Annotated in this window: 40 protein-coding genes (2 of these 40 cut by a window edge); 20 read left to right on the plus strand and 20 right to left on the minus strand. The window is 68.1% G+C overall.

The window, feature by feature from the left end:
• Both AZOLI_RS26805 and AZOLI_RS26810 read right to left on the minus strand, forming a co-directional pair.
• On the minus strand, positions 1-462 hold the 5' portion of the coding sequence (locus tag AZOLI_RS26805; RefSeq protein WP_044553255.1) for an aldehyde ferredoxin oxidoreductase family protein. Its footprint begins 1,344 nt before the window's first position; only the first 462 of its 1,806 coding nucleotides appear in the window; the start codon lies at positions 460-462; its stop codon lies off the left edge, out of view.
• A 2-nt stretch (positions 463-464) separates the two neighbouring features.
• Positions 465-965 carry a 4Fe-4S dicluster domain-containing protein gene (locus AZOLI_RS26810; RefSeq protein WP_343206335.1) on the minus strand — a complete coding sequence of 167 codons (501 nt, stop codon included), beginning with the start codon at positions 963-965 and terminating at the stop codon, positions 465-467.
• 736 nt (positions 966-1,701) lie between these two features.
• On the opposite strand from AZOLI_RS26810, the gene AZOLI_RS30750 reads away from it, so the two are divergent.
• Both AZOLI_RS30750 and AZOLI_RS32790 read left to right on the plus strand, forming a co-directional pair.
• A complete protein-coding gene (locus tag AZOLI_RS30750) occupies positions 1,702-3,465 on the plus strand; it encodes a helix-turn-helix domain-containing protein (RefSeq protein WP_014189795.1) in 1,764 nt (587 codons plus the stop codon).
• Positions 3,466-3,555: 90 nt separating this feature from the next.
• On the plus strand, positions 3,556-3,903 hold the full coding sequence (locus tag AZOLI_RS32790) for a hypothetical protein (RefSeq protein ID WP_162488451.1): 348 nt from the start codon (positions 3,556-3,558) through the stop codon (positions 3,901-3,903).
• Here the strand turns inward: AZOLI_RS32790 and AZOLI_RS26820 are convergent.
• Entirely contained in the window at positions 3,895-4,362 is a 468-nt protein-coding gene (locus tag AZOLI_RS26820) for an Lrp/AsnC family transcriptional regulator (protein WP_044553425.1), read from the minus strand. The two genes, AZOLI_RS32790 and AZOLI_RS26820, sit on opposite strands and share 9 nt — an antisense overlap.
• Positions 4,363-4,538: 176 nt before the next feature.
• Here AZOLI_RS26820 and AZOLI_RS26825 point away from each other — a divergent pair, with 176 nt between their 5' ends.
• From AZOLI_RS26825 to AZOLI_RS26875, 11 genes are all read left to right on the plus strand, one after another.
• On the plus strand, positions 4,539-4,916 hold the full coding sequence (locus AZOLI_RS26825; protein WP_014189797.1) for a Rid family detoxifying hydrolase: 378 nt from the start codon (positions 4,539-4,541) through the stop codon (positions 4,914-4,916).
• Between the two features lie 7 nt (positions 4,917-4,923).
• Complete coding sequence (locus tag AZOLI_RS26830) at positions 4,924-6,075, plus strand: PLP-dependent cysteine synthase family protein (protein ID WP_014189798.1); 1,152 nt, start codon at positions 4,924-4,926, stop codon at positions 6,073-6,075.
• Between the two features lie 66 nt (positions 6,076-6,141).
• Complete coding sequence (locus AZOLI_RS26835; protein WP_014189799.1) at positions 6,142-6,639, plus strand: L-2-amino-thiazoline-4-carboxylic acid hydrolase; 498 nt, start codon at positions 6,142-6,144, stop codon at positions 6,637-6,639.
• A gap of 29 nt (positions 6,640-6,668) precedes the next feature.
• Entirely contained in the window at positions 6,669-7,790 is a 1,122-nt protein-coding gene (locus AZOLI_RS26840) for an ABC transporter substrate-binding protein (protein WP_014189800.1), read from the plus strand.
• Between the two features lie 116 nt (positions 7,791-7,906).
• Positions 7,907-8,824 carry a branched-chain amino acid ABC transporter permease gene (locus AZOLI_RS26845; protein WP_014189801.1) on the plus strand — a complete coding sequence of 306 codons (918 nt, stop codon included), beginning with the start codon at positions 7,907-7,909 and terminating at the stop codon, positions 8,822-8,824.
• The gene (locus AZOLI_RS26850; protein WP_014189802.1) at positions 8,805-9,869 is read left to right on the plus strand and encodes a branched-chain amino acid ABC transporter permease; all 1,065 of its coding nucleotides are present in this window, start codon (positions 8,805-8,807) and stop codon (positions 9,867-9,869) included. Before AZOLI_RS26845 ends, AZOLI_RS26850 begins: the two co-directional genes overlap by 20 nt.
• 8 nt (positions 9,870-9,877) lie before the next feature.
• Positions 9,878-10,645 (plus strand): ABC transporter ATP-binding protein, encoded by a 768-nt coding sequence (locus tag AZOLI_RS26855; protein ID WP_014189803.1) that lies wholly within the window; start codon positions 9,878-9,880, stop codon positions 10,643-10,645.
• Positions 10,635-11,411, plus strand: a complete 777-nt coding sequence (locus AZOLI_RS26860) for an ABC transporter ATP-binding protein (RefSeq protein ID WP_014189804.1) — start codon at positions 10,635-10,637, stop codon at positions 11,409-11,411. Before AZOLI_RS26855 ends, AZOLI_RS26860 begins: the two co-directional genes overlap by 11 nt.
• 15 nt (positions 11,412-11,426) lie before the next feature.
• Entirely contained in the window at positions 11,427-11,978 is a 552-nt protein-coding gene (locus tag AZOLI_RS26865; protein WP_014189805.1) for an L-2-amino-thiazoline-4-carboxylic acid hydrolase, read from the plus strand.
• Complete coding sequence (locus AZOLI_RS26870) at positions 11,975-13,174, plus strand: M20 aminoacylase family protein (RefSeq protein ID WP_014189806.1); 1,200 nt, start codon at positions 11,975-11,977, stop codon at positions 13,172-13,174. Before AZOLI_RS26865 ends, AZOLI_RS26870 begins: the two co-directional genes overlap by 4 nt.
• Entirely contained in the window at positions 13,171-14,460 is a 1,290-nt protein-coding gene (locus tag AZOLI_RS26875; protein WP_014189807.1) for an NAD(P)/FAD-dependent oxidoreductase, read from the plus strand. The genes AZOLI_RS26870 and AZOLI_RS26875 overlap by 4 nt, the downstream gene beginning before the upstream one ends.
• On the opposite strand, the gene AZOLI_RS33875 is transcribed toward AZOLI_RS26875, so the two are convergent.
• Entirely contained in the window at positions 14,366-14,902 is a 537-nt protein-coding gene (locus AZOLI_RS33875) for a transposase (protein ID WP_429725914.1), read from the minus strand. The two genes, AZOLI_RS26875 and AZOLI_RS33875, sit on opposite strands and share 95 nt — an antisense overlap.
• Before the next feature lie 720 nt (positions 14,903-15,622).
• On the opposite strand from AZOLI_RS33875, the gene AZOLI_RS26880 reads away from it, so the two are divergent.
• The 3 genes from AZOLI_RS26880 to AZOLI_RS26890 all read left to right on the plus strand — a co-directional run bounded on the left by AZOLI_RS26880 (position 15,623) and on the right by AZOLI_RS26890 (position 38,980).
• Positions 15,623-17,785, plus strand: a complete 2,163-nt coding sequence (locus AZOLI_RS26880; protein ID WP_014189809.1) for a type I secretion system permease/ATPase — start codon at positions 15,623-15,625, stop codon at positions 17,783-17,785.
• Positions 17,772-19,259: an HlyD family type I secretion periplasmic adaptor subunit gene (locus AZOLI_RS26885; protein ID WP_014189810.1), complete on the plus strand. Its 1,488-nt coding sequence runs from the start codon at positions 17,772-17,774 to the stop codon at positions 19,257-19,259. Before AZOLI_RS26880 ends, AZOLI_RS26885 begins: the two co-directional genes overlap by 14 nt.
• Positions 19,260-19,333: 74 nt before the next feature.
• A complete protein-coding gene (locus AZOLI_RS26890; RefSeq protein WP_014189811.1) occupies positions 19,334-38,980 on the plus strand; it encodes a calcium-binding protein in 19,647 nt (6,548 codons plus the stop codon).
• Between the two features lie 180 nt (positions 38,981-39,160).
• On the opposite strand, the gene cysE is transcribed toward AZOLI_RS26890, so the two are convergent.
• Positions 39,161-40,003: a serine O-acetyltransferase gene (gene cysE, locus AZOLI_RS26895; RefSeq protein ID WP_014189812.1), complete on the minus strand. Its 843-nt coding sequence runs from the start codon at positions 40,001-40,003 to the stop codon at positions 39,161-39,163.
• Positions 40,004-40,058: 55 nt separating this feature from the next.
• Complete coding sequence (locus AZOLI_RS26900; RefSeq protein WP_014189813.1) at positions 40,059-41,054, minus strand: helix-turn-helix domain-containing protein; 996 nt, start codon at positions 41,052-41,054, stop codon at positions 40,059-40,061.
• A gap of 161 nt (positions 41,055-41,215) precedes the next feature.
• On the opposite strand from AZOLI_RS26900, the gene pobA reads away from it, so the two are divergent.
• Both pobA and AZOLI_RS26910 read left to right on the plus strand, forming a co-directional pair.
• Complete coding sequence (gene pobA / locus AZOLI_RS26905; RefSeq protein ID WP_014189814.1) at positions 41,216-42,415, plus strand: 4-hydroxybenzoate 3-monooxygenase; 1,200 nt, start codon at positions 41,216-41,218, stop codon at positions 42,413-42,415.
• Positions 42,416-42,592: 177 nt separating this feature from the next.
• On the plus strand, positions 42,593-42,949 hold the full coding sequence (locus tag AZOLI_RS26910; protein ID WP_014189815.1) for a Lin0512 family protein: 357 nt from the start codon (positions 42,593-42,595) through the stop codon (positions 42,947-42,949).
• A gap of 38 nt (positions 42,950-42,987) precedes the next feature.
• Here AZOLI_RS26910 and AZOLI_RS26915 read toward each other — a convergent pair whose 3' ends face one another.
• The 10 genes from AZOLI_RS26915 to AZOLI_RS26955 form a co-directional block, all read right to left on the minus strand.
• Positions 42,988-44,673 (minus strand): methyl-accepting chemotaxis protein, encoded by a 1,686-nt coding sequence (locus tag AZOLI_RS26915; RefSeq protein ID WP_048816580.1) that lies wholly within the window; start codon positions 44,671-44,673, stop codon positions 42,988-42,990.
• Positions 44,674-44,959: 286 nt separating this feature from the next.
• Positions 44,960-45,961, minus strand: coding sequence for an AraC-like transcriptional regulator QhpR (gene qhpR, locus AZOLI_RS26920; RefSeq protein ID WP_014189817.1), 1,002 nt, complete (start codon positions 45,959-45,961; stop codon positions 44,960-44,962).
• Positions 45,962-46,199: 238 nt separating this feature from the next.
• Positions 46,200-46,967: an ABC transporter ATP-binding protein gene (locus AZOLI_RS26925; RefSeq protein ID WP_044553266.1), complete on the minus strand. Its 768-nt coding sequence runs from the start codon at positions 46,965-46,967 to the stop codon at positions 46,200-46,202.
• Positions 46,955-47,707 (minus strand): ABC transporter permease, encoded by a 753-nt coding sequence (locus tag AZOLI_RS26930; RefSeq protein WP_014189819.1) that lies wholly within the window; start codon positions 47,705-47,707, stop codon positions 46,955-46,957. The genes AZOLI_RS26925 and AZOLI_RS26930 overlap by 13 nt, the downstream gene beginning before the upstream one ends.
• 30 nt (positions 47,708-47,737) lie before the next feature.
• Positions 47,738-48,778 (minus strand): ABC transporter substrate-binding protein, encoded by a 1,041-nt coding sequence (locus AZOLI_RS26935; protein ID WP_014189820.1) that lies wholly within the window; start codon positions 48,776-48,778, stop codon positions 47,738-47,740.
• A gap of 182 nt (positions 48,779-48,960) precedes the next feature.
• A complete protein-coding gene (locus tag AZOLI_RS33705; protein ID WP_275451550.1) occupies positions 48,961-49,089 on the minus strand; it encodes a hypothetical protein in 129 nt (42 codons plus the stop codon).
• Positions 49,090-49,233: 144 nt separating this feature from the next.
• Positions 49,234-49,521 (minus strand): DUF1330 domain-containing protein, encoded by a 288-nt coding sequence (locus AZOLI_RS26940; RefSeq protein ID WP_014189822.1) that lies wholly within the window; start codon positions 49,519-49,521, stop codon positions 49,234-49,236.
• A 110-nt stretch (positions 49,522-49,631) separates the two neighbouring features.
• Positions 49,632-51,026, minus strand: a complete 1,395-nt coding sequence (locus AZOLI_RS26945; protein ID WP_014189823.1) for an NAD(P)(+) transhydrogenase (Re/Si-specific) subunit beta — start codon at positions 51,024-51,026, stop codon at positions 49,632-49,634.
• Positions 51,027-51,030: 4 nt separating this feature from the next.
• A complete protein-coding gene (locus AZOLI_RS26950; RefSeq protein WP_014189824.1) occupies positions 51,031-51,450 on the minus strand; it encodes an NAD(P) transhydrogenase subunit alpha in 420 nt (139 codons plus the stop codon).
• A gap of 26 nt (positions 51,451-51,476) precedes the next feature.
• The gene (locus AZOLI_RS26955) at positions 51,477-52,625 is read right to left on the minus strand and encodes a Re/Si-specific NAD(P)(+) transhydrogenase subunit alpha (protein ID WP_044553269.1); all 1,149 of its coding nucleotides are present in this window, start codon (positions 52,623-52,625) and stop codon (positions 51,477-51,479) included.
• Positions 52,626-53,011: 386 nt separating this feature from the next.
• Here AZOLI_RS26955 and AZOLI_RS26960 point away from each other — a divergent pair, with 386 nt between their 5' ends.
• Positions 53,012-53,260: a DUF2312 domain-containing protein gene (locus AZOLI_RS26960; RefSeq protein ID WP_012973951.1), complete on the plus strand. Its 249-nt coding sequence runs from the start codon at positions 53,012-53,014 to the stop codon at positions 53,258-53,260.
• A gap of 24 nt (positions 53,261-53,284) precedes the next feature.
• Here AZOLI_RS26960 and AZOLI_RS26965 read toward each other — a convergent pair whose 3' ends face one another.
• Both AZOLI_RS26965 and AZOLI_RS26970 read right to left on the minus strand, forming a co-directional pair.
• Entirely contained in the window at positions 53,285-54,832 is a 1,548-nt protein-coding gene (locus tag AZOLI_RS26965; RefSeq protein WP_014189826.1) for an ABC transporter ATP-binding protein, read from the minus strand.
• 14 nt (positions 54,833-54,846) lie between these two features.
• A complete protein-coding gene (locus AZOLI_RS26970) occupies positions 54,847-55,833 on the minus strand; it encodes a BMP family lipoprotein (RefSeq protein WP_014189827.1) in 987 nt (328 codons plus the stop codon).
• Between the two features lie 247 nt (positions 55,834-56,080).
• On the opposite strand from AZOLI_RS26970, the gene AZOLI_RS26975 reads away from it, so the two are divergent.
• Entirely contained in the window at positions 56,081-56,728 is a 648-nt protein-coding gene (locus tag AZOLI_RS26975) for a LysE family translocator (RefSeq protein WP_014189828.1), read from the plus strand.
• Positions 56,729-56,733: 5 nt separating this feature from the next.
• Here the strand turns inward: AZOLI_RS26975 and AZOLI_RS26980 are convergent, their stop codons facing one another.
• Positions 56,734-57,396, minus strand: coding sequence for a DedA family protein (locus AZOLI_RS26980; protein ID WP_014189829.1), 663 nt, complete (start codon positions 57,394-57,396; stop codon positions 56,734-56,736).
• A gap of 79 nt (positions 57,397-57,475) precedes the next feature.
• A protein-coding gene (locus AZOLI_RS26985; protein ID WP_014189830.1) for an HdeD family acid-resistance protein crosses the window boundary here: on the minus strand, positions 57,476-57,671 show its 3' end. It continues 434 nt past the right edge of the window; 196 of the gene's 630 nt are visible here — the last part of the coding sequence; its start codon lies off the right edge, out of view; it ends in the stop codon at positions 57,476-57,478.

Raw genomic sequence — 57,671 nt, forward strand, 5'->3', positions numbered from 1 at the left:
CGCTGTCTCCTCGTTCAGCGCCTCGGTGGTCTCCGGCACGTCCTTGCCCCAGAGATGGGCGGCGTCGCGGATCTCCACCTTGCCGTCCTGGATCCAAAGATAGACCGGCTTGGCCGCGCGGCCTTCCAGGATCAGCATGTCGTAGCCGGCGTATTTCAGCTCCGGCCCCCAGGCGCCACCGGAGTTAGACGCGGCGATGGTGCCGGTCAGCGGACCTTTGGTGACGACGTCGTAGCGCCCGGCCGACGGCGCGAAGGTGCCGGTCATCGGACCCGACGCGAAGATCAGCTTGTTCGCCGGCGACAGCGGATCGACCGTCGGGTCGACCTCGTCATACATGTATCTGGTGCCCAGCCCGCGCGCGCCGATGTAATCGCGCGCGTGGTCCATGTTGAGCGCTTCGGTCGCAATCGTCCCGAAAGTCAGGTCGACCCTCAGGATTTTTCCAATCCAGCCATACATGATCAGACCTCCGCGAAGGCGTTCTTGAGCTTGGCGGCGAAGGTCCGTTTGCGGGTCTGCGCCGACACGGTGTCCTCGACCCACTCGAGCGCGTGGGTGGGGCAGATCGCGGCGCAGGACGGGCTGCCGCTGCAGGTGTCGCATTTCAGGATTTGCGCCCCCAGAAAGTCCCAGGAGGCGCAGCCGAACGGGCAGGCCTGCACGCACATCTTGCAGCCGATGCATTTCGACTGATCCAGCTCGACCTGACCGTTGGCCGGGTTGCGGGTCATCGCCTTCGGCATGCAGACGGTGGTGCAGGACGCGTCCTTGCACTGCTGGCACATCATCGGGACGGAAAACCCTTCCCGTTCCCAGGTGTAGACGTGAATTCTCGACGCCTTCGGCCGGAAATTCCCTTCGTGTTCCATGGAACAGGCGAGTTCACAGTTACGGCATCCGGTGCATTTGTCCGGATGGATCATCAGCATCATGCTCATGGGCGATGGCCTCATCGAAACCATGCTGCAACGGTTCAGCCTTAGCGCCGCCTTGCCTGCATGGTAAGTTTCAGGACTGCTTATCGCGCGCTGTCTATTGATTGCTGATTGCAGCAACACGCGGCTTCACGTCGGTTCGGCGCCGGAGTTTTACTTTGATGGCGACAGATCACTCTTTCCGTGAGGAACCCGTATCAAAGGGCGATGATCGATGGCAAAAAGTCCCGGCGAGCGCCAGGACGAAGCGTGATGCGCCCCGTCGGTTGAACGCGATCGACGCGCGGCAGATGGAGGCTTGGTCAGCCCTGCGCCGGCAAACACGACGCGTGGGGGGGGGTACTGCAGTGTCGCGCCCTTCGACGCAGGGCTGACCAAGCCTCATCCGTTCATGTTCCGATGCGGGGCTGACGGAATTGCGGCTGTGCGACCTTCTGGTTTGGGCTCCATTGTGGCTGTGGCCTCGGACCTGCTCAAAATCGGCGATCCTGAAGGAATTGTCTGTCCGCCAGCCGACAGCGTGCCGATTTTTTTCGTGTCGGCCGAATGACAGTAGGAAGGGCCCGGCTGTCGGCTCTGCGACCTGCGGCGCCACACCGGCATGGGCGCGTTAGGATGTCGCGTTGCTCGCCCCACCCCTCCCACTTTAGACTTTCAAAGTCGCGGGCGGGACCTTCCATGAACTCCCGGGCGACCCACAGAAAAAAACCAAAGACTGTATCTGCGCCGGTTAGGAATTTTTGGCCCAGGGAGGCGGCTTGTGATGGAACTGCTGAAAGATGACGTGCCGGAAAGCCGCCGTATCGATGGCTGTCATTGCATGAGCTGCGCCGACAACCGGGCGATGTTGGCATCCGTCGCACCACCAAGGGTCGCGGCCACGGCGAAGTGGGATTTGGAAGCGATGATCGCCGCGCGGCGCGGATTCCTGGCACACGGCAATGCTCCCGCCAGCGTTCCGCAACCCATCCTGCGTTCATGGCAACGGAGCGCCCGGCACGGCTTGGATCTTGAAACGAAGCTGACGGTCGAGCCGGTGTCGGGGCACGAGATGCGGGAGGCGCTGGAACGGAACGAACTGCTGGTTCAGGCCGCCTGGGCCGAGATCGAGGCACTGTGCCGCGAGATCGAATCCCCTGGGGGAGTCGTCGTTCTCACGGACCCGGACGGCTTCGTCCTGTCGCGATGCGGCAGCCCCGCCTTCCTCGGAGAGGCCGACGAGTTGGCGCTGCGTCCCGGCGTGCTCTGGAACGAAGCCGTCATCGGAACCAACGCCATCGGAATGGCGCTGGTCGAACGCTCGGAGATAACCGTTTTCGGCGGCGAGCATTTCTTCAAATCGCACGGCATCCTGAGCTGTTCCGCCGTGCCGATCATCGATTCGGTCGGCGCGACCATCGGTGTGCTTGATCTTTCCACGGTATCCAGCGTGTCGCATCACTATGCCCTTTCCCTGCTGCGGCGGGCTGCGGAGCAGATCGAACGCCGCTTGTTCGAGCAGACCTTCGCCTGCCAGGAGCGGATGCATCTCCATTCCAACCCCTTGCTTCTTGGCGGGCCGCGTGAGGGGGTGATCGCTTTCGACGGCGACCGGCTGGTGGGGGCGAACCGCCATGCCATCGAGCTGCTCGGGCTGGACTGGTCGGCAATCGGCATGGTGCGCTTCAACCAGCTCTTCGCCATGCGGTGCAGCAGCGTGCGCCGCAATGCATTCTCGGACGAATGCGTCGTCCAGACGACAGGGGGCACGACCCTGTTTGCCCGCCTGCAAACGCCGGGAACCGGGGACAAGCCGCACGCCCCCGCGATCCGCACCAAACCCGGTCCGGACGCACGTAAGCCGGTCGCCACGGCCGGACGCCCTGCAGAAAAAACATATCCACTGCCCCACGAGATTCTGGAACGCCTGCTCCATGGCTCGCCCAGCGAGCACCACTCGGTGTGGAGACCGAAGGCGGGCAGCCTCATTTATGGATCGGAGATAACCGGGGAAGCGGGGGAAACCATTCTCATTGTGCGAAGCGGTCAGATGCGCACATATTCCTCCTACGAAGGGAAGGAATTGACACTGTTTTTTTTGGGCGTTGGCGATGCCATTATTATTCATCCACAAACAATGCTTGAAGTGAAAGCCGACAGCGAAGTAATAATTCTTCATGAGTCCATGTTCCGGGAATTGGCCCAGAGCGAACCCGATCTTGGCTTGTCGGTCATGCCGGCGATGAATCGCATCCTGCAGAAATCGATCCGCATGCTCGAAGACCTGGCATTTCACAGCGTCAAGCATCGTCTGGTCCGACTGCTGGCCGACATGGCTGAACGCGATGGCAGGAAATCCTCGCGGGGCATTCTCATCGAATCGATCCCCAATGCGGAAGATTTGGCCATGCAAGTCGGTGCGACCCGGCAAACCGTATCGACCATCATTGCTGAACTGGTCCGCAGGGGACTTCTTCAGCGGGCCGGCAAAAGTTCGATTGTCATACCGGACCTGGAGCTCCTGTCGGACGAACTCGAAGCGGAATAGTTCGACCGCAAGTCTTTTCCGATGGGGGCTGACGCGCCGAGGCGCAGAAAGCGTCCTCGCTGCACGTCGCCGGTCCGACCAATAGCCGGCGTGCTTTTACCCGTTGTCCGTGGATCGGCGTGGTGTTGTCACGTTGCTGGCGGCACCGTGCTCGGAGGCAGAGACGAGGCGGACAGGGCTTTATCCGATCTCCGCCCCGCCGCAAAAACGGCAAAAGAGCCTCGGACCATCACCGCCCCACCCAACGATGCCAAAGAATTTCTTATTTTCGCGCTGTTTATAGAAAAACTTTCTCCCACCGGCTATGCGCCGAACCAAAAAAGTAAAAAATTATCATGGCAGCTATGGCATATTATCAATCGCAAGCATGGGCCGGCAGAACATCAAGTTGGCTCCGGTTATTTCCCGCCGATCACAAATCATCATCACTCACGATGATACTGCATAGGAAAGGGGGATCTCAGTTGTTGACTTCATTTCTTCCATCGCGAACATTGACGATACATCCTGAAGCTCGATCCGCTCGATCAGCTTCCGGTAGAATGCATCATATGCTTTGATGTCCGGAATGACCACACGCAGCAAATAGTCGATCTCACCGCTTAGACGGTAAAGGTCAACAACTTCAGGTATGCCGGCCACGACGTTCCGGAATTTCTCCAGCCACTCGGCGGAATGGTTGCTGGTGCGGACCGCCACGAAGACCGTCACATCCACATTCAGCCTTGCCCTGTCCAGCAACACGACCCGCTTGCGGATATACCCTTCCTGTTCAAGGCGTTGGATGCGGCGCCAGCAGGGGGTGGTGGACAGCCCCACCTGCTTGCCGAGATCGGCGAGCGAAAGGGCCGCATCGGATTGAAGGGCCGCCAGGATTTTGCGGTCGGTGGCATCGATGGTCATAGGGCACGCTCAGGGAAACGAATGATGGTGCGAAGGATTTTGTCAAATCTGCTCAGCTGAAGAAAAGATTTTCTTGATTGCCGATTTCGCGTGCATCCGCGTGCCCCGCAAAGGGCAGTGCGCATGATTTTTAAGCAGATTGCGACCTCTATCACAGGAAAGGCAGATCGATGACCGATCACATCGCAACAGAGAAAGCCCCGGCCGCCATCGGTCCCTATGTTCAGGCCCGCATCGCGGGCGGCCTGCTGTTCGTCTCCGGGCAGTTGCCGATCGACCCGGCCACCGGGAGCTTCGCCGGCACGGATGCGCCGGCCCAGGCCGGACAGAGCCTGACCAACATCGCGGCCATCGCCGACGCCGCCGGCACCAGCCTGGGCAAAGCGGTCAAGATGACCGTCTACGTCATCGATCTCAGCCAGTTCAAGGCGGTGAACGAGGTCTATGCCGGCTTCTTCCAGGCGCCCTTCCCTGCCCGCACGACCGTCGAAGTATCGGCCCTGCCCCTGGGCGCGTCGGTCGAGATCGACGCCATCATCGCTCTTTGAGGATGTCATGACCGCTTCCCCGCGGATCCTGTCCGCGCAGCCGGCCGCCCGGCCCTCGCTCCCCCCCGTCCGCCTCGATTTCACGCCTTTGCCCGAGTCCGGCCGAAGCGACTGGGTTCGGCAGGCGATCGGGTTGCTGGAGACCGAGGCGGCGCGGTCCCCCGACACACCCCTGCTGAAACTGGACGTCCCGGCGCTTGCCGGACTCGACATCTATCTGAAGGACGAGTCGACCCACCCCACCGGCAGCCTGAAGCATCGCGTCGCCCGGTCGCTGCTGCTGTTCGCCATCTGCAACGGCCGCATCGGAGACGGGACGCCGGTGATCGAGGCATCGTCGGGCTCCACCGCCGTTTCGGAGGCCTATTTCGCCCGGCTGCTCGGCCTGCCCTTCTATGCGGTGATGCCGCAGGGAACGTCGGCGGAGAAGATCGCCGCGATCGAACTCTATGGCGGCCACTGCCGGTTCGTAGAGAGTTCGCAGGCGATCTATGCCGAGGCCGCCGCCCTGGCGGCCCGGCTCGGCGGGGTCTATCTCGACCAGTTCACCTACGCGGAGCGGGCGACCGACTGGCGCGCCAACAACATCGCGCAGTCCATCTTCGACCAGATGCGCAACGAACACCATCCGGTGCCGGACTGGATCGTCATGAGCGCCGGCACCGGCGGCACCGCCGCCACCATCGGCCGCTACATCCGCTACCGCCACCTCGCCACGCGGCTGTGCGTGCCCGACGCAGAACATTCCGTCTTCTACGACAGCTTCACCAGCCGCAGCACCGCGGTGACCTGCGAGCGCGGATCGCGGATCGAGGGCATCGGCCGCCCGCGCGTCGAACCGTCCTTCATCCCCGAGGTGATCGACCAGATGATCAAGGTGCCGGATACCGCATCGCTGGCGGCGATGAGGGTGCTGTCGCGGCGCCTCGGCCGCAAGGTCGGCGGCTCCACCGGGACGAACTTCTTCGCGCTGTGCTGGATCGCCGGGCGGATGCGGGATGCCGGCCGCTCCGGGTCGCTGGTGACGCTGATCTGCGATTCCGGCGAACGCTACCGCAACACCTACCATGACGAATCCTGGATGCGGCAGGCCGGCTTCGACACCGCCGCGGTCGAGGAGAGAATCGAGCAGTTCCTTCAGGGCGGCGCGCCGCTCTGAACAAAAGAAAAAAATCGAGCTGTCGCCACCAAGAAAAGCAGCCGATACGAACAGGAGACTTCACCGATGGACGATTTTCGCAAGCTCTTGCGGGACGCGATGAAAAGCCGCGCCATGGTCTATGAGGCCGCCTTCGACGAGATGCGCAAGGAGATCGGCGACGGCAAGGCCAGGGAGATCATGGCGCGCACCATCTACCGCCGGGGTGCGGCGATAGCCCACAACTTCGCTCCCCATGCTCCCGCCGATCTGGCCGGCCTGAGGGACGCCTTCCTGAAATTCATCCCCGACGCCGAGGCCCAGTTCGGGCCGGAGGTCGTGCGCTGCACCGACGAGGTGCTGGAGATCCGCTTCCACACCTGCCCGCTGAAGGAGGCCTGGATGGAGGCGAAGCTGCCGGTGGAGACGGTGGAGACGCTGTGCGAACTCGCCGGATCGGTCGACAAGGGCACCTTCGAGACCGCCGGCTTCGACATCGAGGTCGACACCTGGAAGCCGGGCCGCAGCACCTGCTGCCACCTGACCATCACGCCGGGCCGGCCGGCGCCGGCCGCAGCACTTTGACCCCGGTCCCGTCGAAAGGGAGCAGCACCATGAAGACGCACTTCATCCTCGGCGCCGTCCTCGGCACCTTGCTGGCCGCCGGTTCCGCAACCGCAGCCGACCGCGAGATCGTCATCGGCTATCAGGCGCCGCTCAGCGGCGACCGCAGCCAATATGGCGAGATGTTCCGCAACGCGGCGCAGATCAAGCTGGAGGAGTTCAACAAGTCCGGCAAGCTGGCGGGCGCCACCGTCTCCATCGCCTTCGAGGACAGCAAGGACGATCCCAAGGAAGCGCGCAACATCGCCCGCAAGTTCCTGGACAATCCGAAGATCGTCGGGGTGATCGGCGATTTCTCCTCCACCGTCTCGATGGCGGCCGGCGAGATCTATGCCGCCGAGAAGATGCCGCAGCTGTCCCAGACCGCTTCCCATCCCGACTTCACCAAGATCAGCCCCTGGCAGTTCCGCAACATCACCACCCAGGCCTTCGAAGGCCCCTACAATGCCGACTGGATCCTGGCCGGCGGCCTGAAGTCGGCGGCGGTGATCTACATCCAGAACGACTGGGGCATCTCGGCGCTCGACGGCTTCGTCGCCGGTTTCAAGGCCAAGGGCGGCAAGATCGTCTCCACCGAAGCCTTCAACCCCGGCAACCGCGATTTCCGCTCCATCCTGACCAAGGTCGCGCGGCAGAAGCCGGACGTGATCTATCTCGCCATGTTCTATGAAGAGGGCGCGGCGCTGGCCCAGCAGCGCGAACAGCTGGGCATCGCCATCCCGCTCTACGGCACCAGCTCCCTCTATTCGCCCAAGCTGATCGAACTGGGCCGCGGATCGGTCGAGGGGCTGCATCTGGCGACCACCTTCACCCCGGACAATCCCGACCCGGCGGTGCGCAGCTTCGTGACGGAATACTCGGCGCGCTACAAGGCGGAACCAGGCATGTTCGCCGCCCAGGCCTACGACGCGGTCGGCATCATGCTCGACGCCGTGGCCAAGGCCGGCCCCGCGGTGACGCGCCAGAGCCTGCGCGACGCGCTGGCCTCCACCACCGCCTATCCCGGCGTCACCGGCGCCACCAGCTTCGATCCCGTCACCCGCGAACCGTCCAAGTCGCTGGCGCGGATGATGGTGAAGGACGGCAGGTTCCAGGTGGTGGCGGGTCCCTGAACGGTCCCGCGCCTGCCACCTCCGGGCATCACGCCCGATCCGTCCGACGGACGAAAGCCGCGGGGGCCAGTCCCGCCCAAGCCGGCGGGCATGCCCCCCGAAGCCTGGAGCTTGCCATGGTTTTCGACATCTTCTTTCTTCAGCAGGTCATCAACGGCCTGTCCATCGGCTGCGTCTATGCCCTGATGGCGATCGGCTTCACGCTGATCTTCGGTGTGCTCAACGTCGTCAACTTCGCCCATGGCGAGGTCTATACCGTCGGCGCCTTCGTCGGGCTGATGGTCATCACCGCCTTCGCCCCGCCGCTGCTGGCGGTGGTGCCGCTGGTCCTGGCCGCCGGCGCGCTGGCCGGGGTCGGGCTGGAGCGCATCGCCTTCCGCCCCTTCCGCCGCTTCAACGACGAGGCTAGTCAGAAATCCCGAGCCATGCGCGAAGCGACCCTGCTGTCCTCGCTGGCCGTGTCGATCGTGACGCGGGAGGTGATGATGCACCTGTTCGGCGGCGACATGCAGGGCATTCCGGCCGGCTATCTGCTGCAAAGGCCGGTCGCCATCGGTCCGGTGATGGTCGCCAGCGGCAGCCTGGTGATCTTCGCCACCTCCGCCGTGATGCTGGGCGCCCTGCAGTTCCTGCTCTACCGCACCCAGACCGGGCTGGGCATCCGGGCGGTTTCCAACAACCAGCTGGGCGCCCGCTATGTCGGCATCGACACCGACCGCACCATCGTCACCACCTTCGCCGTCGGATCGATGCTGGGGGCGACGGCGGGAATCCTGGTCGGGCTCTATGACGGCGCCATCTCGCCGCACATGGGATTCGCCCCCGGCGTCAAGGCCTTCGTCGCCATGGTGATGGGCGGGCTGTCCAGCATTCCGGGGGCGGTCGCCTGCGCGCTTCTGCTCGGCGTGTCGGAGAGCATCGCCACCGAATTCCTGTCGAGCGGCTGGAAGGATCTGATCACCTACAGCCTTCTGGTCATCACGCTGGTCTTCTTCCCGCAAGGATTGTTCGGACATGGACGTGAACGTGCCTGACGCCCGGCCGATGCCGGACACCGCGGCGCTGCCCGCCGCCGCATGGCGCGGCCGGCAGCATGGCTGGACCCTTCTTCTGCTGGTCGTCGCCTTCGGCGCCGTGCCGGCCGCCATCGCCGCGACGGGTTCCAGCTACCTCGCCCAGATCGCCATCACGGCGACGATCTTCGTCATCCTGTCGGCCAGCCTGAACCATGTCACCGGAACGGCCGGACTGCTGTCGATCGGACATGCCGCCTTCTACGGCATCGGCGCCTACGCCGCCGCGCTGCTGTCGACCAAGCTCGGCCTGCCCTTCATCGTCACCCTGCCGGCGGCCGGGCTGATCGCCGCGCTGTTCGGCCTTCTGGTCGCCCTGCCGACCATGAGGCTGGTCAGCATCTATTTCGCCGTCGCCACGCTCGGCATCGGCGAGATGATCTATGTGATCCTGCTGAACTGGGTGGATCTGACCCGCGGGCCGATGGGAATCCGCGGCATCCCGCCGGTCGAGCTGTTCGGCTGGCAGGCCGATACGCTGCTCAGCCGCTATCTGGTGGTGGCCGCGGTCGCCGTCGCCAGCCTGTGGGTGCTGCACCGGCTGACCCACTCCTACTACGGCAACGCGCTGCGGGCCCTGCGCGAGGACGACCAGTGCGCCGACAGCATGGGGGTCGACGTGGTGCGGCTGAAGATCGAATCCTTCGTCGTCGCCACCTTCTTCGCCGGCATCGCCGGAGCCCTGCTGGCCCACACCTCCGCCTATATCGCGCCGGACAATTTCCGCTTCATGGAATCGATCCTGATCCTGGCGATGGTCGTGGTCGGCGGGCTGGGCAGCCTGCCCGGCGCGGTCGTCGGCGCCCTGTTCATGATCGTCCTGCCGGAGGCGCTCCGCGGCATCGGCGATTACCGCATGATCGCCGTGGGGGTGACGATGTTCCTGTCCATCCTGCTGCTGCCGAAGGGCATGCTGACCGAAGGCGTCGCGCTCGGCTTCGTCCGCCGCGCCTTCGCCCGTGGCTGGGCCACCGTCGCCGGCGGCAAGCCGGTCGGCTGGAAGTGAGGCGGACCATGAGCGACACACTTCTGAACATCCAGGGGCTGACGCGGCGCTTCGGCGGCCTGCTGGCGGTCGGCGACGTCAGCGCCACCATCGCCGAGGGCGAACTGGTCGGGCTGATCGGCCCGAACGGCGCCGGCAAGACCACCCTGTTCAACCTGATCACCGGCTTCACGCCGCCGTCGGAAGGCAGCGTCACCTTCGCCGGGCGCGACATCACCGGGCACAAGCCCTGGCAGATCGCCCGCATGGGCATGGGCCGCACCTTCCAGAACCTGCGCGTCTTCCCGACCATGACGGTGTTCGACAACGTGTCGGTCGGTGCGGTGGGCCGTTCCGGTCAGTCGCCCTGGCAGGCCCTGGTCAATGGCGGCGCCCGCAGCCGCGCGGTCAGCGAGCGCAGCTGGGAGGCGCTCGAACGGGTCGGGCTGGCCGATCAGGCCGGGGAGATCGCCGCCAACCTCTCCTACGGCAAGCGCAAGTATCTGGAGATCGCCCGCGCGCTGGCGACCTCGCCCCGGCTGCTGATCCTCGACGAGCCGGCCGCCGGGCTGAACGACACCGAGACCGCCGAACTGGCGGCCTTCATCCGCCGCCTGCATGCCGGCGGCATCACCGTCCTGCTGGTCGAGCACGACATGGGGCTGGTGATGGGAAGCTGCAGCCGGGTCATCGTGCTGGCCTCGGGCCGCAAGATCGCCGACGGCACGCCCGACGAGGTCCAGCGCGACCCCGCCGTCCTCGAAGCCTATCTGGGAGTGGAAGACGATGCCGCCTGACGGAGTTCACGCCCCCGCCACGGCCCCCGCCCCTGCCACGGCCCCCGCCACCCACGCCGTCCGCCGCATCCTGGAGGTCCGCGACCTGACGGTGCGGATGGGGTCGCAGGAGATCCTGCGCGGCGTCTCTCTCGACGTCGCCGAGGGCGCCATCGTCGCGGTGCTCGGCGCCAACGGCGTCGGCAAGACCACGCTGATGCGGGCGCTGTCCGGCATCTACCGCAGCAGCGGCGGCGCCACCGTGTTCGACGGCCGCGACCTGACCGACAGCCCGAGCCACGAGGTGGTGCGGCGCGGGCTGGCCCAGGCGCCCGAAGGGCGGCAGATCTTCGGCACCATGACGGTTCGGGAAAACCTGCTGCTGGGCGGGCGGGCCCTGCGCCAAGACCGTGCCGCACGGATGGAGGAGATGCTGGACCTGTTTCCCCGCCTGCGCGAACGGCTGATCCAGAAGGCCGGGTCGCTGTCCGGCGGCGAACAGCAGATGCTGTGCATCGCCCGCGCCCTGATGTCGAAGCCGCGGCTTCTGCTGCTGGACGAGCCGTCGCTCGGACTGGCGCCGATGGTGGTGAAGCAGATCTTCGACCTGCTGACGCGGATCCGCGGCGAAGGCACCTCCATCCTGCTGGTGGAGCAGAATGCCCGCGCGGCGCTGCGCGTCGCCGATCATGCCTACGTGATGGAGGCCGGGCGGGTTACGCTGTCCGGCAATGCCGCTGACCTTGCGGCCGACCCGCGTGTCCGGGCGGCCTATCTCGGCGGCTGAAGAAGGAGCGGATCGATGACCCACACCGACGAAACCCCGCCCATCCCCGCAGCGCCCGCCCCGCCTTCACTCAACGCCATGCCGATCCTGGACCGGCGGCGCGTCGAGGCGGCCTTCGCCAAGGCGCTCTATGACCAGCTGGTGCCCGAGATCGGCCGGGAGCGGGCGCGGGCCGTCCTCGCACGCGCCATCGAGACGATGGCGCGCGAGGCCGGGGCCGCCATGGCGGCGGAAGACCGCGCAACCCGCGGCACCGCGGATCTCGCCACCTTCCGCGACCGGCTCGCCCTGTGGACCGCCGGCGACGCCCTGCGGCTGGAGGTGGTCGAAAGCGCGCCGGACCGGCTCGGCTTCAACGTCACCCGGTGCCGGTATGCGGAGAGCTACCGCGAGATGGGCGTGCAGGAGATCGGCGACATCCTGTCCTGCAACCGCGACGGCGAGTTCATGTGCGGCTACCTGCCGGATGCCCGCTTCACCCGGACCCGGACCATCATGCAGGGCGACAGCCACTGCGACTTCCGCTACAGCCTGCCCGGAAGCGGCAGCATGGAGAATCCGGAATGACCATTCCCGCGACTGTCCGCCTGGACCCGGCCGCCGAGGCGTTGGCTCCCGAAATGCGGCACTGGCGGCACCATCTGCACGCCCATCCCGAAACCGCCTTCGAGGAGCATGAGACCGCCGCCTTCGTCGCCGCCAAGCTGCGCGACTTCGGCCTGGAGGTGGCGACGGGGCTGGGCCGCACCGGCGTGGTCGGCACGCTGAAGGGGCGGCGTCCCGGCAACCGCGCCATCGCGCTGCGGGCCGACATGGACGCCCTGCACATCCAGGAGACGAACGCCTTCGCCCACCGCTCGGTCAATCCGGGCCGGATGCATGCCTGCGGCCATGACGGCCACACGACCATGCTGCTGGGAGCCGCGAAGATCCTGGCCGAGGATCCCGACTTCGCCGGAACGCTGCATGTCATCTTCCAGCCGGCGGAGGAGAATGAGGGCGGCGCACGCGAGATGATCGCCGACGGGCTGTTCGAGCGTTTCCCGGTGGAGGGCGTCTACGGCATGCACAACTGGCCGGGCCTGCCGCTGGGGCACATCGCGCTCCGTCCGGGGCCGATGATGGGCAGCTACGACATCTTCGAGGTGGCGATCCACGGCAAGGGCAGCCACGCCGCCATGCCCCACATGGGCAACGACCCCGTCACCGCCGCCGGCCATCTGCTGACCGCGCTCCAGACCATCCCCGGCCGCAGCCTGCATCCGCTGGACAGCGCGGTGGTGTCCCCGACCTGGATTTTCGGCGGCGACACCTGGAACGTCATCCCGTCCGACGTCACGCTGCGCGGCACCGTGCGCGCCTTCAAGGAGAGCGTGCAGGACGTGGTGGAGGCGCGTCTGAGGACATTGGCGGAACACACCGCCGCCTCCTTCGGCTGCAGCGCCAGCGTGCGCTACGAACGGCGCTATCCGGCGACCGTCAACAGCCCGGCGGAAACCGCCCTGTGCGCCGGGGTGGCCGCGGCCCTGGTCGGGGAGGAGAACATCGACCACGACCCCATGCCCTCGATGGGCGCCGAGGATTTCGCCTTCATGCTGAAGGAGCGGCCGGGCTGCTACATCTGGCTCGGCAACGGTCCGGCCGAGGGCGGCTGCCTGCTGCACAATCCGGCCTACGACTTCAACGATGCCAACCTCGCCATCGGCGCCAGCTATTGGGTGGCGTTGGCGAAGGCCCTGCTCCCGGCGGAGGCGGCGCAATGACCATGCTCCATCAGTCCATGCCCGACTCGCATTGGGCGGCGACCGCCGTGGCTGCACCGGACATCCGGCCGCTGGACGAGACCGTGCAGGCCGACGTCGCCATCGTCGGCGCGGGCGTGACCGGCCTTTCCACCGCGATCCATCTTGCCGAACAGGGGGTGCGCGCCGTCGTGCTGGAAGCGCAGGAACCCGGTTTCGGCGGGTCCGGCCGCAACAACGGCCAGATCATTCCGACCCTGTCCCGCCTGGACCCGGCGAACCTGACCTCCGCCTATGGGGAGGAGACGGGAACGGCGCTGGCCCGCATGGTCGGCGGGTCTGCCGAACTGGTCTTCGACCTGATCCGGCGCTACCAGATCCGCTGCGATGGGGTGCAGAAGGGCTGGATCCAGCCGGCCCACCGGCCCGGCCGCATGGCGGCGGTGGAGAAGCGGGTTGCGCAATGGCGGGCGCTGGGGGCGGAGGTCGATCTGCTCGACGCCGGCCAGACCGAACGGGCGCTGGGCACCGGCTTCTGGCATGGGGCGATGGTCGCACCCACCGGCGGCCATGTGAACCCGCTGTCGCTGGCCCGTGAACTGGCACGCGCCGCCATCGGCCTGGGTGTGCGGATCCACGGCGCCTCCCCCGTCACGGCGATCGACCGTGCCGGCGGCGGCTGGCGGCTGGCGACGCCGCAGGGAAGCGTGACCGCCGACCGCGTCGTGCTGGCGACCAACGCCTATACCGACGGTCTCTGGCCGGGCCTGCGGCGCTCCATCGTGCCGGTGCTGAATTTCCAGATGGTGACGGAGCCGCTGCCTGCCCGGCTGCGCGACAGCGTGCTTCCCTCGGACATGGCCTGCAGCGACACGCGCGGCGACCTGTATTTCTTCCGGTGGACCGCCGACAACCGGCTGGTTTCGGGCTGCACCCTGGTCCGTTCCGCCAACGCCGACTCTCGGGCACGAGAGCGGGTGCGCGAGCGCATCCGCCGGGTCTTCCCGCAGGCCGGCGATCCGGCGATCGCCCGGAACTGGAGCGGACATCTGGCGATGACCGCCGATTTCCGTCCCCATTTCCACGAACTGGCTCCCGGTGTGGTCGGGGCGGTGGGCTACAATGGCCGCGGCATGGCGCTCGGCACCGCGGTGGGGCGGGAACTGGCCCGCCAAGCCATCGGCGCCCGGCCGCGAGATCTGGCTCTGCCCTTCACGGCCGTGAAGCCGCTTCCCTTCCACGATCTGGTAAGCCGCTTCGCACGGCTCTACATGCTGCACCTGCGCCGGCTCGACCGGACTGGCTGAATGCACTGTAGGGCTGCACCGCGGCCGGGTGTCTCATCGAACCGTGCCGCGCCCCACGCCACTGGCAGCCGGTGCGCACCACGTAGAACAGGCCGTCCAGAAGATGGCGCATGCCCGTGCTGCGCGGTCGCCCTGCCGGTTTGGGTGGCGGGATCGGCGGTTCGATCAGACGGTACTGCTCATCGCTCAGGGCTTGGCCGGCGCCATAATCGCCAAACTTGGACAAGTGCACCCAGCAACCGCGGTCGGGGGTCCAGCGCCGAAACGCATCGACGAACCGGGCCTCCTTGGCCTCGGCCCTGTCCAGCGGCATCGACCAGTTGGACTCCGTCAATGGCGCCCCATCCCCCCTTATCGCCGCAGGCATAGGCACGGGCGAACCATGAACAGCCAAGCCGGGGAAGCAGCCTCTGAACCACCGGCCAGATCGAGACCGGAACATTTTCAGCGTCGATCAACACGGCAAGACGCGTGGGATCGCAACTCACCGAACTGGACTCGTCGGTGGGTGTGCGTCCAACACAACACATCGTGATATCCGGGTTGGCTGCAATGGACGCGGTCTCCCGTCCCTATCGGTCTCAAGAGGATGACGGCAAGGATAGCGGGGCTGACGATGGCCGCAAGCTTGCCGTGATCCTGCGGCCTCTCGCCCCATCCGGCAATCGGCAACACCCGCACGGGTTCGATATCGAAAGGGAAGTCTCACGCCCGGATGCGGGAGAGGCGCGCGGCGGCCCGTCGCGGAGATCCGCGATATCACACGCAACAACGCGCCCCCGGTCCAGCCAGGACCGGACCAGCCTGTATCAGCGAATCACCGCCAGGATCATCGCCGAACTGAAGGCCGGCCGAATGCGGTCGCCACTCGCCGCGCAAGTTCTACTTTTGCGCCCGCTTCTCCGGGCAATGCAATCGCTTTCGTGCGTCAACCTCAGGCTGGTTCGCGAAAAACGAGCGCAATTTATGTTGATTCCCGGAAGCGCCCTCGGTTATCAAGGTAGCAGAAAGTTTCCGAGGACTCGTAACTTTTTCATCTGTTGAGGAACATGCACGCTCCGGTCCGCCACGCGGCGGGACCACAGCTTATTGGCTGCCGTCCGCGAGCGGCACCATTCGCCGACGCAAGCATGGTCTCGAGATGAAATCCAGGGAATGAGGCATGCCACGTCTGGTGGAAGACAGCGTGATTCCGGATACCGGACTGTCATGCCTGACCCTCATGCTACGCCTCATGGGCCATCCCGCCGATCCGGAGCAGCTCCGCCATGATCAGGCTGCCCGCGGCCGGGCGATGGAGACGCTTGACATCCTGCGCGCGGCGAAGCGATTCGGCCTGAAGGCGCGATCCGTCACCACCCGCTGGGAACGGCTGGCCGCCACGCCGCTGCCGGCGATCGCCAGACGGCGCGACGGCCGTTACTTCATCATCGCCAAGATCGACGGCGACCGCGCGCTGATCCAGGACCCGCTGGAATCGAAGCCGCTGGCGCTGCCGCGCGCGGTGGTCGAGCCGGCATGGTCGGGCGAACTGGTGCTGATGGCGCGCCGCGCCGGCCTGGATCTGGCGCAGGTGCGCTTCGGCATCGGCTGGTTCGTGCCGGCCCTGCTGAAATACCGGCACCTGTTTTCGGAAATCCTGATCGCCTCCTTCATGTTGCAGGTGTTCGGGCTGATCAGTCCGCTGTTCTTCCAGGTCGTCGTCGACAAGGTGCTGGCCCACCGCAGCCTGACCACGCTGGACATCCTGACCATCGGGCTGGTGGTGGTGTCGCTGTTCGAGACGGTGCTGGGCGGGTTGCGCAGCTATCTGTTCTCGCACACCACCAGCCGGGTCGACGTGACTCTGGGCGCTCGGCTGTTCGACCATCTGCTGGCGCTGCCGCTGCCCTATTTCCAGGCGCGCCGGGTCGGCGACAACGTGGCGCGGGTGCGCGAACTGGACCGCATCCGCGATTTCCTGACCGGATCGGCGCTGACGCTGGTCATCGATCTGGTCTTCACCGTCGTCTTCCTGGCGGTGATGTGGTGGTACAGCCCGGCGCTGACCGGCATCGTGCTGGCGTCGCTGCCGGTCTATGCCGCGATCAGCCTTGCCGTCACCCCGATCCTGCGGCGGCGGCTGGAGGCGAAATTCGCCCTGGGGGCGGAGAACCAGGCCTTCCTGGTCGAGAGCATTTCCGGCATCGAAACGCTGAAGGCGATGGCGGTGGAACCGGAGATGCGCCGCCATTGGGAGGAGAAGCTGGCCGCCTATGTCGGCGCCGCCTTCCGCGCGTCCAGCCTGGGCGTGGTCGCCGGCCAGGCCGTCCAGCTCGTCAGCAAGCTGACCCTGGCGGCCCTGCTCTATGTCGGCGCGCAGGAGGTGATCGCCGGCGCGCTGACCATCGGCGCGCTGGTGGCGGTGAACATGCTGGCGGGCCGGGTGTCGTCGCCGGTGCTGCGGCTGGCGCAGCTGTGGAACGACTTCCAGCAGGCGCGCGTCTCGGTCGAGAGGCTGGCCGACATCCTCAACACCACGCCGGAACCGGCGGCGAAACCCGGCCGCCTGCCGCTGCCCGCCATCCGCGGCCGCATCCGCTTCGACCGGGTGGGATTCCGCTATCGCCCCGACGCCTCCCCGACGCTCCAGGGCATCGACCTGACGGTGGAGGCGGGGGAGACGGTCGGCATCGTCGGCTCGTCCGGCTCGGGAAAGAGCACGCTGACCAAGCTGGTGCAGCGGCTCTATGTGCCGGAGACCGGCCGCGTTCTGATCGACGACGTGGACCTGTCGCTGGTGGACGTGGCGTGGCTGCGGCGCCAGATCGGCGTCGTCCTGCAGGAGAACGTGCTGTTCAACCGCTCCATCCGCGACAACATCGCGCTGGCCGATCCCGGCATGCCGATGGAGCGGATCGTCGAGGCGGCGCGGCTGGCCGGGGCGGACCGCTTCATCCTGGGCCTGCCCGAAGGCTACGACACGGTGATCGGCGAGCGTGGCGCCAGCCTGTCGGGCGGACAGCGCCAGCGCGTCGCCATCGCCCGCGCGCTGGCCACCGACCCGCGCATCCTGATCTTCGACGAGGCGACCAGCGCGCTCGACGTCGAGAGCGAGGCGGCGATCCAGGCCAACATGCGCCGCATCTGCGACAACCGCACGGTTCTGATCGTCGCCCACCGCCTGTCCACCGTGCGCGGCTGCGACCGCATCGTCACGGTGGAAGAGGGGCGGATCGCCGAACAGGGCACCCATGACGACCTGATCCGGCTCGGCGGGCGCTATGCGGCGCTGTGGCGGATGCAGGCGGGCAGACAGGCGGAGGCCGATCATGGCGTCGCTTGAGACCGCGACCGAACCCGTGGCGGCGACGCAGGATGCGCCGGCCGCTACCGCCGCCGCACCGCCGCCAAACCCGCCGCCGCCAAACCCGCCCCTGCCGCCCCGCGTCCGTCCCCGCCGCGGGCACGAGCTGGAGTTCCTGCCGGCGGCGCTGGAGGCGATGGACACGCCGCCCTCGCCGTTCGCCAGGGCGGTGTCGCTGCTGATCGTCGCCTTCGCCGTCGTCGCCGTCACCTGGGCCTGGATCGGCCACATCGACATCACCGCCGTCACCCGCGGGCGCATCATCCCCAGCGACCGCAACAAGCTGGTGCAGACGCTGGAGCCGGGCATCGTCCGCGCCATCCGCGTCACCGAAGGGCAGCAGGTGGAACAGGGCGCGGTCCTGCTGGAACTCGACCCCACCGACAGCGCCGCCGACGCCGGGCGCGCCGAATGGGAGCTGGCGGTGGCGGAGACCGAGGCGGCCCGCCTGCGCGCCGCCCTGGCCGGCCGGCGCGGCTTCGACCCGCCGCCCGCCGCCGACGCCGCGCTGGTGGCGCTGCAGCGCTCGATCCTCGCCAACCAGCTGACAGCCCGCGACGCCGCGCTCGACGCCATCGGCAGCCAGGAGCGCCAGCGCCGGGCGGAGATCGCGGCGCTGGCCGCGGAGAAGGCACGGCTGGCTGCCACCCTGCCGCTGATCCGTGAGCAGGTGCAGGCCAAACGGAACCTGTCCCAGCGCGGCTACAGCCCGCGCTTCGACCTGCTGGAGCTGGAGAAGGAGCTTGCCGAGGTCGAGTATGGCGCCGTCGCCGCGAAGAACCGCGAGGCCGAGGCCGAGGCGGCGCTGAAGGGGCTGGGCGACGAGCGGCGGCGGGTGATCGCGGAGTTCGACGGCAGGGCGATGACCGACCTCGCCGATGCCGAGAACCGCGCCGCCGCCCTGCGTCAGGAACTGACCAAGGCGGCGCGGCGGCGGGAGCGCCAGCTTCTGACCGCGCCGGTCGGCGGGGTGATCCAGCAGCTCTCCGTCCACACGGTCGGCGGGGTGGTCACGGCGGCGGAACCGCTGATGGTGATCGTCCCGGCCAACCGCACCCTGGTCGTCGAGGTGCAGGTGGAAAACAAGGACATCGGCTTCCTCCACCCCGGCATGCCGGCGGAAATCAAGGTCGATGCCTTTCCCTTCACCCGCTACGGGCTGCTGCCCGGCACGGTCGCGGCGGTTTCGCACGACGTGATCCTGCCGCCGGACGGGGCGGCGGCACGCACCGGGGCGGCCGAACCGGTGGCGGCGGCCGACCGCGACGGCCCGAAATTCTCGGCGCGCATCGCGCTGGACCGCACCGTCATCCGCGGCGAGACCGGCGAGGACATCGCGCTGGCTCCCGGCATGGCGGTGACGGCGGAGGTGAAGACCGGCCGCCGCCGCATCCTCGACTACCTGCTTTCCCCGGTGCTCGCCCACGTCCACGACGCGATGCGCGAGCGCTGAGTCCCGAACCTTTCCCGAACCCACAGCCGCAAGGCCCCCAAGCAACCGGGCCGACATTTCCGGAGGACAAGCCGATGACCAGCACCGTGACCACCGACGGCGACGATCTGCTGACCGGCGACTGGCGCGCCGACACGCTGAGCGGCGGGGCCGGCAACGACACGCTGCAGGGCGGCGACGGCGACGACCGGCTGGACGGCGGCGACGGAAACGACCGGCTGGACGGCGGGACCGGAAGCAACAGCCTGCTCGGGGGCGCCGGCAACGACACGCTGCTGGGCGGCAGCAACAACGACACGCTGGACGGCGGCGACGGAAACGACGCGATCTCCGCCGGGACGGGCAACGACCTGCTCTCCGGCGGCGACGGGGCCGACAGCATCGACGGCGGCGAGAACGACGACACCCTCGACGGCGGCAGCGGCAACGACACCATCCTCGGCGGCGGCGGCCGGGACGTGGTGACAGCCGGCGACGGCGACGATCTGGTGACCGATGGCGCCTGGGTGTGGAGCGACGACCGCTTCGACGGCGGGGCCGGCAACGACACGCTGGAAGGCGGTTACGGCAGCGACACGCTGATCGGCGGGGCCGGCAACGACCGGCTGACGGTGGGCGACGATTACAGCGGCGATTCCCTGGACGGCGGCGACGGCGACGATGCGCTGACCGGCGGAATGGGCGCCGACCGGCTGGCCGACGGCGCCGGGACCGATCTGGTCCGCGCTGGCGGCGGCGATGACACGCTGGACCATGTGCTGTCGGATCAGGCGGGCAACGACACGCTCGACGGCGGGGCGGGCTATGACCGGCTGCGCGTGGCGCTGACCGCCAACCAGGTGACCGCCGCGGTCGCGGCCGACCTCGTCCAGCTGGCGGACTTCATCCGTCTGCATGGCGACGACGGACAGGTCTTCACCGGTCAGGCGATCCGGGTGGACGCCAACAACTGGAACGCACTGGAGGTGACGGTCGACGGCCGGCCGGTGGCGGTGGCCGATCTGGCCGGGATGGTCGTCGCGGCGCCCAACCGCGCGCCGGTCGCCGCCGATCAGGCGCTGACCGGGACGGAGGACATGCCGGTCACCGGCTCGGTCGGCGCAATCGACCCCGACGGCGACGCTCTGTCCTACGGCGTCGGCGCCGGTCCGGCGCATGGCCGGCTGGTGCTGGAGGTCGACGGCCGCTTCACCTACCGGCCCGACGCCGACTATGCCGGCACCGACAGCTTCCGCATCGACGTGTCGGACGGCCGGGGCGGGGTGACCGCGCAGACCGTCACCGTCACGCTGGACGGCGTCAACGACGCCCCGTCCGCCGTGACGCTGGACGGTGCGGCCATCGCCGAGGATGCCTCTGCCGGGACGGTTGTCGGCACCGCGCGGGGCAGCGATCCCGACGGCGAGGCGCTGACCTACAGCCTGGCCGACGATGCCGGCGGCCGCTTCGCGATCGACGCGGCGACCGGTGTCCTGTCGGTCGCCGCCGGGGCCGACCTCGACTATGCGCAGGCTCCCGCCCATGCGGTGACCGTCCGCGCTACCGATGCCGGGGGCCTCGCCACCGACCGGGTCTTCCACATAGGCGTGACCGCGACCCGCAACGACGGCGCCGCCGACATCGACGGGCTGTCGCCGGCCGAGGAACGGGCGCTGGAGGCGGCGGAGGCGCAGGACGGCGGCAACGATGCGGTGACGGGCGACTGGCAGGCCGAGACTCTCGACGGCGGGGCCGGGAACGACACGCTGGGCAGCGGCGGCGGCGGCGGTACGCTGCTGGGCGGTGCCGGCGACGACGTGCTGACCGGCGACTGGGGCGAGGATTCCCTGCGCGGCGGGTCGGGTGCCGACACGCTGCGCGGCGAATCGCAGAGCGACCGTCTGTTCGGCGGCTCCGGCAACGATGCGCTGGACGGCGGCAGCGAGGACGACACGCTGGACGGCGGAACCGGCAACGACACGCTGCTGGGCGGCAGCGGCGCCGACCTGCTGCATGGCGGCATGGGCGACGATCTGCTGGACGGCGGAACCGACGCCAACCGACTCTATGGCGGCAGCGGCAACGACACGCTGCTGGGCGGCGACGTGGGCGACACGCTGGACGGCGGCAGCGGCAACGACCTGATCGCCGGCGGCATCGGTGCCGACAGCATCCGCGGCGGGGCCGGCGACGACCGGATCGACGGCGGCGAGAACGATGACAGCATCGAGGGCGGCAGCGGGTACGACACCATCGTCGGCGGCGGCGGCCGGGACGTGGTGGCTGCCGGCGACGGCGACGATCTGGTGACGGACGGCGAAGGCGTGTGGAGCGACGACCGTTTCGACGGCGGGGCCGGCAACGACACGCTGGACGGCGGCCTGGGCAGCGACACGCTGATCGGCGGCGCCGGCAACGACCGGCTGACGGTGGGCGCCGATTACAACGGCGACCATCTCGACGGCGGCGACGGCGACGACACGCTGGCCGGCGGGCTGGGCGCAGACACCCTGCTGGGCGGTGCCGGCAACGACGTGCTGAAGGGCGGCGGCGGCAACGACGTGCTGATCGGCGGCGACGGCATCGACATCGCCGACTATTCGGCGGAAACCGGCGCGATCTCCATCGATCTGCAAAGCGGCGAGGTTCGTCACGGCGGCTGGATGGCCGACCATGTCTCCGGCGTCGAGACGATCCTGGCCGGCGGCGGCGCCGACACGCTGGCCGGCGACGGCGGCGACAACAGCCTGGCCGGCGGGGCCGGCGACGACAGCCTGTCGGGCGGGGCCGGCGACGATCTGCTGGACGGCGGCAGCGGGGCCGACCTGATCGACGGCGGCGACGGCATCGACACCGCCAGCTATGCGGCGTCCGGCGCGGGCGTGACGGTCGATCTGGCGGCCGGCAGCGGGGCCGGCGGCGATGCCGAGGGCGACCGGCTGACCGGCGTCGAAAACCTGATCGGCTCGGCCCATGGCGACCGATTGACCGGAAACGGCGGCGCCAACCTCCTGGACGGCGGGGCTGGCGACGACCTGCTGGCCGGGGCCGGCGGCGCGGATACGCTGGTCGGCGGCGAGGGGACCGACACGGCCGACTATTCGGCCTCCGATACCGGCGTGACGGTCGATCTGGCGGCCGGCGCCGGCAGCGGCGGCGATGCCGAAGGCGACCTGCTGTCGGGGATCGAGAACCTGACCGGCTCGGCCCATGACGACCGGCTGACCGGTGACGCGAACGCCAACCTGCTGGACGGCGGTGCGGGCGACGACACGCTGGCCGGGCTGGGCGGCGCCGACACACTGACCGGCGGCGAGGGGACCGACACCGCCGACTATGCCGCGTCGGGTGCGGGCGTCACCGTCGATCTGGCGGCGGGCACCGGTTCCGGCGGCGATGCCGAGGGCGACCGGCTGGCCGGGATCGAGAACGTCACCGGCTCCGCCGCCGCCGACAGCTTGTCGGGCGACGCGGGCGGCAACCGGCTGGACGGCGGCAGCGGGGACGACTGGCTGTCCGGCGGCGCCGGGGCGGATACGCTGATCGGCGGCGACGGAATCGACAGCGCCGATTATGCGGCCTCGACCGGTGGCGTCGACGTGAACCTCGCCGCCGGCACCGGTTCGGGCGGCGACGCCGAGGGCGACCTGCTGACGGGCATCGAGAACCTGACCGGCTCCGCCCATGACGACCGGCTGACCGGCGATGCGAACGCCAACCGGCTGGACGGCGGCGCGGGCGACGACATCCTGGCCGGGCTGGGCGGGGCGGACACGCTGGTCGGCGGTGACGGCATCGACCTTGCCGATTACTCGGCCTCCGCCGCGGGTGTGGCGGTGGACCTGTCGACCGGGACCGGTCTCGGCGGCGACGCCGAGGGCGACCTGCTGTCGGGGATCGAGAACCTGACCGGCTCGGCCCATGACGACCGGCTGACCGGTGACGCGAACGCCAACCTGCTGGACGGCGGTGCGGGCGACGACACGCTGGCCGGGCTGGGCGGCGCCGACACACTGACCGGTGGCGAGGGGACCGACACCGCCGACTATGCCGCGTCGGGTGCGGGCGTCACCGTCGATCTGGCGGCGGGCACCGGTTCCGGCGGCGATGCCGAGGGCGACCGGCTGGCCGGGATCGAGAACGTCACCGGCTCCGCCGCCGCCGACAGCTTGTCGGGCGACGCGGGCGGCAACCGGCTGGACGGCGGCAGCGGGGACGACTGGCTGTCCGGCGGCGCCGGGGCGGATACGCTGATCGGCGGCGACGGAATCGACAGCGCCGATTATGCGGCTTCGACCGGTGGCGTCGACGTGAACCTCGCCGCCGGCACCGGTTCGGGCGGCGATGCCGAGGGTGACGTGCTGACGGGGGTCGAGAACCTGTCCGGTTCCGATCACGACGACCGGCTGACCGGCGATGCGAACGCCAACCGGCTCGACGGGCGCGGCGGCAACGACACGCTGGCCGGGCTGGGCGGGGCCGACACGCTGATCGGCGGCGACGGCATCGACACGGCGGAGTATCTGGCCTCGGCCGCCGCGGTGTCCGTCAGCCTGACGAGCGGCACCGGTTCAGGCGGCGACGCCCAGGGCGACCGGCTGACCGGCGTCGAGAACCTGACCGGTTCCGCCTTCGGCGACCGGCTGACCGGCGACGGCGGCGCCAACATCCTCGACGGGGCGGGCGGCAACGACACGCTGCTGGGCGGTGCCGGCGCCGACACGCTGATCGGCGGCGCCGGCAGCGATACCGCCGACTATTCGGCGTCCGGGGCGGCGGTGACGGTCGATCTGGCGGCCGGAACCGGGCTTGGCGGCACGGCGGAGGGGGATGTGCTGATCGGGGTGGAGAACCTGATCGGCTCCGCCCGCGCCGACCTGATGACCGGCGACGGGCAGGACAACACCCTGCGTGGAGGCGCGGGTGCGGACACGCTGACCGGCGGCGCCGGATCGGACACCGCCGACTACACCGGTTCGGCGGCGGGGGTGACGGTCAGCCTTGCCGACGGGACGGCGGAAAGCGGCGATGCCGCGGGCGACGTGCTGACCGGGATCGAGAACCTGACCGGCTCGGCCGCCGACGACCGGCTGACCGGCGATGGCGAAGCCAACCGCCTGCGCGGCGGCGGCGGCAACGACACCCTGATCGGCGGGACGGGCGCCGACACGCTCAGCGGCGGGGCTGGGATCGACACCGCCGACTATTCGGCGTCCGACGCGGCGGTGTCGGTCAACCTCGCCACCGGCATCGGCCGCGGCGGGCATGCGGAGGGCGACCGTCTGGACGGGGTGGAGACCCTGATCGGCACCGGGCTCGGCGACAGCCTGACCGGCGACGGCGCCGCCAATTATCTGGACGGCCGCGGCGGCGCCGACAGCCTGTCCGGCGGGGCCGGCGACGACACCTTGCGGGTGCTGGACGACGGATTCGCCAGCCTGGACGGCGGCAGCGGTTTCGACACCCTGCGCTTCGAGGGGGAGCGGCTGGTGGTGACCGGCGCCGATGCCGGCGGGGTTCACGGCCTGGAGACGATCGACCTCTCCCATTCCGGCCGCCAGGTCCTGATCCTGAACGAGCAGGGCATTCTCGCCGACACCGGCGGCGCGCCGCTCTATGTCACCGGCAACCGCGACGACCTGGTGACCTTCAAGGAATCCGGCTGGAAGCGCGGCGGTGCCGAGACCGTCGGCTCCGTCCTCTACAACCAGTACAGCCGCGGCACGACCACGATCTATGTCCAGGATGGCGTGCGGATGTTCGGCGACCTCCTGGTCACCGGCACGGCGGGAGACGACATCCTCACCGCGCCGTCGGGCGTCGGCCATGTGGTGGTGTTCGGCGAGGGCGGCGACGACACGGTGCGGTTCGGCGCCGGCTTCCGGCATGAGATCGCGCATCTGGTGCGGATCGACGACGACCTCCACGTCCTGTTCGACGCCCAGGGCGGTCCGGCCGGCGAGGACGGCTATGCCCGCGACCGCGTCACCATCATGGGCCATTTCGCCGCCAACGGCGCCGCCGGGGCGGGGGACGGCAGCGTCCGCCGGATCGAGTTCGCCGACGGCGTGGTCTGGCCGGTATGGGGCGACGACCTGCTGCTGGGCAGCACCGGCGACGACACCGTCGCCATCGAACCGGGGTTCGGCAGCCACAGCCTGCATGCCGATGCCGGCGTGAACGTCATCCGCTTCGGTGACGACGTGACCGCCGACGACCTGCGCCTGTCGCGCAAGGGCGACGACCTGGAGATCCGCATCGCCGGCACCGACCGCTCGCTGCTGCTCTTCAACCATTTCTCGGCGGAGGCGCTGGCCGGCGCCGGCAATGGCGGGGTCGAGGCGGTCGAGTTGGCCGACGGCACGCGCTGGCGCGTGCGCGGCAGCGACGTGGTGATCGGCAGCGGCGGCGACGACCGCGTGGTGTTCGGGTTGGATGGCGGGCAGACGACGCTCTACGGCAGCGCCGGGGCCGACACAATCGCCTTCGCGACGACCATCGATCCCGACCGCATGCGGCTGAGCCGCGAGGGCGACGACCTGCGCCTGTCCTATGAGGGCAGCGGCGCGTCCTGGCTGATCGAGCAGCATTTCGACGGCGATCCGGACGGCTACCGGACGATCCGCTTCGGCGACGGCACCGAATGGGCCATCGACAACACCCGCCTGATCGCCGGCACCGCCGCCGACGAGAGCGTGGAGCTGGGCGCCGGGCTGGGAGAGCGCGTGCTGGCGACCGGCGGCGGCAGCGACGGGCTGGTCCTGGCGGCCGGCATCGCCCCGTCGCAGGTGGCTCTGCGCCGCGACGGCGACAAGCTGGCGATCCAGATCGCCGGCAGCACCGACCGGGTGGTGGTGCTCAACCACTTCAACGGCACGGGCGCCGGCAACGGCGTGCTGCGCAGCCTGAGCTTCGCCGACGGCACGGTGTGGCCGCTGGATCCCGGCACCGGGTTCCGCATCGGCGGCGACACCGGCGACGTGTTCTCCTTCAAGCCGGGCGACGGCGCCGTCACGCTGTTCGCCGGCAAGGGCGTCGATACGCTGAACGTCGCCTCCACCATCGGCGCCGCCGCGCTGGGCTTCACCCGCCAGGGCGACGACCTGGTCATTTCGGTGAAGGGATCGGCGGACAAGGTCACGGTGCTGAACCATTTCGCCAGCGGCTGGGGCGCGTCGCTGCTCGAGAACGTCTATGCCGGCGGGCGTTTCTGGAACCTGTCCGATCCGGCCATGCTGATCGGCGGGGCCGGCGACGACAGCTACACCCTGACGGTGGGCAGCGGCGCCATGTCGATCCTGCCCGGCGGCGGCAACGACCGGATCGTCATCGGTCCCGGCATCGACAAGGCGAGCGTCACCATGCAGCGGGTGGGCGACGATCTGGTGATCGGCCTGCGCACGCTGCCCGACAAGCTGACCGTGCTGAACCACTTCTCCGGCGGGGCAAGCGGCGGGGTTCACACGCTGCGCTTCATCGACGGCGACACCTGGAACATCTGGGGCGCCAGTCTGATGGTCGGGACCAGCGCCACCGACACCTTCACCGCCGAACCCGGCATCGGCCACGTCTCGCTCTTCCCCGGCGGCGGCAGCGACCGCCTGCGGCTGGGCACCGGCTTCGACAGCCTGAACACGCTGGTGCGGCGGGACGGCGACGATCTCGAGATCGTGATGCGCGACGGCAGCGATTCGGTCAAGGTCCTGAACCACTTCCTGGGCAACGAGGCGCGCGACATCGCCTTCGCCGACGGCAAGGTCTGGACGGTCGGCGGCCCCAATGCCCGCATCGGCACCGACGGCGCCGACCGCTTCGTCCTGTCGCCCGGCATGGGGAATGTCGTGATCTATGGCGGCGGCGGCCAAGGCGGCGACCGCATCGAGGTGGCGCCCGGCGTCGACCCGTCCACCGTCCGGCTGACCCGGGTCGGCAACGACCTGCGGGTCACCGCCGGCACCGACAGCATGACCATCGTCAACCAGTTCGCCACCGGCGGGGTGGTGACGATCCCCGAGATCGTCTTCCCCAACGGCGTCGTCTGGCCGATTGCCGGCACCAACGTCTTCATCAGCGGCGCCGGGGCGGAAACGATCCCCGCGGGTCCGATGTTCATCTATCCCGGTGCGCCCGGCCAGCGTCTGTCCATCGACGCCGACCCGGGCAAGACCCGCGTCGTGCGTGTCGGCAACGACCTGCATCTGAGCATCGTCGGCCAGCCGAACGAGATGATCGTCGTCAACCACTTCGCCATGAACGGCATCGGCGATCTGGTCTTCGACAACGGCACCACCTGGAACATCCAGGGCGGCCGGGTGCTGATCGGCGGCACCGGCCATGACGAATTCGTGATCCAGCGCGGCATGGGCGACGTCATCGTCTATCCCGACAGCATCGGCGACGACACCCTTCGCTTCGTCGACACGGTGGACGGATCCAAGATCCGCGTGGCGCGCGTCGGCGACAATCTGCGCATCACCATCGACGGCACCGCGGACGCGCTGACCATCGTCAACCATTTCGCCGGCACGCCGATGGAGTCGCTTCAGCGTCCCGACGGCTCCGTCCTGCCGCTGACCGGCGACGGGCTGCTGTTCGGCAGCCCCGGCGGAACCGTCTTCCTGGTCGGCGAGGACAGCGGGTCGAAGACCATCTATGCCGAGGGCGGCGACCGCGTGGTCTTCGACGACATCGACAGCACGGAGGTGCGGCTGATCCGCACCGGCTCCGACCTGCAGATCTTCATCGACCGCACGCAGCAGGTGGTGACCGTCCTCAACTATTTCGGCGGCGTCGGCCAGCTGGAGTTCCCCAACGGACGGACCTTCGACCTGTCGTCGCCCTACACGCTGATCGGCGGCGGCGGCGGCGACCGCTTCACCATCGGCAGGACCGGGCCGGCCAGCCAGATCATCCATGCCGGCGGCGGCGGCAGCCAGATCGACTTCGGCCCCGACGTCTCGCCCGGCGACGTGACCCTGCGGCAGGACGGCGTCGATCTGGTCGTGGTCTTCATCGGCAGCGGGCGCACGGTGCGCGTGGTCAACCACTTCACCGCACCCACCGACGGCCTGTCGCGCGGGCTCGACGCCATCACCTTCAGCGGCGGCGTCACGCTGGACGTCTTCGGCGAGAACGTGATGTTCGGCCAGCAGGGGACGGACGACTTCACCGTGTTTCCCGGCCAGGGTCGGCAATACATCTTCGCCGGCGGCGGCACCGACCGGCTGACTTTCGGTCCCGGCGTCGATCCGGCGCTGGTGCGGATGGAGCGGGACGGCGTCAACCTGCACATCTTCACCGACGACGGCAGCATCGATCTGGTGGCGGTCAACCATTTCGGCCCCACCGGGGTGGCGGGCAGCGGCTCCGGCCTTGCCACCGTCGCCTATGCGGACGGGCAGAACTGGACGGTCGCCGGCAACGGCATCCTGATCGGCAGCCTCGGCAACAACAGCTACAGCGTGGCGACCAACAGCGGCCCGGTGACGATCCACCCGGCGGGCGAGGACAACCGGCTGGCCTTCACCGCGGGCATTCCCCCAACGAATTTGCGGCTGGTGCGCGAGCATGACGACCTGCGCATCCTGTCGGCCGACGGCACGGTCAACGTGCTGGTGGTCAACCATTTCCGGAACCAGCTGGATCAGGTCACCTTCTCGGCCGGCGCGCCGTGGAATCTGGGGGCGGGCAACGTCTTCATCGGCGGCGACGGGCCGTCGGTCTTCCGCTTCGACAACATCGCCACCGACCTGATGGTGTTCCCCGGCAGCGGCGACATCGTGGGGATGCCCAGCGGCCTCGACTGGAAGGACGTGGTGCTGACGCGCTCCGGCGGCGACCTGATCGTGCAGGTCCGCGCCACCGGGCGGCAGGTCCGCATCGTCAATCATTTCTCCGCCAGCGACGGCACCGGCGGGTTGGCCGGGCTGAACTTTGCCGACGGCACGACCATGCCGCTGGGTGAGCTGGCGGTGCTGGGCGGCGGCAGCGGCGACCTGCTGACCGGGACGGCCACCGAAGACGTGATGCTGGGCCAGGACGGCGACGACCGGCTGAGCGGCGGCGGCGGCAACGACACGCTGATCAGCGGCATCGGCAACGACACGCTGGACGGCGGCGCCGGCAACGACGTCTATGTCTACCGCATCGGCGACGGCCGCGATTACATCCTGGACAGCGCCGGCTTCGACCGGATCGAGTTCGGTCCCGGCATCGGCCGCGGCGACCTCTACTTCGCGCGCTTCGGCAACGATCTCCACATCCGCTTCCGCGGCCGGCCGGCCGACGAGATCGTGGTGACCGGCCGCTTCAACATGGCGGGCGACGGAACCAGCTTCGTGGAGCGGCTGGCCTTCGCCGACGGCAGCAGTTTCGAGCTGACCCGCACCGACATCGCGCTGGAGACGGTGGCGACCAACGCCAGTGAATACCTGCAGGGCTACAATGTCGGCGACCGGATCGAGGGAACGGCCGGCAACGACACGATCCTGGGATATGCCGGCAACGACACGCTGATCGGCGGCACCGGATCGGACTCGATCGACGGAGGGATGGGCGACGACCTGATCGACGGCCGCGACGATCCCGGCACCGATGGCGCACGGGACGTGATCCTGGGCCGCGACGGCAACGACACCATCCTGGCCGGCGGCGGATCCGATGTCATCCTTGGCGGTACCGGCGACGACAGCATCGACGGTGGCGGCGGCAACGACAGCATCGATGGCGAGGACGGCAACGACAGCATCGACGGCGGCACCGGTGCCGACACCATCTATGGCCGGGACGGCAACGACACGCTGGCCGGCGGCGCCGGCAACGACACGCTCTACAGCGGTGCCGGCGACGACCTGATCCGTTACGGCGGCGGCAGCGACACCATCGCCAACGAGGACGGCCGCGACATTCTGGAGATCGGGCCGGGCTTCGCCCGCGCCGACCTCTACTTCGCGCGCTTCGGCAACGATCTCTACATCCGCTTCCGCAATTCGGCGGAACAGATCGTCCTGACCGGCCGCTTCAGCGGGGCGGGCGACGGGACCAGCTTCGTGCAGACGCTGCGCTTCGCCGACGGCACGGACTATGCCGTCACAGCGCAGGATCTGGCGCTGGAAACGGTGGCGACCGACGCCAGCGAGACGCTGGAAGGCTACAATGTCGGCGACATCATCCTCGGCCAGGGCGGCAACGACACCATTCACGGCTATACCGGCAACGACAGCCTGGACGGCGGGAGCGGCAACGACCGCCTCTATGCCGGCAGCGGCGACGATGTCCTGGAGGGCGGCGACGGAGCAGACGCCCTGTATGGCGACATCGGCAACGACCTGCTTTCCGGCGGCACCGGCAACGACAGCCTCTATGGCGAGGCGGGAGCCGATTCCCTGTCCGGTGGCGACGGCGCCGACTTCCTGTCGGGTGGCGACGGCAATGACGGTCTGACCGGCGGGGCGGGCAACGACACGCTGGATGGCGGGGACGGCAACGACCTGCTGGAGGGCGGTGACGGCGACGACAGCCTGCGGGCCGGCGACGGCGACGATACGCTGGTGGGCGGCAACGGCACCGACACCCTGTCGACCGGGGCCGGCAACGACACCATCCGCTTCGATGGCGGGCGCGAGACCATCACCAACGAAGGCGGCGCCGACGTGCTGGAGATCGGCGGCGGGCTGACCAAGGCCGATCTCTATTACGCCCGCTTCGGCAACGACCTGTATCTGCGCTTCCGCAATCGCAGCGACGAAGTGATTCTGACCGGCCGCTTCAGCGGCGACAGCGACGGGTCGAGCTATGTCCAGACCGTGCTGTTCGCCAATGGCGACCGCGCCGATCTGACCGATCCAGCCCTGGTGCTGGAAACGGTGGCGAGCGAACTCAACGACTCGCTGGAGGGTTACAACGCCAACGACACCATCAGCAGCCTGGGCGGCAGCGACACCATCCGTGGCTATGGCGGCGACGACCTGCTGGCTGGCGGCACCGGCAACGACGTGCTGTTCGGCGGAACCGGGAACGACCGTCTGAACGGCGGCGGCGGGGCCGACCGTCTGGAAGGCGGCGACGGCAACGACACGCTGGAAGGCGGAGACGATGCCGACCTGCAGTATGGCGGTGCGGGCGACGATTTGATCCTCGGCGGCGGCGGCAACGATTACATGCAGGGCGGTGACGGGGCAGACAGCCTGACCGGCGACGTCGGCAACGACACGCTGTACGGCGATGCCGGCGACGACAGCCTGCAAGGCGGCGACGGCAACGACTATCTTCAGGGCGACGACGGCGCCGACACGGTGGAAGGCGGGGCGGGCACCAACACCGTCCTGACCGGGCTGGGCGACGACGTGATCCGCTATGACGGCGGGCGCGACACCATCACCAACGAGGGCGGCAACGACGTTCTGGTGATCCGCACCGCATTGAGGCGGGAGGACCTCTATTTCGCCCGCTTCGGCAACGACCTGTATCTGCGCTTCCGCGGCGCGGCCGACGAGATCGTTCTGAAGGACCGCTTCAACGGCGCCGGCGATGGGACGAGCTATGTCCAGCGCATCCTGTTCGCCGACGGGCAGGAGGTGGACCTGACCGACCCGACGCTGAAGCTGGAAACCCTGGCGACCGCGGCGTGGGAGACGCTGGAGGGCTACAATGTCGGCGACCTCATCCAGGGCGTGGGCGGCAACGACAGCATCCACGGCTATGGCGGGAACGACACGCTGGATGGCGGGGCCGGCAACGACACGCTCTATGGCGATGCGGGCAATGACACGCTGATCGGCGGGGCGGGCGACGACCGGCTGGAGGGCGCCGACGCCGACGACCTGCTGCAGGGCGGCGACGGCAACGACAGCCTGACCGGCGGGGCCGGCGACGACACGCTGACCGGCGGCGCCGGTAAAGACCAGTATTACGGCGGCGACGGCAACGACCTGATCGACAACCGGGACGACACCGGCACCGGCGCCGCGCTGAATGTCGCCTATGGCGAGGCGGGGAACGACACCATCCTGGGCGGCGATGCGGGCGAGACCTTCGCCGGTGGAGACGGCGACGACCGGCTGGAGGGCAATGCCGGCAACGATTGGCTGGAGGGCAACGCCGGGAACGACAGCCTGCAAGGCGGCGGCGGCGACGACAACCTTCAGGGCGGCGATGGCGCTGACACTCTGGAAGGCGGGGCGGGCACCAACACCGTCCTGGCCGGGCTGGGCGACGATGTGATCCGCTATGACGGCGGGCGCGACACCATCACCAACGAGGGCGGCAACGACGTTCTGGTGATCCGCACCGCTTTGAGGCGGGAGGACCTCTATTTCGCCCGCTTCGGCAACGACCTGTATCTGCGCTTCCGCGGCGCGGCCGACGAGATCGTTCTGAAGGACCGCTTCAACGGGGCCGGCGATGGGGCGAGCTATGTCCAGCGCATCCTGTTCGCCGACGGGCAGGAGGTGGACCTGACCGATCCGACGCTGAAGCTGGAAACCCTGGCGACCACGGCGTCGGAAAAGCTGGAGGGCTACAATGTCGGCGACCTGATCCAGGGCGTGGACGGCAACGACACGATCCATGGCTATGGCGGGAACGACACGCTGGATGGCGGGGCCGGCAACGACACGCTCTATGGCGATGCGGGCAACGACACGCTGATCGGCGGCACCGGTGTCGACCGGCTGGAGGGCGGCGACGGCCTCGACACGCTGGACGGTGGCGAGGGGGACGACACGCTCTATGGCGATGCCGGCGACGACACGCTGATCGGCGGGGCCGGCAACAACACCCTCTATGGCGGAACGGGCAGCAACGTCATCCGTTTCGATGGCGGCCAGGACATCGTCTACAACACCGGCGGCAGCGACGTCATCGAACTGGATGAGTCCTTCGACAAGGCTGCGCTCTATTTCTCCCGTTTCGGCAATGATCTCTATGTGCGTTTCACCGGCCGGACGGATCAGATCATCGTCAAGGACCGCTTCAACGGCGCCGGCGACGGTGCGGCCTATGCGCAGACCCTGCTGTTCGCCGATGGATCGCGGGAGGATCTGACCCGCAAGGATCTGGTGATCCAGACGATCGGCGGCGCTGGAGGCGACAAGCTGGAGGGGTACAATGTCGGCGACACCCTCGACGGACAGGCCGGCAACGACACCGTTTACGGTTATGGTGGCGACGACACGCTGACAGGCGGAACCGATCACGATCTGCTGGATGGTGGCGATGGCTCAGACATCGTCGATGGCGGGGAGGGCAACGATCTGGCTTTCGGCGGTGGTGGAAATGATACCGTTGCGGGCGGAAACGGCGAGGACCGCCTTTGGGGCGATGGTATTTCTCCCACTGGGAATGAGGTGATCACCATTCGGATTCGAATGGGTGGACACAGTGTCAGTGGAAATTGGCCCCGAACCATCGTCACTCTCGATGGTCGGGTGATTATGGACGAGACGGTCTACGTCCATTATTCGCATCTCAGTCCTTATCGGGTTGAAACGATTTATAATGGAGAACTGCGGGATTATAAGTTCACGTTAAGGGATATCAGTCAGGCAAGTCAGCTTGTCATCAGTGTGTACGATTATACGCATGGACGCGAAAGGCATAGCACGGCCGTGTTCATCGCCGGCATTGAGGTCGATGGCTATCCTGTCGCTGCCGGGTTTTATGTTTGGGAGTCCTACGCTGCAGGCGTATGGGGGCTGAATTCCCTCCTGCCCTCCCCATCCGCGACCGAACCTGTCGGCAACGACTCTCTGACGGGTGGCGCCGGCAACGACGCGCTCAGCGGCGGCCAGGGCGACGACAGCCTGACGGGCGACAGCGGCAACGACACCATCCTCGGCGGCGCCGGCAACGACACCATCCTCGGCGGAGCCGGCTCCGACGAAATGCATGGCGGCGCCGGCAACGACCAGATCGACAACCGTGACGACCCGAACGCCGCCGGCATCAACGACCTGTCCTACGGCGGTACTGGTACCGACACCCTCTACGGCGGTGGCGGCATCGACGTCGCCTATGGCGGGGCCGGCGACGACCTGATCGACGGCGGCGGCGGCGCCGATTACCTCTATGGCGAGGACGGCGCGGACTCCGTCCTCGGCGGCGCCGGGGCCGACTATCTCTACGGTCAGGCCGGCAACGACACTCTGGACGGCGGGGCCGGCAACGACGCCATCGACGGCGGGGCCGGCAACGACCTGATCCGCTTCATCTCCGGTGACGGTGTGGACAGCATCGCCGGCGGCGGCGGCAACGACACGCTCGAACTGGGAGCCGGGCTGACGCTGGAGCAGATGTATCTCTCGCGCATCGGCACCGACCTGCACCTGATCTTCCGCGACACCGGCGACCGCATCGTCCTGGCCGGCCGCTTCAGCGGCGACGGCGACGGCGCGAATTTCGTACAGACGGTTAAGTTCGCGGATGGACGCACCATCGACCTGTCGGCCCAGACCATCGTGATGGAAACCCATGGGCAGGCGGCGGCGGAGACCCTGTACGGCTACAAGGACGACGACAGCATCGATGGCGGCGGCGGCAACGACACCCTCTATGGCTATGCCGGCGACGACCTGCTGACCGGAGGGGACGGCAACGACGCGCTGTATGGCGGGACCGGCAACGACACGCTGTCGGGCGGTGCCGGCGCCGATTACTTCGAAGGCGGCGACGGTGCCGACAGCCTGTCCGGCGGCGCCGACAACGACACGCTGTATGGTGGGGCCGGCAACGACGCGCTGTCGGGCGGCGCGGGCGCCAACACCATCGACGGCGGCGCCGGCAATGACAGCATCCTCTACGAAGGCGGCACCGACACCATCGTCGGCGGCGGCGGCAACGACGAGCTGGTCTTCGGCGAGGACTACACCCAGGCGGGCCTGCGGCTGGAACGCTTCGGCAAGGATCTGCACCTGGTCTTCGACGACCTGGCCAAGCGGATCGTCGTCGCCAACCGCTTCAGCGCGGTCGGCAACGGCGAGGGGACGAACTATGTGCAGACCCTGCGCTTCGCCGACGGCGGTACGATGGACCTGTCACGCACCGATCTGGCGATCGCCACCCGCGACAGCGACGTCGGGCATGAGCTGGCGGGCTACAACGTCGGCGATGTGATCCGCGGCAACGGCGGCACCGACGCTATCTATGGCTATGGCGGCAACGACACGCTGTATGGCGGCGCCGGCGCCGACGAGATGCGTGGCGGCGACGGCGACGACCTGATCGACAGCCGGGACGAGACGGCCGGCGGCGACGTTGCCTATGGCGAGGCCGGCAACGACACGCTCTATGGCGGTGCCGCCAACGATGCGCTCCATGGCGGCGACGGCGAAGACCTGATCCTGGGCGGCGCTGGCAACGACAGCATCGAGGGCAATGCCGGCAGGGACAGCCTGAGCGGCGGGGCGGGCGTCGACAGCCTGCACGGCGGGGCGGACGACGATACCCTTCATGGCGATGACGGCAACGATTACCTGTCCGGCGATGCCGGCGACGACATCTTGGCCGGCGGGGCCGGGGCCGACACGCTGGATGGCGGTATCGGCGCGGACATGCTGTCCGGCGGCGACGATGCCGATACGCTGGACGGCAAGGACGGCAACGACACGCTGGCCGGCGGTGCCGGCGCGAACTGGATCGTGACGGGGGCGGGCGACGACCTCGTGCTCTACCAGGGCGGTGCCGACACGGTGGTCGGCGGCGGCGGCAACGACACGCTGTCCTTCGGCGACGGCTTCAGCCGCGACGACCTGCGGTTCGAACGCTACGGCAACAACCTGCATGTCCGCTTCGACGGCAAGCCCGACCGGATCGTCGTCGCCAACCGCTTCAGCGGAGCCGGCAACGGCGCCAACTACCTGCAGACGCTGCTGTTCGCCGACGGACGAACCGTCGACCTGAGCGATCCGGGCCTCGTCATCGACACCCGGGACGATGCGACCGCCCGCACGCTGGAAGGCTATGCCGCATCGGACACCATCCGCGGCGGCGGCGGCGACGATTCCATCCACGGCTATGGCGGCGACGACAGCCTGTATGGCGGGGCGGGATGGGATCTGGTCCGCGGCGGGGCCGGCAACGACCTGATCGACAGCAGCGACGACGACGCCAGCCACGACAGCCTCTATGGCGAGGACGGCAACGACACCGTGCGCGGCGGCGGCGGCGGCGACGCCCTTTATGGCGATGCCGGCAACGACCGGATCGAGGGGCTGGCCGGGACCGACTCCATGATGGGAGGCACCGGCGACGACACGATGGAGGGCGGTGCCGGCAACGACACCCAGTTCGGCGGCGACGGGGCCGACAGCCTCGATGGCGGGGCGGACAACGACTATCTGATGGGCGATGCCGGTGCCGACGAGCTTTCGGGGGGCCTGGGTCACGACACGCTCTATGGCGGGGCCGACGGCGACCGCCTGTTCGGCGGCGACGGCAACGACATCCTCTTTGGCGATGCCGGCAACGACACCCTGATGGGCGGCGCCGGCGACGATGCCATCGACACCGGCGCCGGGGACGATCTGGTCGTCTATGACGGCGGCCGGGACACCGTCCTGGGCGGCGGCGGCAACGACACGCTGCTGTTCGGCGAAGGCTTCGCGGCCGACCAGCTCTATTTTGCGCGATTCGACAACAATCTGGTGTTGCGCTTCCGCGACCGGCCGGAACAGGTGGTCATCTCCAACCGCTTCAGCGGCGGGGGAGACGGCGCCAACTATCTGCAGACCGTCCGCTTCCACGACGGAACGGAGGTGCTGCTGTCCGATTCCGCACTGCGGCTGGAAACGGTCGGCGGCGACGGTGACGAGGCTCTGGCCGGCTATGTCAACGGCGACCGGATCGACGGGCAGGGCGGCAAGGATGTGCTGGCCGGCTACGGCGGCAACGACACGCTGGTGGGCGGCACCGGCAGCGACAGACTATCGGGCGGCGACGGTGACGACCTGCTGGACAGCCGGGACGACCTTGCCGGCTCAGGCGACAATGACGTCGCCTATGGCGAGGCCGGCAACGACACCGTGCTGGGCGGCGGCGGCAACGACAGCCTGTCGGGCGGCGACGGTGACGACAGCCTGGACGGCGGCGTTGGCGTCGATATCCTGGTGGGCGGCGCAGGACAGGACACATTGGAGGGCGGTGACGGCAACGATGTGCTTGCAGGCGACGCCGACGATGACCGGCTTTCCGGCGGGGCCGGCGCCGACACGCTGGTGGGTGGCACCGGACGGGATGTGCTGGAAGGCGGCGACGGCAACGACAGTCTGGTCGGCGATGCCGGGGCGGGAAGCGGCACCTACATGTTCGATACGATGAAGACGGTGTTCAGCGGCGCCTTCTCCGTCACCTGGAACACGCAGGATCATGTTCCCCGCCTGCTCGGCGACGTGAACGGCGATGGCCGGGCGGACATCGTCGGCTTCTCCAGCACGTCGGTCCAGATCGCCCTGGGGCGGGCGGACGGCAGCTTCGGACCGGTTCAGGTCGCCTACAACGGGGAATTCACGCCCACCTATGGCGGCTGGAACAGTCAGAACGTCAATCCCCGGCAACTGGCCGACGTGAACGGCGACGGCCGGATGGACATCGTCGGCTTCGCGAGCGGCGTGGTGCGGGTGGCCCAGGGGCAGGCGGATGGAACCTTCGCGACCGCGCAGACGGCGCTGAGCGGGACTCTGACCTCCGGCACGAGCTGGACCAGCATGGGGCAATATCCCCGCCTGCTCGGGGATGTGAACGGCGACGGCCGGGCGGACATCGTCGGCTTCTCCAGCACCAGCGTGGTGACCGCGCTGGGGCAGGCGGACGGAACCTTCGGGTCCGTCACTCTCGCCTACAACGGCAGCTTCACGACCGGCTATGGCTGGACCAACAACAATGACTATCCCCGTCTTCTGGGTGACGTCGATGGCGACGGCATGGCCGACATCGTCGGTTTCGGTGGCAATCAGGTCTTCGTCGCCCGTGGCCGGGCCGACGGCACCTTCGCCCCGATGAAGGTCGCCTACAGCGACAACTACACCAAGTACACGGGCGGCTGGACGACCCAGGACCAGTATCCCCGCCAACTGGCGGACGTGAACGGCGATGGCCGGATGGACATCGTCGGCTTCGCCAGCAACGGGGCCTACGTGTCGTTCGGTCAGGCGGACGGCACCTTCAGCCGGATTCGCCAGGGCACCGACGACTATGGCTATGGTGGCTGGAATACCCAGAACACCTATCCGCGGCAGACCGCCGATGTCGACGGCGACGGGCGTGCCGACATCGTCGGCTTCGCCTCCAACAGCGTCGTGGTGTCCAGATCGGTCCTCAACGACGATACGCTGAGCGGCGGGGCCGGGGACGACACGCTGGGCGGCGGGCTGGGCGACGATGTCTACCGGTTCGGTCGCGGAGACGGCCGGGACCGCATCGTCGAGAATGACAGCGACATCGGCACCGACCGGCTGGTGTTCGAGGCCGGGATCGACGCCCGCCAGCTGTGGTTCACCAAGACGGGCAACGACCTGGAGGTGCAGGTGGTCGGCACGGCGGACAAGGTGACCATCGCCGACTGGTACAGCGGCGCCGAGCATCACATGGATAGCATCGAGACGGCCGACGGGGCCGTGCTGCTGGATTCCATGGTGGCGGGGTTGGTTCAGGCCATGGCAGGGTTTGCCCCGCCAGAAGCCGGGACGATGAGCATCGAGCCCGATCTCTATCCGTCCGTCGATCATGCCATCACAGCCGCATGGCGGTGACGGGCATGGACAATCCATAGGCCACGGCACGCGCGCGGCATCGACCTGGGCCACCGCCCCCGGCGTCGATGCCGCGTCGGGGGCGAGGCCCAGCGGGCTGCGGTCGATGCGGGCTCCGGTCGACCGCCGTCGCTACGGTTCCGGACGCAATGAGAAAGGCCGGCTCGGGCCGCCAGAGGGTCAGATGCTGTAATCGCCCTGCTGCAGGCTCTGGTCCATGGTCAGTGCCGGGGCCGGCTCGTCGCGGCACCAGCCGACGACCTTGGCGGGCACGCCGGCCACGGTGGCGCAGCCGGGGACGTCCTTCAGCACGACGCTGCCGGCGCCGACCTTGGCGTGGGCGCCGATGGTGATGTTGCCCAGCACCTTGGCCCCGGCCGACAACAGCACGCCGTCGCGGACCTTGGGGTGGCGGTCGCCATGTTCCTTGCCGGTGCCGCCCAGCGTGACGTTCTGCAGGATCGAGACGTCGTTGCCGATCACCGCGGTCTCGCCGATCACCACGCCGGTGCCGTGGTCGATGAAGACGCCGCGCCCGACCGGAACCGCCGGGTGGATGTCGACGGCGAAGGCCTCCGACACGCGGCTCTGCAGGAAATGGGCGAGGTCGTGGCGCTGGCGCTTCCACAGCCAGTTTGCCACGCGGTGCCATTGCAGGGCGTGGAAGCCCTTGAAATAGAGGAAGGGCGTCAGGCAGCCGTCGGCGGCCGGGTCGCGCGCCAGGATGGCGGCGAGGTCGGCGGCGGCGGCGTCGACGATGGCCGGGTCGGACTCCATGGCGTCGCGCACAACGGCGGCCAGCCGGTCCTCCGGCATGGCGCGGTCGGCCAGCTTGCGCACCAGCAGCGCCGCCAGCGCCGGGCCGAAGCCGTCGCGCGCCAGCACCGCGTCATACAGGAAGGGGGCGAGGCCGCTTTCCTCCTCCGCGACGCGGGCGGCATCGGCGCGCAGGCGGCGCCACAGCGATTGTTCGACCGATTCCGCCGCCTCCCGCACTGCAACGTCCAGGCTGTCCATCGCCATCACCCCTTCCCGCGGGGCGTGCCCCGCGATATCCGCTCGCCATATCCGAAGGATGCTACTGTGGTGAGACGCCCCCGGTCCGGTCAAGGCCGTTGCCATCAAGGCTGCCTCCCGCTGCGCCGGTGGCCTCGTGCCCATCGCCGGCGTGCGCCCGCCGGAAGGCCTGCGGCGACCGCCCTTCCCGCTTGGTGAAGAAGCGCGAGAAATAGGCCGGATCCTCGAAGCCCAGGGCATAGCCGATCTCCGCCATGCCGTGGCTGGTATAGATTAGCGACCGTTTGGCCTCCAGCATCAGCCGGGCATGGACCAGCTGCAGGGTCGACAGGCCGGTGACGCGGCGGCAGGCGGCATTCAGCCGGCCGGGGGTGACGCCCAGCGCCGCGGCATAGCGCTCCACCGGCCAATGCTGGCTGAACCGCTCGTCGATCATCGGCCGCAGCCGGGCGAGCAACCGCAAGTCGGGGGATTGCCCCGGCCCGTCCCGGCCCGCCCCGTCCCGCCGGCCGGCCTTCAGCCGCGCCACGGCGACAAGCAGCAGCATCACATGGGCCGAAATCGCGCTGGCGCGGCCGACATGGTGAGCGCGGAACTCCCCCCGGATGGCGGCGAAGGCATGGGACAGCGCCGCCGCCTCGTCCGATCCCTCTTCCAAATCCCAGGCCAGCGGCAGGGGCGGAGCCTCGCGCAGCTCCGCCTCCGGCGCGGCGGCAAGCACGCCGGCCAGGAAGCCCTCCGACATGGTCAGCACATGGCCGTCGGTGCCGGCATCGAAGCGGAAGCCGTGCACCACCTGCGCCGGAACGACGATGAGGGCGGGGGCGCGAAAGGCGGTTTCCACCCCATCGGCGGTCAGCCACCCACCGCCGCCGGTGACCAGAAGCGCGTGGCTCAACCCGTCGTGGCGGTGGGGCCGGACCTCCCAATTGTACAAGCGCATCCGTTCCGGGATCGTCTCGATATGGACGAAGCGCAGCTCCGGGACGGCCGGCGGTTCGCCATAGAGCCAATAGCGGGGAATGGGTTCGGCACTGTGGGCAAGCTGGGCGGACATCGCACGGGCTCCGACGGTCTGGCGATGAAAAGTACAAGGCTTTCACCGGTTCGTCTATGTCCGGCCGTCCGCTTCCGGGAATAGCATGACCAATAATCATCGGCGCACAAAACAATTGGCGCCGCAGCGCCGAATCCGGCTTCCCGAAGAGGGCGAGAGACATGCAAACCACCAGTTCGACCCGTACACAGGTCGCCATCGTCGGCGCCGGCCCGGCCGGCCTGTTCCTGTCCCACCTGCTGCACCGCCAGGGCATCGAGTCGGTGATCCTGGAGCACCGCAGCCGCGAGGAGATCGAGGGCACCATCCGCGCCGGTGTGCTGGAGCAGTGGGTGGTCGACCTGATGAACGACATGGGCCTCGGCGACCGCATGATGCGCGAGGGCCATTTCCATTCCGGCATCACCCTGCGTTTCGACCGGCAGAGCCACCACATCGACATGGCGGAGCTGACCGGCGGCAAGCGCGTCACCGTCTATGCCCAGCACGAGGTGATCCGCGACCTCGTCTCCGCCCGGCTGGAGGATGGCGGCAGCATCCTGTTCGGCGTGTCCGACGTGCAGTTCCACGACCTCGACGGCAAGACGCCGCGCGTGCAGTTCCGCCGCAGCCCGGACGGCCCGGTGGAGGAACTGCGCTGCGATTTCGTCGCCGGCTGCGACGGCTTCCACGGGCCGAGCCGGCAGGCGATCCCCGCCGCCACGCGCACCGAATACCAGATCGTCTATCCGTTCGGCTGGCTCGGCATCCTGACCGAGGCGCCGCCGTCGCACCCCGAACTGATCTATGCCAACCACGAGCGCGGCTTCGCCCTGCTCAGCACCCGCTCGCCGGAGGTGCAGCGGCTCTACATCCAGGTCGATCCCAAGGACGACATCGCCAACTGGTCCGACGACCGCATCTGGTCGGAACTGCACCGCCGGCTGGAGGACGAGAGCGGCTGGACCCTGAAGGAAGGTCCGATCTTCCAGAAGGGCATCATCGCCATGCGCAGCTTCGTCTGCGATCCCATGCAGCACGGCCGCCTGTTCATCGCCGGCGACGCCGCCCACATCGTTCCCCCCACCGGCGCCAAGGGCCTGAACCTGGCGGTCGCCGACGTGCTGGTGCTGTCCCGCGCCATGACCGCCTATTACAAGACCGGCAGCAGCGAGGGGCTGGACCGCTACAGCGCCACCTGCCTGCGCCGCATCTGGAAGGCGGAACGCTTCTCCTGGTACATGACCACCATGCTGCACCGGAACGAGCACGAATCGCCCTTCGAGCAGCGCGTGCATCTGGCCGAGCTGGACTATGTCGTCCACTCCCGCGCCGCCATGACCGCGCTGGCGGAGAATTACGTGGGGCTGCCGATGGAGTGAGTGGGGCTACTGCGGCTGCCCCCCTCCCTAACCCTCCCCCGCCCAGCGGGGGAGGGTTAGGGAGGGGAAAAACCCGCTGCTTCCACCCCCCGAAAATCCCACCCCCGCCCCCTGGCCCTCCCCGCCTCCGCGCGCCATCATCCTCCTCACCCGACACCGACAGGAAAGCCCGGCGCGATGAAGCAGGTGATGTTCGTGGAACTCGGCATGGGGGTGGATCTGCACGGCCAGGACGTGACCAAGGCCGCCGTCCGCGCCGTGCGCAACGCCATAGAACGCAACTCGATGCCCGGCATGCGCGCCCTGGTGGACGGCGACACCGGCAGGATGCAGGTGCGGGTCCACCTTGCCGTGCCGGCCGATGCCGACCGGCTCGACCACGAGGCGGTGAAGGCCGTCTTCCCCTATGGCGCCGTCACCATCCACGTCACCGGCGGCGGCATGCTGGCGCCGAGCGGCATCTTCCTCGCCGACAAGAACGACCGCAACGAACAGATCTACGTCGTCAACGCCGCGGTGGAGGTCGGCCTTTGAGCGTTCCAACCGCCGCGGCGTGAGCTTTGCGGCATGACTCAGCCGGCGCGGATGCCGCCGATGAAGCGGTCCATCTGGCGGGTCAACTCCTCTGACTGCATCAGCAGATCGGAGGCGGCCTCTTCCACCTGGCTGGCGCCGCTACCGGTTTCGCCGGCCATCTTCTGCATGCCCTGGACGCGGCTGACCACCTCCTGCGCCCCGTTGGCCGCCTGCTGCACGTTGCGAGCGATCTCGCGGGTCGCCGCTCCCTGCTCCTCGACGGCTGAAGCGATGGTGGTTGCGGTCTCATTGATGCCGGTGATGGTGCTGCTGATGTCGTCGATGGCAGTGACGACGGAACGGGTGGCGGACTGGATCGTCCCGATCTGGGCGCTGATCTCTTCTGTGGCCTTCGCCGTCTGATTGGCGAGGTTCTTGACCTCGCCGGCGACCACGGCGAAACCCTTGCCGGCCTCACCGGCCCGCGCCGCCTCGATGGTGGCGTTCAGTGCCAGCAGGTTGGTCTGCGAAGCGATGGCGTTGATCAGGTTGACCACATCGCCGATCTTACCGGCGGCGGCGGTGAGGCCGGCGACGATCTCGGCCGTCCGCTGGGTTTCGTCCACCGCCTTCTGGCTCATGCTGGTCGACCGGCTGACTTCGGCGCTGATCGCCTGGATCGACGAAGCCAGCTGCTCCGCCGCCGCAGCGACGATCTGCACGCCGCTGCCGGCTTCGGAGGCCGCCCGCAGGGTGTGGTCCGACTGCTCGGCCGCATTCCGGGCGATGTCGGTCAGCACGCCCGAGGTCGAGCGGAGCTGGGATGCCTGCTCGGCAACGCTGTCGACGATGGTCTTGATCTGGGTTTCGAAGCCGTTGGCCAGATCCATCATGCCCTTGCGCCTGTCGGCCGCGGCCTGTTCGGCGGCCTGTTCGGTGTTGCGGCGCAGGGCCTCCATGGCGATGCCATTGTCCTTGAAGACCTGGACGGCTTGGGCCATCGCGCCGATCTCGTCCCGCCGCCCGGCTCCTGAGATGGTCACGCCGTGGTCGCCATCGGCCAGCCGGCGCATGGCGGCCGACAGCGCGGCGATGGGCCCGGTGATCGCCTTGCCCAGATAGGTCGAGGCGATCAGCAGCACCGCGATCACGCCGGCGACCACCGCCAGGGCGCGATAGAGCTTGTCGGCGAAGCTGTTGTCGATGTCGTCGACATAGACGCCCGACGCGATCACCCAATTCCACGGGGTGAAGGGGGCGTCGTAGGAAATCTTGGCATAGACGGCGCTGCCGCCATTCGGCTTGGTGAAGCGGTAGGTGGTGAAACCGCCGCCGGCCTGGGCGTTGGCGATCTGATGACGCAGGAAGGGGAAGCCGTCGACGTCCTTCTCCTCCAGACGCATCTGGCCTTCGAGTTCCTTGCGCGTGCCATGGACCTCGGTGACGCCATTCGTATTGTAGACGAAGAAGTAATCGCCCTTGCCATACCGCAGGGCGCGGATGACGTTCTTCGCGCGCGTCTTGGCCTCTTCCACCGGAAGCGCGCCGCTCATCGCCTCTCGATTGTAATAGTCGGCGATGCTGACGGCTGTTTCCACGATGTTGCGGATCGCCTGCTTGCGATCCTCGATCATCGATTGCTTCAGACTTGTAAAGTTGTGAAACACGATGGCGAACGAACAAAACAATGCCAGCGCAACAAGCGCAAGAATCTTTTTCGTTATGCTGAGGTTATTCAACATGAAAGAACACCCTTCCTCTCACGGCGCTTATCAGAACGCCATTCCGTGCCGTTTCCACATTCGTCGGGTGTCCTTTTGACATAGCTGAACGGACGTTCAAGAAAAAACTCTATACGATATATCAATGGCAGGTCCGCACATTTGCAGGGGAATGATCCGGCCGGAATTCGCCGTCTGCGTTCGTAAACGGCCGACGGTCCGGACGCTGTGGACACGACCATCCCTCGCCCGTCATCCCTTGCTCGTTTGGCGACCGTGCAGGAGCGGATGGGGGGCGGGAACTGCTTCAGCCCCGCCCTTCGCGCATCCTCGCCGGTGAAACGCCGAACCAGCGGCGGAAGGCCCGGCTGAAGGCGCTGACCTCCGAATAGCCGAGCAGCGCGCCGATGTCGGCGATGGGCACATGGCGCTGGCGGATGTAGACCGCGGCCAGATCGCGCCGCACCCCCTCCACCAGATCGGAGAAGCTCAGCCCCTCGTCGGCCAGCCGGCGCTGCAGGGTCCAGCGGGCGATGCCGATCCGGTCGGCGATGTCCTCGACATAGGGCGGGCCTTCCGGCAGCCGCGCCCGCACCTCCGCCTTCACGCGGTCGAGCAGCGGCGGCGTGCCGGTGCCGCGGGCGATGTCGATCAGCGTGCCGCACAGCCCGGTCAGCCGGGCCATGTCGCCGCCGGGCATGCGGCGGTCGAGATGGCGGTCGCGCAGCAGGATGGCGTTGGTGCGCTGGCCGAAATGGGCGGGCGCGTCGAACAGCGCCTCGTGCTGGCGCCAACCCTCCGGCTTGGGATGCTCGAAATGCACCTCCTCCGGCATCCACTGCGGCCCCAGGCAGGCGCGCACCACATTGGCGAACATGCCCATGGTCAGCTCGGCATCCTGCCGCCGCTCGACGATGCAGCCGTCGAGGATGCGGTATTCCAGCCGCAGCAGCTCGCCCTCGCGGACGAAGCGGGTCTCGGTCGCCTGCTGATGGAAGGGGAACAGCCGGGCCAGATGGTCCAGCGCCGCACCCAGCGTCGGGGCGGCCAGCGCGATGGAGCCGATCAGCCCCAGCATCTCCGGCTGGAACTGCCGTCCGAACATCAGGCCGAAATTGTCGTTGCCGGTCTCCGCCGCCGCCACCTCCATCATCGCCACATAGGCGCGGAGGTCGAGCGCCACCGTCGGCTGGCCGAGCGCCCGCTCCTCCACGCCAGCGCGGTGGAACACCCGGTCGGGGCAGCCGCCCTGCGCGGCGATGAAGCCGGACACCCCGCAAGCCGCGGCGGCCAGGATGTTGTTCTGCACAGATCCTGTGCGGCCCCCGTCAAGGCGGCCGGCAGTGTGCCCAAAAGACGGTCGGTGCGGTCCCATGACACAGCCCCTCGCAGCCGGTTTGCCGCAACGCAGCAAACATCATGCCGACTTCAGGCTGCCAGAGACCGTTCGTATAGGAAATTATACGATGGACTTATGATCGTGAGGCCAGGGAGCGGCGAATGCCCCCGCACCCCACGGGCGGGAGCACTCTCCGGGCTTTTTCCGATCAGATGCTGTAATTGTCGGCGATTTCCGAGCGCAGCTGCTCCACCTGATCGCGGAACACCGAGCCGTCGCGGCCGGCGCTGTTGCGCACGTCGCGCACCACCCGCGCCGGGGTGCCGCCCAGCACGATGATGCGGTCGGCCAGATGCACCGCCTCTTCCAGGTCGTGGGTGACGAACAGCACGGTCTTGCCGGTCTCCTGGTGGATGCGGCGCAGTTCGTCCTGAAGGTTGTGGCGGGTGATGGCGTCCAGCGCGCCGAAGGGCTCATCCATCAGCAGGATGTCCGGGTCCACCGCCATGGCGCGGGCGATGCCGATGCGCTGGCGCTGGCCGCCCGACAGCTCGTAGGGCCAGCGGCGGGCATAGCCGTCGAGCCGGACCAGCTTCAGCGCGGCCTCCGCCCGTTGACGCCGCTCGTCGCGGCTGACCGGCAGGCCCTCCAGCCCGAATTCCACATTGCGGATCACCCGGCGCCAGGGCAGCAGGCGGGAATCCTGGAACACCAGCCCGACCGGCCGGTGGCCGGGACGCTGGTCCTGGTGGATGGTGACGCCGCCGCTGCGCGCGGTGTGCAGCCCGGCGACGACGCGCAGGAGCGTGGATTTGCCGACGCCCGACGGGCCGACGATGGCGACGAAGCTGCCGCGCTCGACCGACAGGTTGACGTCGACCAGCACCGGCGGCGCATCCTTGCCATAGCCGATGGACACGTCCTCCAGGTCGATGACCGACGCGGCGGTGGTCTTGGAGAGGGTCACCGCTGCCATGAGAGCACCCGCGACTGAACTTGCATGAACAGGAAATCCGACACGCCGTAGAGCAGCGCGATGGTGACCATGTAGAGCACGACGATGTGGGTCGCCAGCAGGCCCGACGCCTCCATCATCCGCATGCCGAGGCCGGAGATGCCGAACAGCTCGGCCGCGACCACCGTCATCCAGCCCTGCCCCAGCCCGGCGCGCAGGCCCGACAGGATGCCCGGAAGGGCGCCCGGCAGGATGATCTTGAACAGCCGCGGGAACAGCCCGCCCTGGCCGAAGGCATAGCCCAGCTCGATCAGGTCCTTGTCCACCCCGCGCACCGCGGCGTAGCTGGCGTAATAGTTGATCCAGAACACCGTCAGCGCGATCAGGAAGGACGCCGCCGCCTCGCTGACGCCGAACCAGATGATGGCGAAGGGGATCCAGGCGATGGCCGGGATCGGGCGCAGCATGCGCACGACCCAGGCCTGGAAGGCGTCCCACTTGCCCCACAGCGCCGCCGCCGTGCCGAAGGACACGCCGAGGAAGGTGCCCAGCGACAGCCCGACCAGATAATGCGACAGGCTGGCCGTCACCATCGCCTGCCAGGTGCCGCTCTTGAACTCGGTCAGGAAGGCGGCGGGCACGGCGCTCGGCGACGGCAGCAGCCGGGCCGGCACCACGCCGCTGCGCGCCACCGCTTCCCACGCCAGCAGGAAGACGACGACGCCCAGCGCCGACAGGGCGATCTTGTTATAGGTCTTCATCGGCTTTCCGATATCCCTGGGCGCGCCGGATTACTTGGCGACGGCGTCGTAGAAGCTGAAATCGAAGGCTTCGGCCACCGGAATGGTCTCGCTGGCCGACCCGATCTCCTTGGTGAAGGCCATCATCGCCTCCACCGCCGGCACGACCTTGTGCGGATCGGCGACGAACTTGGAACCCGGACCCTTGAAGGCAGCTTCCAGAGTCGCCGGCTCCATCAGGCCCTTGCCGAGATAATTGTTCACCAGCTTCGCCGACGCGGCCGGATCCTTGGCGATCATGTCGACGGCGCGGATGTGGGCCTTGACCAGCGCCTTGATGGCCTCGGGGCTCTTCTTCAGCACTTCGGCGCGGGCGGCGACCACGGTGCCGGGCTGGTCCGGGAACATCTGTGCGCCGGTGGCGAGCAGGGCGACGTTCGGGTCCATCTGCTGGGTGACGGTCACCGTCGGCTCGCGGATGGTGGCAGCGTCGAGCGCACCGGCCAGCAGGGCCTGCTGCGTCTTCTCGATGCCCATCGGCACCAGCTCGACATCGGCCGGATCGACCTTCACCACCTTGAACAGCCAGTGCTTCAGTACGGTGTCGGGAACCGACCCCGGCGGCTGGGTGCCGATCTTCGGCTTGCGGCCGGTGTCGGCGGCGAACTTCCTGAAGGATTCGGCGGTCGGGTTGGCGCCCACCGCCTTGGCGAAGGGACCGCGGGCGGCCACCACCATCTCCTCCACCGCCGAATTGGCGATGACCGAGATGTCGGCGCCCTTGGTGCGGGCGACCAGCACCGGGGCGACACCGGCATAGAGCAGGTCGATCTGGCCGGCGGCCATCGCCTGGATGGCGTGCGGGCCGGATTCGAAACGGGTCAGCTTCAGCTGGATGCCCGCCTCCTTGGCCCAGCCCTGCCCGTCGACGATGAACAGCGGCGACGCGGCCAGGATCGGGATGTAGCCGATCTCCAGCTTCACCGGATCGGCGGCGCGCGCGGTGCCAGGCATGACGGCGACGGCCGATGCGGCAGCCGACGCGAGGGCGACCAGGGCGGCAAGGGTGGAGCGACGGGTCAGGCGGAGCATCGGATCATCCTCGACTGGGGTTCCGACGCTATTTAGCACGGTTGCGCGTTTGGGGAAGAGAGATTTTCACATGATCGTGCACGGGAATTTGCAATAGCACACAAAGTTGATGTTATTTAAGGAGTCGGAATAGGCGAAAACCGCGGAAATTGCGGGTCCGGCGCGGTGCAGGCGGTCCGGACTCAGATCTCCGTCAACAGGTAGAGCGAGACGCCGCAGAGCGAGACACCCACCATCAGGATGGCCACCGCGATGCGGGTCCACAGCGCGATGTGCGAATCGAGCGGTTCGGCAAAGTCGTCGTCGTCCATATCCGGACTTCCGTCACTGTGGGGGAGGCGGCGGGGCGGACCCCGCCGGTTCCTGGTGACGGCAAGCGATAGCGGGGCCGTGTTGCCGCCATGTGTCCCGCGGACGGCCTTGTGTAACGGTTGGTAACGGCGCCCTCCGGCGCGTTACAGCCCCTCCACCACGATCATCTTGAAGTCGGCGGCATCGCGCCGGGCTTCGCGCGCCTTGCGGTATTCCGGGCTGTCGTAGAAGGCCTTGGCACTGCCCAAGTCCGGGAATTCCAGGATGACGATGCGGTTGGGCTGCCAGTCGCCTTCCAGCACCGCCGTTTCGCCGCCGCGGCTGAGGAAGCGCCCGCCATTCCTGGCGATCGCATCGGGGGTCAGCGACTTGTAGACCTCATAGGCGACCGGGTCGGTCACGCGCACGTCGGCGATGATGTAGGCGGCCATGGTTTCCGCATCCTCTCTTGTCTTTTTCGGCCCAAAGAAAAGGGCGCGGGAAGCTTCGCCCCCGCGCCCTTTCCGGTCAATTGCAGATGGATGCCGCAGATGGACGCCGATCAGGCTTCCATCGCCTTCACCACCTCTTCGGTGACCTTCTTGGCGTCGCCGAACAGCATCATCGTGTTCGGCCGGAAGAACAGCTCGTTCTCCACGCCGGCATAGCCCGCCGCCATGCCGCGCTTGATGAAGAACACCGTCTTGGCCTTCTCCACATCCAGGATCGGCATGCCGTAGATCGGCGAGGTCGGATCGGTCTTGGCCGCCGGGTTGGTCACGTCGTTGGCGCCGATGACGAAGGCGACATCCGCCGTGCCGAAGTCGCGGTTGATGTCCTCCAGCTCGAACACCTCGTCATAGGGGACGTTGGCTTCGGCCAGCAGCACGTTCATGTGGCCGGGCATGCGGCCCGCCACCGGGTGGATGGCGTATTTCACATCCACGCCCTCGTGCTTCAGCACGTCGGCCATCTCGCGCAGGGCATGCTGGGCCTGGGCCACCGCCATGCCGTAGCCGGGGACGATGATGACCGACTGGGCGTTCTTCATGATGTAGGCGGCGTCCTCGGCCGAGCCGGCCTTGACCGAGCCCTGCGGACCCTTGGCAGGACCGCCGGCAGCGGCACTCTCGCCGCCGAAGCCGCCGAGGATGACGTTGAAGATCGAGCGGTTCATGCCCTTGCACATGATGTAGGACAGGATCGCGCCCGAAGAGCCCACCAGCGCGCCGGTGATGATCAGCAGGTTGTTCTGCAGGGTGAAGCCGATGCCGCAGGCCGCCCAGCCGGAGTAGCTGTTCAGCATCGAGATGACCACCGGCATGTCGGCGCCGCCGATCGGCAGGATCAGCAGGAAGCCGAGAGCCAGCGCCACCAGCACGATCAGCCACATCGCCGCCGACGAGTTCGACTGCACCAGCCAGATGATGAGGATGACGGTCAGCACGCCCAGCGCCGCGTTCAGCGGGTGCTGCATCGGGAAGACCAGCGGCTTGCCGGTGACGAGGCCCTGCAGCTTGGCGAAGGCGACCAGCGAGCCGGTGAAGGTGATGGCGCCGATGGCGGTGCCGAGCGCCATTTCGACCAGCGAGCCCTTGGCGATGGCGCCGGCCACGCCGATGCCGTAGGCCTCCGGCGAGTAGAAGGCGGCCAGCGCCACGAAGACGGCGGCGAGGCCGACCAGCGAGTGGAAGGCGGCGACCAGCTGCGGCAGCGCCGTCATCTCGATCTTCTTGGCCACCACATAGCCGATGGCGCCGCCGATGGCGATGCCCAGCACGATCATCCAATAGGACTGGACGATGGGGGAGGCCAGCGTGGTCAGGATGGCGATGGTCATGCCGACCATGCCGTAGATGTTGCCCTGGCGCGAGGTCTCCGGGCTGGAGAGCCCGCGCAGCGCCATGATGAAGCAGATGGAGGCGACGAGATAGAGAAGGGCCGACAAGGTTTCCATGGTCTTACTTGCCCTTCTTCTTGAACATGGAGAGCATGCGCTGGGTCACGAGGAAGCCGCCGAAGATGTTGACGCTTGCCAGGATGACGGCGAGGAAGCCCAGGACCTTGGAGAAGCCAAAGCCTGCGGGGCCGGCGGCGATCAGCGCGCCGACGATGATGACCGAGGACACGGCGTTGGTGACGGCCATCAGCGGCGAGTGCAGAGCCGGGGTGACGCGCCAGACGACGTAGTAGCCGACGAAGCAGGCCAGCACGAGCACCGTCAGGCCGGTGACGAAGAAATCGCCGTGGCCGCCGGCGGCCTCCGCGGCGGGCTGGGCCGCGTGAGCGACCTGGGCGGCCAGCTGGTCGGCCTGCTGGCTCAGCGCCGCGAGATTCGCCTTGAGCTCGGCAATACGGGCGGACAGTTGGGTCTGGTCCATTGCGGTAAGTCTCCTCAGGCGCCCGGTCAGCCGGCGAAGGCGGGGTGGACGACGGCGCCATCGCGGGTCAGCGCGATGGCCTTGACGATCTCGTCGTCCCAATTGACGGCGACACCCGTCTCCTTGCCGTGCAGCGAGGTCAGCAGCGCCAGCAGGTTCTTGGCGTAGAGCAGCGATGCGGACTCGGCGATGCGGCTGGCGTAGTTGGCATGGCCGACGATCTTCACGCCGTTGGCCGTGGTCACCACCTCGCCCAGCTTGGCGCCTTCGACGTTGCCGCCCTGCTCCACCGCCAGATCGATGATGACCGAACCCGGCTTCATCGACGCCACATGCTCCGCCGTCACCAGGATCGGCGCCTTGCGGCCGGGGATCAGCGCGGTGGTGATGACGATGTCCTGCTTCTTGATGTGCTCGGCGACCAAGGCGGCCTGCTGGCGCTTGTAGTCGTCCGACATCTCCTTGGCATAGCCGCCGGCGGTCTCCGCCTGTTTGAACTCTTCATTCTCGACGGCGACGAAGCTGCCGCCCAGGGACTGCACCTGCTCCTTCACCGCCGGGCGCACGTCGGTGGCCGAGACGATGGCGCCGAGGCGCTTGGCGGTGGCGATGGCCTGGAGGCCGGCGACGCCGACGCCCATGATGAAGGCACGCGCCGGCGGAACGGTGCCGGCGGCGGTCATCATCATCGGGAAGGCGCGGCCGTATTCCGAGGCGGCATCGACGACGGCCTTGTAGCCGGCGAGGTTGGCCTGGGAGGACAGCACGTCCATGACCTGGGCACGGGTGATGCGCGGCATGAACTCCATGGCGAAGGCGTTCACGCCGGCATCGGCATAGGCCTTCACATGGTCGCGGCTGTTGTAAGGGTTGAGGATGGCGAACAGCAGCGTGCCCCGGCGCATCAGCGCCAGCTCGTCCTCGCCACCTTCGGCGGCGATGAGCGGCCGCTGCACCTTCAGCACGATGTCGGCGTCGGCCAGCGCGGACGCGGCATCGGCGGCGATGGCGGCCCCCGCCGCCTCAAAGGCCGCGTCGGTGATGCTGGAACCGAGACCGGCCCCGCTCTCCACCACCACGTCCAGTCCCAAACCCTTCAGTTTCTTCACCGTTTCCGGTGAGGCGGCCACGCGAAGTTCGCCCGCACGTCGCTCCTTTGGAATGGCGACTTTCATTAGATAAGACTCCCCTGCCTCAGATACGCCGATCCCGGCATCCCCCATGGGTCATCGGCCCAGACGACGCGCATTCATGACGCATCTCCGTGGTTTTGTGAAGCCGACCCCCTTGATGGTAATACCAGCCTATACAGTGCATCGCAACAAAGGGAATGGCTACGTGAGTCCATCGTACGATTGTTTCAGATATTAGGACAAATCAGCCACGGGCTGTTCAAATCCGCGCGGTGACCCAGGATGTACGAAGGAACAACCGCGACGCGATGACGCAGGCGCAGCCCGGTACCGTCCGGCCGGGGCGCATCGTCGGCTTGCCAATCCCCCCGCCCGCCGATATTGTCCCGCCCCTGTTCCAGAACACCCCCATCGTTTGAGGTTTTGCCATGTCCGACGTCGGCGGCATCGCGGCTGATCGCCTGAAGTCCTTCGTCGAGCGCATCGAGCGTCTCGAAGAGGAAAAGCGCGGCCTGCAGGAAGACATCAAGGAAGTCTACGCCGAGGCGAAGGGCACCGGTTTCGACACCAAGATCATCCGTCAGATCATCCGCCTGCGGAAGATGGACAAGGCCGACCGCCAGGAGCAGGAAGCCATCCTGGAGCTCTACAAGGAAGCGCTGGGGATGGTGGAGTAAAGACCCCGGAGAGCTGACGGCCGGTCAGTTGCAGCCGGCCATCATCAGCCCCAGCGTCTTCTCGTCCGCCTCGTCCGGCAGAACCTCGCCGACGATGTGGCCGTCGAACATCACGACGATGCGGTCGGACAGGGCGCGGATCTCGTCCAGTTCCACCGAGACCAGCAGGATGGCCTTGCCCTGGTCGCGCAGGGCCACGAGCCGGCGGTGGATGAACTCGATGGCGCCGATATCGACGCCGCGGGTCGGTTGCCCGACCAGGAGAAGGTCGGGATTGCGTTCGATCTCGCGCGCCAGCACGATCTTCTGCTGGTTGCCGCCGGAGAAATTGGCCGCCGCCAGCGTGCCGTCGCGCGGTCTGGTGTCGTAATCCTCCATCTGGCGGGCGCAGTTGGCGGCGATGGCGTCGCGGTCGAGCAGAACCCGCCCGTTCCAGGCCGGATCGTCCTGGAATCCCAGGATCGAGCATTCCTCCGCCGAGAACCCGGTGACGAGGCCGACCTTCTGCCGGTCCTCCGGCACATGGCCGACACCGAGTCCGCGCAGCGCGCGGGCGTTGAAGCGGTTGGCATGGCCGGCCAACTCCTCCCCCCGCATCCGGACGGAGCCGCCGGCGATGGGCCGCATGCCGGCCAGCGCCTCCAGCAATTCGGACTGACCGTTGCCGGACACCCCGGCGATGCCGACGATCTCGCCGGCCCGCACCGACAGGCCGACGCCCTTCACCCGCTCCACGCCCGACGGATCGCGCACCCGCAACCCCTCGACCCGCAGCACCTCCGCCCCCGGCTTGGCCGGCGTCTTGTCGACTCGCAGCAGGACCTTGCGGCCGACCATCAACTCGGCCAGCTGTTCCCGGCTGGTGTCGCGGGTGGCGACGTTGGCGACCACCTGCCCGCGCCGCATCACCGTGACGTTGTCGGTCAGCTCCATGATCTCGCGGAGCTTATGGGTGATGATGATGACCGTCTTGCCCTGCTGGCGCAGCGCCCGCAGGATGCGGAACAGGTGATCGGCCTCCTGCGGGGTCAGCACGCCGGTCGGCTCGTCAAGGATCAGGATGTCGGCGCCGCGATAGAGCGCCTTCAGGATCTCCACCCGCTGCTGGGCACCGACCGGCAGGTCGCCGACCGGGCTGTCGAGATCGACCTCCAGCCCATAGTCGCGGGCCAGCCGCGTCAGTTCCCCCCGCGCGCGGGCAAGGCCGCCCGCCAGCGTCACCCCGCCTTCCGCCCCCAGCAGTACATTCTCCAGCACGCTGAAGGGATCGACCAGCATGAAGTGCTGGTGGACCATGCCGATGCCGGCGGCCAGCGCGTCGCGCGGCGTCCGGATGGCGGCAGGATTGCCGTTCACCCGGATTTCCCCACCGTCGGCGCGCAGATAGCCGTAGACGATGCTCATGATCGTCGACTTTCCGGCACCATTCTCGCCGATCACCCCATGGATCGTTCCGGCCGGCACGGACAGCGACACGTCGCGGTTGGCATGGTTGGTGCCGAACCACTTGTTGATCGCCACCGTTTCCAGAGCGATGCCGGAACGGGCAGGCCGCGGGCTTTCCTGCATCATCGGAGGCGCCGATCTCAGGGCTTGTACGGCTTGACCGCCAGCGAGCCGGCGATGATCTGCTTCTCGGCCTCCTCCAGCCTGGCCTCCATCTCCGGCGTGATCAGCTTGCGGTTATGCTCGTCCAGCGCATAGCCGACGCCGTCCTCCTTCAGGCCGACGACACGGTGGCCGGCCTTCCAGCTGCCCTCCTTCGCCGCCTTCATGCAGTCATGGACGACCACATCGACCCGCTTGACCATGGAGGTCAGCACCTTGCCGGGATGGACGTGGTTCTGGTTGCTGTCGACGCCGATGGCGAGCTTGCCGGCATCGGACGCCGCCTGCATCACGCCCAGCCCGGTGGCGCCCGCCGCGGCGAAGACCACGTCGGCGCCGCGGCCGAACTGGCTCTTGGCAAGCTCCGCCCCGCGGCCGGGATCGTTCCAGGCGGCGGGCGTGGTGCCGGTCATGTTGACGAACACCTCGGCGCCCGGCGTCACATGCTTCACGCCCTGCTCGTAGCCGGTCAGGAAATTGCGGATCAGCGGGATGTCCATGCCGCCGATGAAGCCGACCTTGCCGGTCTTCGACGCCAGCGCCGCCGCCATGCCGACCAGGAAGGAGCCCTCCTCCTCCTTGAAGGTCACGGACTGGACGTTGGGGGCCTCCAGCTTGTCGTCGATCAGGCAGAATTTGGTGTTGGGCGATTCCTTCGCCACCTTCTCCACCGCCGCGGTCTGCGAGAAGCCGACGGCGACGATCACCGAGGCGCCGCGGCGCACCAGCGTGCGCAGGGCCTGCTCGCGCTGCCCCTCATTCGTGACCTCGAACTCGCGATAGGCGGTGCCGGTCTCCTTCTTGAAGCGTTCGGCGCCGTTGTAGGCGGCTTCGTTGAAGGACTTGTCGAACTTGCCGCCCTGGTCGAACACCACGGCCGGCGAGAAGTCCTGCGCCCGCGCCTGGGGCCCGACAGCAACGGCCGCCGTCATCGCCAGCATGGCGGCAAGGATACGCGTCTTCATGTCCCACCCACTCCGGATAGCCGAAACTTGACCCAAAGGATAACCGCGCCATCATTCCGCACAACAGGGAAAGCGGGCGAGATGGCGCAGCAAATCGCGGCGCCCCCGGTTGACGACGGGAACGGGGGCGTTTATCACCCCCGCCGATGGTCGTTGCATCGAACCGGTTGCGGTTTGCAGCGGCAAGCCGGCAAGGCCACAGGTGTTGGCGACAGGATCTGGCAATAGGTTCGGGGGGCGACGCTCGGTGGACGAAGTCTGGGTGCTTTTGCAGGGGATCGCTCTCGGATTCGCCATCGCCGCACCCGTCGGGCCGATCGGTCTGCTGTGCATCCGCCGCACCCTGCAGCACGGCCCCCTGATGGGCTTCTTCACCGGATTCGGCGCCGCGGTCGCCGACACCATCTATGGCGCCATCGCCGCCTTCGGCGTGTCGGCGGCGCTCAGCTTCCTGCGCGGGCACGAGACGGCCTTCCAGCTGATCGGCGGCATCTTCCTGCTGGTGGTGGCGGTCCGCACCTTCCGCCAGCAGCCCGACGCGGAAGAGCGGGAGGCGGCGGCCGCTCCCGACACCAAATCCTGGTTCACCGGCTTCATGACCGGGCTGTCGCTGACCCTGACCAACCCGGCGACCATCATGGCCTTCATCGCCATCTTCGCCGGTTTCGGGCTGGGCGGCACGCTGAACCGGCTGGAGGCCTCGACCCTGGTGCTGGGCGTCTTCATCGGATCGTCGCTGTGGTGGATGACGCTGTCGATGGGCGTCGCCGCCGTGCGCCACCGCATTTCCGACCGCGGGCTGACCATGCTGAACCACTGCACCGGCGTGGCGCTGGGCGCCTTCGGCCTGTGGGCGCTGGGCATGGCCGCCACCGGCCTCGCCGGCATGGCCTGAAGCGGTCAACAGCCGGCCGGCGGCGTGACGGTTGGGCTCTGGTCGCTGCCGCCCCCCTTGCGCAGCAGATGCAGGTGCCCGGCCAGCCGCCAGAGATAGAGCCCGACCAGCACCACCAGCAGCCCGACGGTGACATAGCCGACCAGCCGGTGCGCGAAGGGCCAGGTGGACAGTATGTAGCCGGTCCAGGCCAGCAGCGCCGTCCACAGGATCGAGCCGATGCCCGAGGCCAGCGAATAGTTCAGGATCGACATCCTGCACGCCCCGGCCGGAATCGAGATCAAGGTCCGCACCCCCGGCACCGGCTGCGAGAACAGCACGGCGATGCCGCCATGCCTGGCGAACCAGTCCGTGCTCCGCCGCACCTTCTTCGGGTCGATGGTCAGCCAGGGACCGTATTTCTTCAGGAAGGCCTCCAGCCGGTCGCGGCCCATCAGCCGGCTGGGCAGGAACCACACCAGCTGCCCGGCCAGCGAGCCGAGCCCGCTGGCGATGGCGATCCCGACCAGCGTGAACTCGCCGGTCGCCGCCCCGATCCCGGCCAGCGGGATCACCGACTCGGCCGGCAGCGGCGGAAAGATCCGCGCGAGCGCCACCAGCAGGAAGATCCCGATATAGTGGAGGTGGTGCATGGTGTGCACCAGCCAGTCCGTCAATCCGCCATCCATTCCGTTCCGTCCTCCCCCAGCGGTCGACATGACCCGCATCGGGAAAACGGCCGGCTGCGGCAGACGGTTCCCGCCCCCCTCACGCCGCCTTCGCCATCCCGCCGCCGGAACCGCTGTTTTCCTGGTGGCAGCGCCGCAGCCGGAAGGCGGTCACCAGCGCCAGCATGCCGAACGCGATCAGATAGGCCGCCACCCCCCAGGCGAGCGCCAGCAGGCCCAGCGCCGGCAGCACCCACATGCTGAAGCCGAACAGAATCGACAGCACGCCGGCCACG

It is taken from the genome of Azospirillum lipoferum 4B, assembly GCF_000283655.1.
Lineage (GTDB): Bacteria > Pseudomonadota > Alphaproteobacteria > Azospirillales > Azospirillaceae > Azospirillum > Azospirillum lipoferum_C.

Bases quoted from the DNA above. Each gene is read 5' to 3' on its own strand.
- AZOLI_RS26855 (WP_014189803.1), top strand. From the start codon at position 9,878: ATGAGCGACACACTTCTGAACATCCAGGGGCTGACGCGGCGCTTCGGC.
- AZOLI_RS26980 (WP_014189829.1), bottom strand. From the start codon at position 57,396: ATGGATGGCGGATTGACGGACTGGCTGGTGCACACCATGCACCACCTC.
- AZOLI_RS26950 (WP_014189824.1), bottom strand. From the start codon at position 51,450: ATGGACCAGACCCAACTGTCCGCCCGTATTGCCGAGCTCAAGGCGAAT.
- AZOLI_RS26955 (WP_044553269.1), bottom strand. From the start codon at position 52,625: ATGAAAGTCGCCATTCCAAAGGAGCGACGTGCGGGCGAACTTCGCGTG.
- AZOLI_RS26900 (WP_014189813.1), bottom strand. From the start codon at position 41,054: ATGTCCGCCCAGCTTGCCCACAGTGCCGAACCCATTCCCCGCTATTGG.
- AZOLI_RS26880 (WP_014189809.1), top strand. From the start codon at position 15,623: ATGCCACGTCTGGTGGAAGACAGCGTGATTCCGGATACCGGACTGTCA.
- cysE (WP_014189812.1), bottom strand. From the start codon at position 40,003: ATGGCGATGGACAGCCTGGACGTTGCAGTGCGGGAGGCGGCGGAATCG.
- AZOLI_RS26915 (WP_048816580.1), bottom strand. From the start codon at position 44,673: ATGTTGAATAACCTCAGCATAACGAAAAAGATTCTTGCGCTTGTTGCG.
- AZOLI_RS33705 (WP_275451550.1), bottom strand. From the start codon at position 49,089: ATGGACGACGACGACTTTGCCGAACCGCTCGATTCGCACATCGCGCTG.
- AZOLI_RS26960 (WP_012973951.1), top strand. From the start codon at position 53,012: ATGTCCGACGTCGGCGGCATCGCGGCTGATCGCCTGAAGTCCTTCGTC.
- AZOLI_RS26965 (WP_014189826.1), bottom strand. From the start codon at position 54,832: ATGATGCAGGAAAGCCCGCGGCCTGCCCGTTCCGGCATCGCTCTGGAA.
- AZOLI_RS26810 (WP_343206335.1), bottom strand. From the start codon at position 965: ATGGTTTCGATGAGGCCATCGCCCATGAGCATGATGCTGATGATCCAT.
- pobA (WP_014189814.1), top strand. From the start codon at position 41,216: ATGCAAACCACCAGTTCGACCCGTACACAGGTCGCCATCGTCGGCGCC.
- AZOLI_RS26870 (WP_014189806.1), top strand. From the start codon at position 11,975: ATGACCATTCCCGCGACTGTCCGCCTGGACCCGGCCGCCGAGGCGTTG.
- AZOLI_RS26935 (WP_014189820.1), bottom strand. From the start codon at position 48,778: ATGCTCCGCCTGACCCGTCGCTCCACCCTTGCCGCCCTGGTCGCCCTC.
- AZOLI_RS26970 (WP_014189827.1), bottom strand. From the start codon at position 55,833: ATGAAGACGCGTATCCTTGCCGCCATGCTGGCGATGACGGCGGCCGTT.
- AZOLI_RS26835 (WP_014189799.1), top strand. From the start codon at position 6,142: ATGGACGATTTTCGCAAGCTCTTGCGGGACGCGATGAAAAGCCGCGCC.
- AZOLI_RS26890 (WP_014189811.1), top strand. From the start codon at position 19,334: ATGACCAGCACCGTGACCACCGACGGCGACGATCTGCTGACCGGCGAC.
- AZOLI_RS26945 (WP_014189823.1), bottom strand. From the start codon at position 51,026: ATGGAAACCTTGTCGGCCCTTCTCTATCTCGTCGCCTCCATCTGCTTC.
- AZOLI_RS26850 (WP_014189802.1), top strand. From the start codon at position 8,805: ATGGACGTGAACGTGCCTGACGCCCGGCCGATGCCGGACACCGCGGCG.
- AZOLI_RS26925 (WP_044553266.1), bottom strand. From the start codon at position 46,967: ATGGCAGCGGTGACCCTCTCCAAGACCACCGCCGCGTCGGTCATCGAC.
- AZOLI_RS26860 (WP_014189804.1), top strand. From the start codon at position 10,635: ATGCCGCCTGACGGAGTTCACGCCCCCGCCACGGCCCCCGCCCCTGCC.
- AZOLI_RS26825 (WP_014189797.1), top strand. From the start codon at position 4,539: ATGACCGATCACATCGCAACAGAGAAAGCCCCGGCCGCCATCGGTCCC.
- AZOLI_RS26845 (WP_014189801.1), top strand. From the start codon at position 7,907: ATGGTTTTCGACATCTTCTTTCTTCAGCAGGTCATCAACGGCCTGTCC.
- AZOLI_RS26885 (WP_014189810.1), top strand. From the start codon at position 17,772: ATGGCGTCGCTTGAGACCGCGACCGAACCCGTGGCGGCGACGCAGGAT.
- AZOLI_RS26875 (WP_014189807.1), top strand. From the start codon at position 13,171: ATGACCATGCTCCATCAGTCCATGCCCGACTCGCATTGGGCGGCGACC.
- AZOLI_RS33875 (WP_429725914.1), bottom strand. From the start codon at position 14,902: ATGTTCCGGTCTCGATCTGGCCGGTGGTTCAGAGGCTGCTTCCCCGGC.
- AZOLI_RS30750 (WP_014189795.1), top strand. From the start codon at position 1,702: ATGGAACTGCTGAAAGATGACGTGCCGGAAAGCCGCCGTATCGATGGC.
- AZOLI_RS26910 (WP_014189815.1), top strand. From the start codon at position 42,593: ATGAAGCAGGTGATGTTCGTGGAACTCGGCATGGGGGTGGATCTGCAC.
- AZOLI_RS26930 (WP_014189819.1), bottom strand. From the start codon at position 47,707: ATGAAGACCTATAACAAGATCGCCCTGTCGGCGCTGGGCGTCGTCGTC.
- AZOLI_RS26940 (WP_014189822.1), bottom strand. From the start codon at position 49,521: ATGGCCGCCTACATCATCGCCGACGTGCGCGTGACCGACCCGGTCGCC.
- AZOLI_RS26840 (WP_014189800.1), top strand. From the start codon at position 6,669: ATGAAGACGCACTTCATCCTCGGCGCCGTCCTCGGCACCTTGCTGGCC.
- AZOLI_RS26865 (WP_014189805.1), top strand. From the start codon at position 11,427: ATGACCCACACCGACGAAACCCCGCCCATCCCCGCAGCGCCCGCCCCG.
- AZOLI_RS26830 (WP_014189798.1), top strand. From the start codon at position 4,924: ATGACCGCTTCCCCGCGGATCCTGTCCGCGCAGCCGGCCGCCCGGCCC.